The organism is Roseateles flavus, from assembly GCF_039872765.1.
Lineage (GTDB): Bacteria > Pseudomonadota > Gammaproteobacteria > Burkholderiales > Burkholderiaceae_C > Roseateles_B > Roseateles_B flavus.
This window is the reverse complement of the sequence record NZ_JBDPZC010000005.1, coordinates 222,618-279,966: the sequence shown is the minus strand read 5'-3', so window position 1 is coordinate 279,966 and position 57,349 is coordinate 222,618. Positions and strand designations below refer to the sequence as shown.

Annotated in this window: 46 protein-coding genes and 6 tRNA genes (2 of these 52 only partly in view); 50 read left to right on the top strand and 2 right to left on the bottom strand. The window is 66.1% G+C overall.

Annotated features, from left to right (window positions below):
- From ABDJ40_RS12835 to ABDJ40_RS12675, 33 genes are all read left to right on the top strand, one after another.
- A protein-coding gene (locus tag ABDJ40_RS12835) for a VOC family protein (protein WP_347610227.1) crosses the window boundary here: on the top strand, nucleotides 1–331 show its 3' portion. The gene continues 134 nt to the left of window position 1, outside the view; 331 of the gene's 465 nt are visible here — the last part of the coding sequence; its start codon lies beyond the left edge, outside the window; the stop codon is at nucleotides 329–331.
- 132 nt (nucleotides 332–463) lie between these two features.
- Nucleotides 464–1,144, top strand: a complete 681-nt coding sequence (locus ABDJ40_RS12830; protein WP_347610225.1) for a hypothetical protein — start codon at nucleotides 464–466, stop codon at nucleotides 1,142–1,144.
- Nucleotides 1,141–2,292 (top strand): sensor histidine kinase, encoded by a 1,152-nt coding sequence (locus ABDJ40_RS12825; RefSeq protein ID WP_347610223.1) that lies wholly within the window; start codon nucleotides 1,141–1,143, stop codon nucleotides 2,290–2,292. The genes ABDJ40_RS12830 and ABDJ40_RS12825 overlap by 4 nt, the downstream gene beginning before the upstream one ends.
- A 45-nt stretch (nucleotides 2,293–2,337) precedes the next feature.
- The gene (locus ABDJ40_RS12820; RefSeq protein ID WP_347610221.1) at nucleotides 2,338–3,075 is read left to right on the top strand and encodes a LytR/AlgR family response regulator transcription factor; all 738 of its coding nucleotides are present in this window, start codon (nucleotides 2,338–2,340) and stop codon (nucleotides 3,073–3,075) included.
- Between the two features lie 141 nt (nucleotides 3,076–3,216).
- Nucleotides 3,217–4,152: a LysR family transcriptional regulator gene (locus ABDJ40_RS12815; RefSeq protein ID WP_269632654.1), complete on the top strand. Its 936-nt coding sequence runs from the start codon at nucleotides 3,217–3,219 to the stop codon at nucleotides 4,150–4,152.
- A 33-nt stretch (nucleotides 4,153–4,185) separates the two neighbouring features.
- The gene (leuC, locus tag ABDJ40_RS12810) at nucleotides 4,186–5,598 is read left to right on the top strand and encodes a 3-isopropylmalate dehydratase large subunit (protein WP_347610219.1); all 1,413 of its coding nucleotides are present in this window, start codon (nucleotides 4,186–4,188) and stop codon (nucleotides 5,596–5,598) included.
- Between the two features lie 10 nt (nucleotides 5,599–5,608).
- On the top strand, nucleotides 5,609–6,253 hold the full coding sequence (leuD, locus tag ABDJ40_RS12805; protein ID WP_269632656.1) for a 3-isopropylmalate dehydratase small subunit: 645 nt from the start codon (nucleotides 5,609–5,611) through the stop codon (nucleotides 6,251–6,253).
- A 19-nt stretch (nucleotides 6,254–6,272) separates the two neighbouring features.
- Nucleotides 6,273–6,560 (top strand): hypothetical protein, encoded by a 288-nt coding sequence (locus tag ABDJ40_RS12800; RefSeq protein WP_347610216.1) that lies wholly within the window; start codon nucleotides 6,273–6,275, stop codon nucleotides 6,558–6,560.
- 25 nt (nucleotides 6,561–6,585) lie between these two features.
- Nucleotides 6,586–7,689, top strand: a complete 1,104-nt coding sequence (gene leuB / locus ABDJ40_RS12795; protein WP_347610214.1) for a 3-isopropylmalate dehydrogenase — start codon at nucleotides 6,586–6,588, stop codon at nucleotides 7,687–7,689.
- 93 nt (nucleotides 7,690–7,782) lie between these two features.
- On the top strand, nucleotides 7,783–8,913 hold the full coding sequence (asd, locus tag ABDJ40_RS12790) for an aspartate-semialdehyde dehydrogenase (RefSeq protein ID WP_347610212.1): 1,131 nt from the start codon (nucleotides 7,783–7,785) through the stop codon (nucleotides 8,911–8,913).
- Between the two features lie 287 nt (nucleotides 8,914–9,200).
- Complete coding sequence (locus tag ABDJ40_RS12785) at nucleotides 9,201–11,732, top strand: FimV/HubP family polar landmark protein (RefSeq protein ID WP_347610210.1); 2,532 nt, start codon at nucleotides 9,201–9,203, stop codon at nucleotides 11,730–11,732.
- A 168-nt stretch (nucleotides 11,733–11,900) separates the two neighbouring features.
- A complete protein-coding gene (gene truA / locus ABDJ40_RS12780) occupies nucleotides 11,901–12,689 on the top strand; it encodes a tRNA pseudouridine(38-40) synthase TruA (protein WP_269632661.1) in 789 nt (262 codons plus the stop codon).
- A 34-nt stretch (nucleotides 12,690–12,723) separates the two neighbouring features.
- Nucleotides 12,724–13,365, top strand: coding sequence for a phosphoribosylanthranilate isomerase (locus ABDJ40_RS12775; RefSeq protein WP_269632662.1), 642 nt, complete (start codon nucleotides 12,724–12,726; stop codon nucleotides 13,363–13,365).
- A 44-nt stretch (nucleotides 13,366–13,409) separates the two neighbouring features.
- Nucleotides 13,410–14,708, top strand: a complete 1,299-nt coding sequence (gene trpB / locus ABDJ40_RS12770; protein ID WP_347610207.1) for a tryptophan synthase subunit beta — start codon at nucleotides 13,410–13,412, stop codon at nucleotides 14,706–14,708.
- A complete protein-coding gene (trpA, locus tag ABDJ40_RS12765) occupies nucleotides 14,705–15,514 on the top strand; it encodes a tryptophan synthase subunit alpha (protein WP_347610205.1) in 810 nt (269 codons plus the stop codon). Before trpB ends, trpA begins: the two co-directional genes overlap by 4 nt.
- Before the next feature lie 92 nt (nucleotides 15,515–15,606).
- Complete coding sequence (gene accD / locus ABDJ40_RS12760; RefSeq protein WP_347610203.1) at nucleotides 15,607–16,479, top strand: acetyl-CoA carboxylase, carboxyltransferase subunit beta; 873 nt, start codon at nucleotides 15,607–15,609, stop codon at nucleotides 16,477–16,479.
- Nucleotides 16,480–16,548: 69 nt separating this feature from the next.
- The gene (gene folC / locus ABDJ40_RS12755; protein WP_347610201.1) at nucleotides 16,549–17,910 is read left to right on the top strand and encodes a bifunctional tetrahydrofolate synthase/dihydrofolate synthase; all 1,362 of its coding nucleotides are present in this window, start codon (nucleotides 16,549–16,551) and stop codon (nucleotides 17,908–17,910) included.
- A gap of 99 nt (nucleotides 17,911–18,009) precedes the next feature.
- Entirely contained in the window at nucleotides 18,010–18,915 is a 906-nt protein-coding gene (locus tag ABDJ40_RS12750) for an SPOR domain-containing protein (RefSeq protein ID WP_347610199.1), read from the top strand.
- Between the two features lie 19 nt (nucleotides 18,916–18,934).
- A complete protein-coding gene (locus ABDJ40_RS12745) occupies nucleotides 18,935–19,408 on the top strand; it encodes a CvpA family protein (protein ID WP_347610197.1) in 474 nt (157 codons plus the stop codon).
- Between the two features lie 77 nt (nucleotides 19,409–19,485).
- Complete coding sequence (gene purF / locus ABDJ40_RS12740) at nucleotides 19,486–21,000, top strand: amidophosphoribosyltransferase (RefSeq protein ID WP_347610195.1); 1,515 nt, start codon at nucleotides 19,486–19,488, stop codon at nucleotides 20,998–21,000.
- Entirely contained in the window at nucleotides 20,997–22,241 is a 1,245-nt protein-coding gene (locus tag ABDJ40_RS12735; protein ID WP_347610193.1) for an O-succinylhomoserine sulfhydrylase, read from the top strand. The genes purF and ABDJ40_RS12735 overlap by 4 nt, the downstream gene beginning before the upstream one ends.
- Nucleotides 22,238–23,644 carry a glutamate--tRNA ligase gene (gene gltX / locus ABDJ40_RS12730; protein WP_347610191.1) on the top strand — a complete coding sequence of 469 codons (1,407 nt, stop codon included), beginning with the start codon at nucleotides 22,238–22,240 and terminating at the stop codon, nucleotides 23,642–23,644. Before ABDJ40_RS12735 ends, gltX begins: the two co-directional genes overlap by 4 nt.
- Nucleotides 23,645–23,780: 136 nt before the next feature.
- Nucleotides 23,781–23,856: transfer RNA gene (locus tag ABDJ40_RS12725), tRNA-Ala, on the top strand.
- 44 nt (nucleotides 23,857–23,900) lie between these two features.
- Nucleotides 23,901–23,976: transfer RNA gene (locus ABDJ40_RS12720), tRNA-Glu, on the top strand.
- Between the two features lie 81 nt (nucleotides 23,977–24,057).
- Nucleotides 24,058–24,134, top strand: a tRNA-Asp gene (locus ABDJ40_RS12715).
- Nucleotides 24,135–24,213: 79 nt separating this feature from the next.
- A tRNA-Ala gene (locus tag ABDJ40_RS12710) sits at nucleotides 24,214–24,289 on the top strand.
- Nucleotides 24,290–24,334: 45 nt separating this feature from the next.
- Nucleotides 24,335–24,410 (top strand) — tRNA-Glu (locus tag ABDJ40_RS12705).
- Between the two features lie 67 nt (nucleotides 24,411–24,477).
- Nucleotides 24,478–24,554: transfer RNA gene (locus ABDJ40_RS12700), tRNA-Asp, on the top strand.
- A gap of 579 nt (nucleotides 24,555–25,133) precedes the next feature.
- A complete protein-coding gene (locus tag ABDJ40_RS12695) occupies nucleotides 25,134–26,516 on the top strand; it encodes a TIGR03013 family XrtA/PEP-CTERM system glycosyltransferase (RefSeq protein ID WP_347610189.1) in 1,383 nt (460 codons plus the stop codon).
- Nucleotides 26,517–26,584: 68 nt separating this feature from the next.
- Entirely contained in the window at nucleotides 26,585–28,702 is a 2,118-nt protein-coding gene (gene prsK, locus ABDJ40_RS12690; protein WP_347610187.1) for an XrtA/PEP-CTERM system histidine kinase PrsK, read from the top strand.
- Nucleotides 28,699–30,066 carry a PEP-CTERM-box response regulator transcription factor gene (gene prsR / locus ABDJ40_RS12685; protein ID WP_347610186.1) on the top strand — a complete coding sequence of 456 codons (1,368 nt, stop codon included), beginning with the start codon at nucleotides 28,699–28,701 and terminating at the stop codon, nucleotides 30,064–30,066. The genes prsK and prsR overlap by 4 nt, the downstream gene beginning before the upstream one ends.
- Nucleotides 30,067–30,097: 31 nt before the next feature.
- A complete protein-coding gene (prsT, locus tag ABDJ40_RS12680) occupies nucleotides 30,098–32,872 on the top strand; it encodes an XrtA/PEP-CTERM system TPR-repeat protein PrsT (protein ID WP_347610184.1) in 2,775 nt (924 codons plus the stop codon).
- Nucleotides 32,873–32,976: 104 nt separating this feature from the next.
- A complete protein-coding gene (locus ABDJ40_RS12675; RefSeq protein ID WP_347610182.1) occupies nucleotides 32,977–34,266 on the top strand; it encodes a GNAT family N-acetyltransferase in 1,290 nt (429 codons plus the stop codon).
- A gap of 232 nt (nucleotides 34,267–34,498) precedes the next feature.
- Here the strand turns inward: ABDJ40_RS12675 and ABDJ40_RS12670 are convergent, their stop codons facing one another.
- Nucleotides 34,499–35,311 carry a PEP-CTERM sorting domain-containing protein gene (locus tag ABDJ40_RS12670; protein WP_347610180.1) on the bottom strand — a complete coding sequence of 271 codons (813 nt, stop codon included), beginning with the start codon at nucleotides 35,309–35,311 and terminating at the stop codon, nucleotides 34,499–34,501.
- 188 nt (nucleotides 35,312–35,499) lie between these two features.
- On the bottom strand, nucleotides 35,500–36,570 hold the full coding sequence (locus ABDJ40_RS12665) for a nitroreductase family protein (RefSeq protein WP_347610178.1): 1,071 nt from the start codon (nucleotides 36,568–36,570) through the stop codon (nucleotides 35,500–35,502).
- A gap of 155 nt (nucleotides 36,571–36,725) precedes the next feature.
- Here ABDJ40_RS12665 and ABDJ40_RS12660 point away from each other — a divergent pair, with 155 nt between their 5' ends.
- The 17 genes from ABDJ40_RS12660 to ABDJ40_RS12580 form a co-directional block, all read left to right on the top strand.
- Complete coding sequence (locus ABDJ40_RS12660) at nucleotides 36,726–37,601, top strand: ThiF family adenylyltransferase (protein ID WP_347610176.1); 876 nt, start codon at nucleotides 36,726–36,728, stop codon at nucleotides 37,599–37,601.
- A 246-nt stretch (nucleotides 37,602–37,847) separates the two neighbouring features.
- Entirely contained in the window at nucleotides 37,848–38,474 is a 627-nt protein-coding gene (locus tag ABDJ40_RS12655; protein WP_269632682.1) for an XrtA/PEP-CTERM system exopolysaccharide export protein, read from the top strand.
- A gap of 100 nt (nucleotides 38,475–38,574) precedes the next feature.
- Nucleotides 38,575–40,149 (top strand): XrtA system polysaccharide chain length determinant, encoded by a 1,575-nt coding sequence (locus ABDJ40_RS12650; protein ID WP_347610173.1) that lies wholly within the window; start codon nucleotides 38,575–38,577, stop codon nucleotides 40,147–40,149.
- Nucleotides 40,150–40,151: 2 nt separating this feature from the next.
- Nucleotides 40,152–41,192, top strand: coding sequence for an XrtA-associated tyrosine autokinase (locus ABDJ40_RS12645; RefSeq protein WP_347610171.1), 1,041 nt, complete (start codon nucleotides 40,152–40,154; stop codon nucleotides 41,190–41,192).
- The gene (locus tag ABDJ40_RS12640; RefSeq protein WP_347610169.1) at nucleotides 41,182–42,732 is read left to right on the top strand and encodes a TIGR03016 family PEP-CTERM system-associated outer membrane protein; all 1,551 of its coding nucleotides are present in this window, start codon (nucleotides 41,182–41,184) and stop codon (nucleotides 42,730–42,732) included. Before ABDJ40_RS12645 ends, ABDJ40_RS12640 begins: the two co-directional genes overlap by 11 nt.
- Nucleotides 42,733–42,736: 4 nt before the next feature.
- Nucleotides 42,737–43,846: an XrtA/PEP-CTERM system-associated ATPase gene (locus ABDJ40_RS12635; RefSeq protein WP_347610167.1), complete on the top strand. Its 1,110-nt coding sequence runs from the start codon at nucleotides 42,737–42,739 to the stop codon at nucleotides 43,844–43,846.
- Nucleotides 43,843–44,703: an XrtA system polysaccharide deacetylase gene (locus ABDJ40_RS12630; RefSeq protein ID WP_347610165.1), complete on the top strand. Its 861-nt coding sequence runs from the start codon at nucleotides 43,843–43,845 to the stop codon at nucleotides 44,701–44,703. Before ABDJ40_RS12635 ends, ABDJ40_RS12630 begins: the two co-directional genes overlap by 4 nt.
- A gap of 160 nt (nucleotides 44,704–44,863) precedes the next feature.
- Nucleotides 44,864–46,072, top strand: coding sequence for a TIGR03087 family PEP-CTERM/XrtA system glycosyltransferase (locus tag ABDJ40_RS12625; RefSeq protein WP_347610163.1), 1,209 nt, complete (start codon nucleotides 44,864–44,866; stop codon nucleotides 46,070–46,072).
- Nucleotides 46,066–47,640 (top strand): exosortase A, encoded by a 1,575-nt coding sequence (gene xrtA / locus ABDJ40_RS12620; RefSeq protein WP_347610161.1) that lies wholly within the window; start codon nucleotides 46,066–46,068, stop codon nucleotides 47,638–47,640. The genes ABDJ40_RS12625 and xrtA overlap by 7 nt, the downstream gene beginning before the upstream one ends.
- Nucleotides 47,641–47,680: 40 nt before the next feature.
- Complete coding sequence (locus ABDJ40_RS12615; RefSeq protein ID WP_347610159.1) at nucleotides 47,681–48,961, top strand: nucleotide sugar dehydrogenase; 1,281 nt, start codon at nucleotides 47,681–47,683, stop codon at nucleotides 48,959–48,961.
- 156 nt (nucleotides 48,962–49,117) lie between these two features.
- Complete coding sequence (locus tag ABDJ40_RS12610) at nucleotides 49,118–51,088, top strand: XrtA/PEP-CTERM system amidotransferase (RefSeq protein WP_347610157.1); 1,971 nt, start codon at nucleotides 49,118–49,120, stop codon at nucleotides 51,086–51,088.
- Nucleotide 51,089: 1 nt separating this feature from the next.
- Nucleotides 51,090–52,319 carry a TIGR04063 family PEP-CTERM/XrtA system glycosyltransferase gene (locus ABDJ40_RS12605; protein ID WP_347610155.1) on the top strand — a complete coding sequence of 410 codons (1,230 nt, stop codon included), beginning with the start codon at nucleotides 51,090–51,092 and terminating at the stop codon, nucleotides 52,317–52,319.
- Nucleotides 52,320–52,382: 63 nt separating this feature from the next.
- Complete coding sequence (locus tag ABDJ40_RS12600; RefSeq protein ID WP_347610153.1) at nucleotides 52,383–53,612, top strand: glycosyltransferase family 4 protein; 1,230 nt, start codon at nucleotides 52,383–52,385, stop codon at nucleotides 53,610–53,612.
- 100 nt (nucleotides 53,613–53,712) lie between these two features.
- Entirely contained in the window at nucleotides 53,713–54,879 is a 1,167-nt protein-coding gene (locus ABDJ40_RS12595; RefSeq protein ID WP_347610151.1) for a glycosyltransferase, read from the top strand.
- Nucleotides 54,876–55,091, top strand: coding sequence for a hypothetical protein (locus ABDJ40_RS12590; RefSeq protein WP_347610149.1), 216 nt, complete (start codon nucleotides 54,876–54,878; stop codon nucleotides 55,089–55,091). Before ABDJ40_RS12595 ends, ABDJ40_RS12590 begins: the two co-directional genes overlap by 4 nt.
- Nucleotides 55,084–56,397, top strand: coding sequence for a putative O-glycosylation ligase, exosortase A system-associated (locus ABDJ40_RS12585; RefSeq protein WP_269632696.1), 1,314 nt, complete (start codon nucleotides 55,084–55,086; stop codon nucleotides 56,395–56,397). Before ABDJ40_RS12590 ends, ABDJ40_RS12585 begins: the two co-directional genes overlap by 8 nt.
- Nucleotides 56,398–56,417: 20 nt before the next feature.
- A protein-coding gene (locus ABDJ40_RS12580; RefSeq protein ID WP_347610146.1) for a polysaccharide deacetylase family protein crosses the window boundary here: on the top strand, nucleotides 56,418–57,349 show its start. It continues 1,306 nt past the right edge of the window; only the first 932 of its 2,238 coding nucleotides appear in the window; the start codon lies at nucleotides 56,418–56,420; its stop codon lies off the right edge, out of view.

Genomic DNA, 57,349 nt, shown 5'->3' with positions numbered 1-57,349 from the left:
GAACGTGGACGAGGACATCTGCGCCATCGGCAGCGGCGCGCACAAGGTCGAGGTCGACCTCATGCAGCCCCTGGACCCCGAGAAGAAGCCTGCCGTGCACGCCACGCCGCTCAACCACGTGGGCCTCTGGGTGGATGACCTGCCCAAGGCCGTCGAGTGGATGAGTGCGAACGGCGTACGCTTCGCGCCCGGCGGCATCCGCAAGGGCGCTGCGGGCTTCGACATCTGCTTCATCCATCCCAAGAGCAGCGAGGAGTTTCCGATCGGCGGGGAGGGGGTGCTGATCGAGCTGGTGCAGGCCCCGCCAGAGGTGGTGGCAGCGCTGGGCTGACCCGGGAGACCGGCCTTCGTCCGCGGACCGGGGCGCCCGTCGCGGAACAAGCGGGCTGGTCGCATGCCTGTCGACCCGGCAGGTCCGTCCCGCGCATGCTGGAGGCCTGTTGATTCCCCGAGGGAGACTTGCATGGATTGGAAAGTACTGTTTGCCGCGCCTGCTGCGGTGCTCCTGATGGCCGCCGCCAGCTCAGGTTTCGAGAACGCCAAGGGCTGGGGCTCGTCCAGCACGGGCCCGGGTCCCACGGCCTACCGCATCGGCCTGGACCCGCAGAGCGCCTACCTGGACGCCCCGACCCTCTCGGTGCAGAGCACGGTGGCGCTTGACGAGTTCACCCATGGCTCGGCCACGACCTGGGCCACGGGCTATGCCGGCAAGCGCGTGCGCCTGAGCGGCTTCTACCGCACCGAGGGCGTCAAGCACTGGGCCGGCGTCTACATGGAGGCTCGCGAGCGCCCCGACAGCGCCAGCTTCGTCGGACCCCGCCGCGTGCTGAAGAGCAGCGAACTGCCGCTGGTCGTCGGCACGACCGGTGATCCCGCCCAGCCGCGAGACAGCGCCGGCTGGCAGCCTTTCGCCATCACCCTCGATGTGCCGCAAGGCAATGGCGGCGCGGTGATGATGGGCCCGCTGGTCCGTGGCGAGGGCAAGGTCTGGGTCGCCCGCATGCGCTTCGAGGAGGTGAGCCGGTCCGTGCCCCTCAGCGTGGATCGCCTGCCGCTGCGCCTGGATGCCTTCAACGCCGGGCTGCAGCAGGTGCCACAGTACTCGGCCAGGCCTCAGCCCCCGGGCAATCTGGACCTGATGTGAGCCTCGCCCCGTCCGCAGGCCGGCAGGCCTGGCCGGAGCTGCTGGCTCCGTATGTTCTGAACCGTGGCCAGCTGCTGCCGACGGCGCTGTACATCGCCGCCCTGGGCGGGGCCCGCGCCTGGGGCGTGTCGCCTTGGGTGCTGCAGCACCTCCTGTCTCTGTGGGCGGCCTACACCGCCGTCGGGCTGTGGTTGGCAGGCTGCCGATGGGCCTGCGAGCGCACGCGGGTCGGCCCCTGGGCCGCCCGCCACGCGCGCTGGAGTGCCCTGGCGCTGGTGCTGGGGGCACCGCTGCCCGCAGTGGGCGCCGCCCTGCTCGCGATGCAGCTCGGCACCTGGCTGTATGGCTGGCCCCTGACGCAGATCCCGTGGCACCAGCTCCCGGCGCCATTGACCTTCGCCCTGGCCCTGCACGGTCTTCCCCTGCTCGGACGCTGGCGCCAGTGGCGGCAGCAGCAGGGCCAGCGGGCACGCCAGGCCCAGCAGGCCGTGCTCTCGGACCTTGCACGCCAGGTGACGCAGTCCGAGCTCAAGGCCCTGCAGGCCCAGATGGAGCCGCACTTTCTCTACAACACCCTGGCCGGCATCCAGTACCTGGTCCGTCACAACCCGGCGCTGGCCGACGACATGCTGGGGCGCCTGCACCGCTACCTGCGCCTGGCGCTGCCTTCCATGCGGGCGCCCATGTCCACTCTGGCCCATGAGCTGGAGCTGGCCTCGCACTACCTGGCGCTGGCGCAGATGCGCCTGGGCGAGCGCCTGCGTGTCGACATGCCCGTCGTGGCCGGCGACCTGGGCGCACAGCCGCTGGCGCCGCTGATGCTGGGGACGCTGGTCGAGAATGCCCTCCAGCACGGCATCGAGCCCAGCGCCCGTGGCGGAACCATCCGCGTGCTGCTGCAGCGGGAGGCGGAAGGCGGCGAAGACGCGGCCTGGCTCCTGGCGGTGGAGGACGACGGCGTGGGCCTGTCCACCGGCCCGGCCGCCAGCGCCGGCTCGGGCCTGGGCCTGCACAATCTGCGCGAACGCCTGGCCCTGCTGCACGGACCGCGGGCCCGGTTGTCGGTCACGAGCCGGCCGGGCGGCGGGGTGCGGGCGAGCCTGCACCTGCCCTGGCAGGCGTCCGATGCCGCCCCGGGCCGTCCCTGAAACGGGCTGCACCCGCCTTTGTGTCAAGAGCTCTCCTGCCTGCCCATGCCCCGTGCCCTGCTGATCGAAGACGAAGCCCTCCCGCGTGCCGCCCTGCGCGAGCAACTGGCCCTGCTGTGGCCCGAGCTGGTGCTGGACGAGGCGCCCGACGGCCGGCAGGGCCTGGCGCTGTTCGAACAGCATCGCCCCGAGCTCGTCTTCCTGGACATCCGCCTGCCCGTGCTGGATGGCCTGGCCCTGGCACGCCTGCTCTCGGGCCGGGCCCATCTCGTCTTTGTGACCGCCTACGAGCAGCATGCGCTGCAGGCCTTCGAGCATGGCGCAGTCGACTACCTGCTCAAGCCCCTGCAGGTGGAGCGCCTGGCCCAGACCGTGCAGCGCCTGCGTGAGCGCCTGCGCCAGGCGCCACCGGACCTGGGCGCGGTGCTGGACCGCCTCGCCAGGCCGCCGGCTGCACAGCCCCTGCGCTGGCTGCAGGTGGGGGAGGGCGAGGCCCTGCGCCTGCTGACGGTGGCCGAGGTCCTCTATTTTCAGTCCGACAGCAAGTACACCCAGGTCGTGGCGCAGGGCAGCGAGGCCTGGATACGCACCAGCCTCAAGGACCTGCTGGCCCAGCTGGATCCGCAGCAGTTCTGGCAGGTGCACCGCGGCAGCGTGGTCAACCTCAGCCACGTCGACTGGGTGGAGCGCCACGGCCTGGGGCAGATGCGCATCCACCTGCGTGACCACCCGCGCACCCTGGCGATGAGTCAGAGCTTCCAGGGCAAGTTTCGCCAGATGTGAGGGGGCCGTTGGCCTTCGTCGCTACCGGCTTGGGTCCGGCGCGGGATTGCTGTATTCTTCGCCTTGCGCGAAGGCTTGTTTGGGTGATTGGGTAGTAACAAAGTCTTCCGCGAAGACTAAATTACTGCCAAGGCCACTCACATGCGACTCGACCTCACCACCCTCAACCTCGTGCTGGCGATCGAACAGACCCGTTCGATCACCCGCGGCGCGGAGCGCGAGCACCTCGCGCTGGCCGCGGCCTCCAAGCGGATTTCCGATCTGGAGACGCGCCTGGGTGTGCAGCTGTTCGAGCGCCGCGCCCGTGGCGTGGAGCCCACCGAGGCCTGCCGTGCGCTGGTGCGCCACATCCGCTCCCTGCATGCCTCGCTGCATGCCCTGGAGAGCGAGGTGATGGAGTTCGCCCGTGGCATCAAGGGCCATCTGCGCATCGTGGCCAACAGCGGCGCCATTGCCGAGGCCCTGCCGCCGGACCTGGTGGCCTTCTCGCAGGCCCACCCGCAGATCCGCATCAGCCTGGAAGACCTGACCAGCGCCGAGGTGCAGGCCGCCGTGGCGGAAGGGCGCGCCGATGTCGGCGTGTTCACCGCGCCGCTCCTGGACAGCCGCATGCAGACCTTCAATTACCGCTCTGGCCGTCTGGCCGTGCTGGTGCCCGAAGGCCATGCGCTGGCGGACCGCGCCTCGATCAGCTTTGACGAGCTCCTGGACTACGACCTCGTCGGCCTGCATGCCGGCGCCGCCGCCCAGGAGCTGATGCGCGAGCAGGCCCTGGCCCGCGGCCGCACGCTCAACGCGCGCCTGCAGGTGCGCGGCTTCGATGCCATCGCCCAGCTCGTGGAATCGGGCCTGGGCGTCGCCGTGCTGCCCCAGGCACCGGCCGAACGTTTTGCCCAGGTCTTCAAGGTCCGCCAGCTGCGGCTGGAGGAAGACTGGGCCCGGCGCGACTACGTGCTGGGCGTGCTGCGCCAAGAGCGCCTGCCCACCGTGGTCCAGCGATTCGTGGACGCCCTGTGCCCGCCCGAGACCCGGACCGAGACCACGGCCACCACCCAACCCCTGCGCGGCACGGCCTGACCCGCCGGCCGCATCACAGCCTGAGAGACCCACATGAGCGCACGCACCCTCTACGACAAGCTCTGGGACGAGCACGTCGTGCACACCGAGGAAGACGGCACGGCCGTGCTCTACATCGACCGCCATCTCGTCCATGAGGTGACCAGCCCGCAGGCCTTCGAGGGTCTGGACATGGCTGGCCGCAAGGTCTGGCGCCTGTCGGCCAACCTGGCGGTGAGCGACCACAACGTGCCCACCACCGACCGCAGCGCCGGCATCGCCGATCCCATCTCGCGCCTGCAGGTCGACACCCTGGATGCCAACTGCGACCGCCATGGCATCACCCAGTTCAAGATGAGCGACCGCCGCCAGGGCATCGTCCACGTGATCGGCCCGGAGCAGGGCGCCACGCTGCCCGGCATGACGGTGGTCTGCGGCGACAGCCACACCTCCACCCACGGTGCCTTCGGCGCGCTGGCCCACGGCATCGGCACCTCCGAGGTCGAGCATGTGCTGGCCACGCAGACGCTGCTCGCCAAGAAGGCGAAGAACATGCTGGTGAAGGTCGAGGGTCAGGTCTTGCCTGGCGTCGGCGCCAAGGACATCGTGCTGGCCATCATCGGCAGGATCGGCACGGCCGGCGGCACGGGCTACACCATCGAGTTCGCCGGTTCGGCCATCCGTGCGCTGAGCATGGAAGGCCGCATGACGGTCTGCAACATGGCCATCGAGGCTGGTGCGCGCGCCGGACTGGTCGCGGTGGACGAGGTCACCCTCAACTACGTCAAGGGCCGCCCCTTCTCGCCGCAGGGCGTCGAATGGGAGCAGGCGGTGCAGTACTGGCGCACCCTGCACTCGGATGCCGGTGCGCACTTCGACGCCGTGGTCGAGCTGGACGCCGCTCAGATGCGCCCCCAGGTCACCTGGGGCACCTCGCCCGAGATGGTGCTGTCCATCGAGGACCGCGTGCCGGACCCTGACAAGGAAAAGGACGCCGTCAAGCGCAGCGCCATCGAGCGCGCGCTGACCTACATGGCCCTGGAGCCCAACAAGGCCATCAGCGACATCCGCATCGACAAGGTCTTCATTGGCTCCTGCACCAACAGTCGCATCGAGGACATGCGCGAAGCCGCCGCCGTGGTGAAGCGCCTTGGTGGCCGCATCGCCAGCAATGTGCGCCTGGCCCTCGTGGTGCCGGGCTCGGGACTGGTGAAGGCGCAGGCTGAGGCTGAAGGCCTGGACCGCATCTTCACCGCCGCGGGTTTCGAGTGGCGCGAGCCGGGCTGCTCCATGTGCCTGGCCATGAATGCCGACCGCCTGGAGCCGGGCGAGCGCTGCGCCTCCACCAGCAACCGCAACTTCGAAGGCCGCCAGGGCGCGGGTGGCCGCACCCATCTGGTGAGCCCGGCCATGGCGGCCGCGGCCGCGATGCAGGGCCATTTCGTCGACGTGCGCAAGATCGCCTGAGGACCCCGTCATGGAAAAGTTCACCATCCACAAGGGCCTCGTGGCGCCCATGGACCGCGACAACGTCGACACCGACGCCATCATCCCCAAGCAGTTCCTGAAGTCCATCAAGCGCACTGGCTTCGGCCCCAACCTGTTTGACGAATGGCGCTACCTGGACAAGGGCGAGCCCGGCCAGGATCCCGCCTCGCGCAAACCCAATCCGGACTTCGTGCTGAACCAGCCGCGCTACGCGGGCGCTTCCATCCTGATCGCCCGCAGCAACTTCGGCTGCGGCTCCAGCCGCGAGCACGCGCCCTGGGCCCTGGAGCAGTACGGCTTCCGCGCGCTGATCGCGCCCAGCTTCGCCGACATCTTCTTCAACAACTGCTTCAAGAACGGTGTGCTGCCCATCGTGCTGCCGGAGAGCCAGGTGGCCCGCCTGTTCGACGAGGTCCACGCCTTCCCCGGCTACCAGCTGACGGTGGACCTGGAGCGCCAGGTCGTGATCAAGGCAGACGGCACCGAGCTGCCCTTCGAGGTGCAGCCTTTCCGCAAGTACTGCCTGCTCAACGGCTTCGATGACATCGGCCTGACCCTGCGTCATGCCGAGAAGATCAAGGCCTTCGAGGCCGAGCGCCTGCTGGTCAAGCCCTGGCTGGGCCGGCGGATCTGAGGCGGGCGAGGGCGCTGCCGTGCTGGCCCCGAGAGCCTGGTTCCGCCGCGTGGTGCTGGCCAGGCCCGGGCGCGCCTTCATCGTGATGGTGCTGAGCTTCTTTGCCTTCGGCATCGGCACGCTCAACCTTTTTCACCTGCTCTCCGCCAACGGGCGCTTCCTGCTGAACCACGGCTGGGACGCCGTGCTGGAAGGCGGCTTGCGCCAGCTGCTGGAGCTGCTGCTCAACGGATTCCTGGCCATGATGGCCTATGTGGTGTTCAAGGCCTGCGAGCACCGCCTGAGCCACTGGCTGTCGGACGACTGACCCCCATTTTCGAGACTGACCCACCATGAAGATTGCAATCCTGCCGGGTGACGGCATCGGCACCGAGATCGTCGCTGAAGCCGTCAAGGTGCTGAAGGTCCTGGACCTGCCCTTCGAGATGGAGACCGCGCCCGTGGGCGGTGCGGCCTACGAGGCCGCCGGCCACCCGCTGCCCGAAAGCACCCTGGCCCTGGCCAAGGCGGCGGACGCCGTGCTCTTCGGCGCCGTGGGCGACTGGAAGTACGACACCCTGGAGCGCCGCCTGCGCCCCGAGCAGGCCATCCTGGGCCTGCGCAGGGAGCTGGGGCTCTTCGCCAACTTCCGCCCGGCCATCTGCTATCCCGAGCTGACGCACGCCTCCAGCCTCAAGCCCGAGCTCGTAGCCGGCTTGGACATCCTCATCATCCGTGAGCTGACCGGCGACATCTACTTCGGCCAGCCCCGCGGCCGTCGCACCGCGGTGGACGGTCATTTCCCCGGCGCCGAGGAAGCCTTCGACACCATGCGCTACTCGCGCCCCGAGATCGAGCGCATCGCCCACGTCGCCTTCCAGGCCGCCCGCAAGCGCAACAGGAAGGTCACCAGCGTCGACAAGGCCAATGTGCTGGAGACCTTCCAGTTCTGGAAGGACGTGGTCAGCGAGGTCCATGCCCAGTACCCCGATGTTGAGCTGGAGCACATGTACGTAGACAACGCCGCGATGCAGCTGGTGAAGGCGCCCAAGAAGTTCGATGTGGTCGTAACTGGCAATATGTTCGGTGATATCCTGTCTGACGAAGCGGCCATGCTGACGGGTTCCATCGGCATGCTGCCTTCGGCCTCGCTGAATGCGGCCAACCAGGGCTTGTACGAGCCTAGCCACGGCAGCGCGCCTGACATCGCCGGCCAGGGGATTGCCAATCCCCTGGCCACCATCCTCTCCGCCGCCATGATGCTCAAGTTCTCCCTGAATCAGCCGGAAGCCGCTGCCCGTATCGAGGCCGCGGTGCAGTCCGTGCTGTCGCAGGGCCTGCGCACCGCCGACATCCATTCGGAAGGCACGCGCAAGGTGAGTACCCGCGAGATGGGTGATGCCGTGGTGGCTGCCGTCACGGCAGGCACCACCATGACGAAAACCATTAAGGGCTGATCCAGCTCCGGTTCGTCTCGCCTCCACAAACCCGGCGAACGAGCCGGAGAAGGACCGGAAGGGTTTGTGGTGTGAGATGACAAAGGAAGCAAGATGACGACTCTCGTAGGTTTGGTGGGCTGGCGTGGCATGGTCGGCTCGGTGCTCATGGACCGCATGACGGCCGAGCGCGATTTCGACCTGATCGAACCGCTGTTCTTCAGCACCTCCAACGCCGGCGGCAAGGCCCCGGCCCAGGCGAAGAACGAAACCACGCTGCAGGACGCCTTCGATATCGAGCAGCTCAAGCGCTGCGAGATCATCATCACCGCCCAGGGCGGCGACTACACCAGCGAGGTCTTCCCCAAGCTGCGCGCCGCGGGCTGGAACGGCCACTGGATCGACGCCGCCTCCACCCTGCGCATGAAGGATGACGCCGTCATCATCCTGGATCCGGTCAATCTGCCCGTGATCAAGGACGCGCTGGCCAAGGGCGGTCGCAACTGGGTGGGTGGCAACTGCACCGTCTCCTGCATGCTGATGGGCGTGGGCGCGCTCTACAAGGCCGGCCTGGTCGAGTGGATGAGCACCCAGACCTACCAGGCGGCCTCCGGCGGCGGCGCCCAGCACATGCGCGAGCTGCTGACGCAGTTCGGCACCCTGAACGCCGAGGTCCGTGAACTGCTGGCCGACCCGAAGAGCGCCATCCTCGAGATCGACCGCAAGATCATCGCCAAGCAGCGCAGCCTGAGCGCCAGCGAGACGGCCAATTTCGGCGTGCCCCTGGGCGGATCACTGATCCCCTGGATCGACAAGGACCTGGGCAACGGCACCTCCCGCGAAGAGTGGAAGGGCATGGCCGAGACCAACAAGATCCTGGGCCAGGGCGAGGGCTTCGGTTCGTCGGCCGTGCCGGTGGATGGCTTCTGCGTGCGCGTAGGCGCCATGCGCTGCCACAGCCAGGCCCTGACCTTCAAGCTCAAGAAGGACGTGCCCCTGGCCGACATCGAGGCCATGATCGCCGCCGACAACGAATGGGTGAAGGTCGTCCCCAATACCCGGGAAGCCACCATCCAGGACCTGACGCCCGTGGCCGTCACCGGCACCCTGGGCATCCCGGTGGGCCGCCTGCGCAAGATGGCCATGGGCCCCGAGTACCTGGGCGCCTTCACCATCGGCGACCAGCTGCTGTGGGGTGCTGCGGAACCGCTGCGCCGCATGCTGCGCATCCTGCTGAGCCAGTAAAATCCCTCGGCCAGCCTTCGCTACCCGTTGCCCACATGCGACAGCTGGTAACGGGTAGTGAACCAGACGCTTGTCAAGGGTGAAATTCAGCCTTTGCATGAGTTGTCTGGCGTATATGCTTGACGCTGTTGTGATTTCTGCAGCGCTGAAGCCGTGTACGACAGCATCTCGAGGGCTGTGATCCACATAACAAACATCGTCGAAACAGGCGGACACCCTGGGGTGCCCGCTTTGTTGCTTTGGGGGACGCCTTGAACAAGTACTCTCGCGCTTTCGGGCGCTTTGCCTTGACCCGCGTTGCGGTGGCCGCCTTGTCTCTGGCCAGCTTGCAGGCCTGGGGCCTCGGGCTGGGTAGCTCAAAAGTCCAGTCTTCGCTGGGTGAGACGCTCAAGGCCGAGATCGATGTAAGCAGCATGACGGCCGAAGAGGCCGGTTCGCTGAAGGTCCGCATCGCCACGCCGGACGTCTACCGCGCCAGCGGCGTCGAATTCAATTCGGTGCTGACTTCCACCCAGGTCCAGCTCCTGCGTCGACCCGACGGCCGCCCCTACCTGCGCATCACCAGTGATCGCGCCGTGCAGGAGCCCTTCGTTGACCTGATCCTGGAGCTGAACTGGTCCACCGGCCGGCTGACGCGTGAATACACGCTGCTGTTCGATCCGCCCACGCTCGCCCGCCCGTCTGCGCCCAGCGAGGTCACCACGGCGCCGGTCATCGCCGCGGCACCGGTGGACTCCAAGGCCGTCGCCAGCCAGCCCGGCCAGCGTCCCGCTGCGCAGCGCCCGGCCGTGACCCCGCCAGCACCTCGTGCCGAGCCCAAGCCGGCGCCTGCGCCTGCTCCCGTGAACCCCACGGCCGCCAGCGACTACGCGGTGAAGCCGGGTGACACCCTGTCGCGCATCGCCGGCAAGACGCAGGTCGACGGCATCTCGCTGGACCAGATGCTGGTGGGCCTCTACCGCGCGAACCCTGACGCCTTCGTCGACAACAACATGAACCGGCTGAAGGCTGGCGTCGTGCTGAAGGTGCCTGGCAGCGAGAAGCTGGGCGAGCTGAGCCCGGCCGAAGCCCGCCAGGTGATCCAGGCCCAGAGCGCCGACTTCAACAGCTACCGCCAGCGCCTGGCCTCTGGCGCTCCCCTCATCCACCAGGACGAGAGTGACAAGTCCGCCAAGGGGCGGGTGCAGGCCGAGGCGGCGGACAAGAAGCCTGCTGCCGCCGCGCCCGACAAGCTGACCCTCAGCAAGCCCAGCGCCTCGACCGGCACCGAGGTCAAGGCCTCCAAGGACACGGAGAAGAAGGACTCCGCCGCGCGTGTCGCCGAGCTGACCCGCAACGTGGAAGAGCTCAAGAAGCTGTCCAGCCAGACCAAGCCGACGGCTGCGCCCGCGCCAGCACCGAATCCGGCGCCGACCCCCGCGCCGGCCCCGGCTCCGGCGCCCGCCGTGACCCTGCCGGCAGCGCTGCCCACTCCTGCCAGCGTGCCGAGCCCGGCGGCATCTGTTGCCGCCCCGGCCGTCGCTGCCTCGCAGGCCGCGTCGGAGGCTGCCTCGGCGGCGAGCCGTCCCAAGCCGGCACCGCGCAAGCCTGCTCCGGCGCCCGCACCTGAGCCCAGCTTCATCGACTCGCTGACCGACGGCCCCATCCTGCCGATCCTGGCCGGCGTGCTGGTGGTGGCGCTGGGTGGCCTGGGTCTGATGCGTCTGCGCAATCGCCGTCCTGAATTCAAGGCCGAGACCGCCTTCACCGAAAGCCGCCTGCAGCCCGATTCCTTCTTTGGTGCCAGCGGTGGCCAGCGCATCGACACCCGTGAGTCCGGCAATTCCAGCCAGAGCTCGATGAGCTACTCGCTGAGCCAGCTGGATGCCATTGGTGACGTGGATCCGGTGGCGGAAGCTGATGTCTATCTGGCCTATGGCCGCGACCTGCAGGCCGAGGAAATCCTGAAGGAAGCCCTGCGCGCGAACCCTGAGCGCCTGGCCATCCGCCTGAAGCTGCTGGAGGTCTACGCCAAGCGCCGCGACACCAAGGCCTACGAGCAACTGGCTTCTCAGCTGTACGCCGAGACGCAAGGCCAGGGCGAGGACTGGCCCAAGGTGCAGGAGCTGGGTCGTCAGATCGATCCCGAGCATCCCCTGTACCAGCCGGGTGGCATGCCTGCCGCTCTGGCCGCAGGCGACGCCGAGCAGCGCCCCGAGCCCATGAACGCGACCACCCTGCCTGCGACCGCCGGCATGATGGGCACGCCTGCAACCGATCCCGGTCCGGCCAGCAGCCTGGACCTCGACCTGGACCTCGATCTCGGGGGCTCCAGCTCCTCCATGGAGGCGACGCAGGCGCTGCCGGTGTCCGCAGCCCAGGCGCCCCTGCGCATGGATGTGGACCTGGGCGCGCCCAAGCTGCCGGAATCGGCGCAGGCCGCCGCGGCTGATCTGCAGTTCGACCTCAACGAGCTCGGCGACTTTGATGCAGCCACCGCCGCAGCCCCGCTGCCGCCGGATGCCCAGAGCCTGGACTTCGACCTGTCCTCGATCGACCTTGACCTGCCGGCGACGGCTGCCCCGTCGCCCACGGCCACGATCGCGGACCCGCACGGTCTGGAGACCTCGGGCCGCAGCGCCGCTGACCAGCTGGCCGATGCCATCGACGCTCTGGCCGACGACGAAGGCGATCCTCTGCAGCGTCAGCTGGAGCTGGCTGAGGAATTCCGTCAGATCGGTGATGTGGAAGGGGCCCGGGACGTCCTGCAGGAACTGGTGATGAAGGCCGAGGGCAACCTCCGCGCCAAGGCTCAGGCCATGCTGGACGAGCTCCGCTGAGCGGCCCACTCACGAGCGCGGCGCAATGTCCGCGACAATGACAAGGCGCCCGAGCTTCGGGCGCCTTTTTTCTTGGCCGCAAGACCTGACCCCGTTGCCGGGGCGCCAGCGGCTTGTGACCGGCGAGGGCAGGGCGGCAGGCCCGGCATTTCCTGTGAGGATGATTCGATGACGCAGCGCGTGGCCCTGGGGGTCAGTTACCGCGGGGATGGCTACCTGGGCTGGCAGTCCCAGCCCAATGGCCGCACCGTGCAGGATGCCCTGGAGAAAGCGCTGTCCCAGTTTGCCGATGCGCCCATCCGCACAATCTGCGCCGGCCGCACGGACACCGGCGTGCATGGGCTCAACCAGGTCGTGCACTTCGATACCGAGGCCCTGCGCGAGCCCTTTTCCTGGGTGCGCGGGACCAACCGCTACCTGCCTCCGGACATCGCCATTCAGTGGTGCGCCTTCCCGGGGGCGGACTTCCATGCCCGCAATCATGCGCGTGGGCGGCGCTACGCCTACCTGCTCCTGGAGTCCGCCGTGCGGCCGGCCATCGAGAGTGGCGCCTGCGGCTGGGTGTTTCGCCCGCTCGATGGGGAGGCCATGCGTTCCGCGGTTCAGCACCTGCTGGGCGAGCACGACTTCTCCTCCTTCCGCTCTGCCGAATGCCAGGCCAAGTCGCCGGTGAAGGTGCTGCGCGCCATCGACATCCACCGCCGCGGCGCCTACTGGCGCTTCGAGTTCGATGCCTCGGCCTTCCTGCACCACATGGTGCGCAACATCATGGGCTGCCTGATCACGGTGGGCAGCGGGCTGAAGCCGCCCGAGTGGATGGCCGAGGTGGTGGCCGCGCGCAGCCGACAGGCGGCAGCGCCGACCTTCTCGCCGGCAGGGCTGTACTTCCTCGGCCCGTACTACGATGCCCCTCTGGGCTTGCCGGAGCGTACGGCGGCCATGGATTGGCTGCCGTGAGGCCCTTGCCGCGGTCCAGCCTGGGAGAGCAGCGATGACCCGAACACGCATCAAGATCTGCGGCCTGACCCGCGAGCAGGACCTGGACTTCGCCGTCCAGGCCGGGGCCGATGCCATCGGCTTTGTCTTCTATGAAAAGAGCCCGCGCCACGTGAGTCCGCTGCGCGCCGCCGAACTGGCGCGGCGCCTGCCGCCCTTCGTCACGCCTGTGGGCCTCTTCGTCAATGCCAGCGATGAACTGCTGGCCGAGGCCATGGCGGCGCTGCCGAACCTGCTGCTGCAGTTCCATGGCGACGAGACGCCGCAGCAGTGCGAGCGCATGGCGCGGCCCTATATCCGTGCGGCACGCATGAGCCCCGGCTTTGATTTGCTAGACTTCGCCCAACAGTTCTCTAGCGCCCAGGCCATGCTCGTCGACGCCCATGTCGAGGGCTATGGTGGTGGTGGAAAGGTCTTCGATTGGTCACTGCTTCCTCGAAACGTGCCCTCTCCAGTCGTTTTGTCTGGTGGGTTGCATGCCGGAAATGTGATCGAAGGGATTCTTCGCGTCCGGCCCTGGGCCGTTGACGTCAGCTCCGGGGTGGAGGAGGCCAAGGGCCTCAAGAACCCCCTGCTGATGCGTCAGTTCTGCGAGGCTGTCCGTGAAGCGGATGCCCGCCTTGAAGATGCCGGCTGAGCCCGCCCGGGATGGGTGGCTCGGCCCCTGAAGAGAGAACCATCATGTCGAACTACAACATGCCGGATGCCCGTGGGCATTTCGGACCCGTGAACGGCCAGGTCTATGGCGGCCGTTTCGTCGCCGAGACCCTGGTCCATGCGCTGGACGAGCTCAACGAGGCCTATGCCCGCTACAGCCAGGACCCGGACTTCATCGCCGAGTTCAAGAAGGAGCTGGCGCATTTCGTGGGGCGCCCCAGCCCCATCTATCACGCCGATCGCCTCAGTCGTGAACTGGGGGGCGCGCAGGTCTACCTCAAGCGTGAGGACCTCAACCATACCGGCGCCCACAAGGTGAACAACACCATCGGGCAGGCTCTGCTGGCCCGGCGCATGGGCAAGAAGCGCATCATCGCCGAGACCGGCGCCGGCCAGCACGGCGTTGCCACGGCCACCATCTGCGCCCGCTACGGCATGGAATGCGTGGTCTACATGGGCAGCGAGGACGTCAAGCGCCAGTCGCCCAACGTCTACCGCATGAAGCTGCTGGGTGCGACCGTGGTGCCCGTGGACTCGGGCTCCAAGACCCTCAAGGACGCCCTCAACGAGGCCATGCGCGACTGGGTGACGAACGTCGAGTCGACCTTCTACATCATCGGCACCGTGGCCGGCCCGCATCCCTATCCGATGATGGTGCGCGACTTCCAGCGCATCATCGGCGACGAATGCCTGGAGCAGATGCCACCGATGATCGGCCGCCAGCCGGATGCCGTCGTGGCCTGCGTGGGTGGAGGCTCCAATGCCATCGGCATCTTCTACCCCTACATTCCTCACGAGCAGGTGCGCCTGATCGGCGTCGAGGCCGCGGGCGAAGGCCTGGAGGGCCACAAGCATGCGGCCACGCTGAGCCTGGGCAGCCCGGGCGTGCTGCATGGCAATCGCACCTATCTGCTGCAGGACGAGAACGGCCAGATCATCGAGACGCACTCCGTCTCCGCCGGCCTGGACTATCCCGGCGTGGGGCCTGAGCATGCCTATCTGAAGGACATCGGCCGGGCCGAATATGTGGGCATCACCGACCAGGAAGCCCTGGACGCCTTCCACCGCCTGTGCCGCACCGAGGGCATCATCCCGGCGCTGGAGTCCAGCCATGCCGTGGCCCATGCCATGAAGCTGGCCCCGACGATGCGACCGGACCAGCACATCCTGGTCAACCTCTCCGGACGCGGCGACAAGGACATCGGCACGGTGGCTGACCTCTCCAAGGCCGACTTCTACTGCCGGCCGTCGTGTCGCGGCCAGTCGGTGAAGGGGTCCGACACCGTGGTTGTCAGCACGCCCGCGAAGGGAGGTGCGCAATGAGCCGCATCCAGTCCACCTTCGCCCGCCTGGCCGCGCAGGGCCGCAAGGCCCTCATTCCCTACGTCACCGCCGGCGATCCCTTCCCGGACTGCACGGTCGAGCTGATGCTGGCCATGGCCCGTGCCGGCGCCGACGTCATCGAGCTGGGCGTGCCCTTCTCCGATCCCATGGCAGACGGCCCCGTGATCCAGAAGGCCGCCGAACGCGCGCTGACCCATGGCATCGGTCTGAAGCAGGTGCTGGCCTATGTGCGAGCCTTCCGTGAGCTGGATGGCGAGACGCCCGTGGTGCTGATGGGCTATGCCAATCCTGTGGAGCGCTATGGCCAGGCCGCTTTCGTGGCCGATGCCAAGGCGGCTGGCGTGGATGGCGTGCTGATCGTCGACTACCCGCCCGAGGAATGCGAGGCCTTCGCCGGCCTGATGAAATCCGCCGGGCTGGACCCCATCTTCCTGCTGGCGCCCACGTCCACGGACGAGCGGATGGCCAGCGTCGGCAAGGTGGCCAGTGGCTATGTCTACTACGTTTCGCTGAAGGGCGTGACCGGGGCGGGGCACCTGGACACCGAGGCCGTGGCCCGCATGGTGCCGCGCATCCGGGCCCGGGTTTCGGTGCCGGTGGGGGTGGGATTCGGTATCCGCGATGCGGCCACCGCCCAGGCCGTGGCCCGCGTTTCCGATGCCGTGGTGATCGGTTCCCGCCTGGTTCAGCTGCTGGAGGTCGAAGCACGCGATAATGTGGCTTCCACCGGGGCGGCCTTCATCCGCGAGATCCGCGAGGCGCTGGACGCCTTGCCTCGCAGCTGAAGAGGGCTGACGCCCCTGCTGACCCCGGCGACCCATCACCCAAGAGGCGGTGGGTCGCCCGAAAACGAGACCTGAGACGAAGGAGTCTGCCCATGAGTTGGCTTGAGAAACTTCTGCCGCCCAAGATGCAGCAAAGCGAGGCCGCCGAGCGTCGCACCGTGCCTGAAGGGCTGTGGATCAAGTGCCCGTCCTGCGAGACGGTGCTCTACAAGACCGACCTGGAGCAGAACATCAATGTCTGCCCCAAGTGCAGCCATCACCACCGCATCGGTGCCCGTGCACGCCTGAACGCCTTCCTGGACGGGGAAGGGCGCTATGAGATCGGCCAGGAAGTCATCCCGGTCGATGCCCTGAAGTTCAAGGACAGCAAGAAGTACCCGGACCGCCTCAAGGAAGCCCTCGAGACCACCGGCGAGACCGACGCCCTCGTGGTGATCGGCGGCGCCGTGATGAGCGTGCCCGTGGTGGCCGCCTGCTTCGAGTTCGACTTCATGGGCGGCTCCATGGGCTCCGTGGTCGGCGAGCGCTTTGCCCGCGGCGTGGAAACTGCCATCGAGCAGAAGACGCCCTTCATCTGCTTCACCGCCACCGGCGGTGCCCGCATGCAGGAAGGCCTGCTGTCCCTGATGCAGATGGCCAAGACCAATGCCGCGCTGACCCGCCTGGCCAAGGCCAAGCTCCCCTACATCAGCGTGCTGACCGACCCGACCATGGGCGGCGTCTCGGCCTCCTTTGCCTTTGTGGGTGACATCGTCATCGCCGAGCCCAAGGCCCTGATCGGCTTTGCGGGCCCCCGCGTGATCGAGAACACCGTGCGCGAAAAGTTGCCGCCGGGCTTCCAGCGCGCCGAATTCCTGATGGAAAAGGGTGCCGTGGACATGATCGTGGACCGCCGTCAGCTCCGCGAGACCATCGCCCGCCAGCTGGCCATGCTGCAGCGCCAGAGCTCTGACGCCGTCGCCTGATCCGGCGTCGTCGCCCCCTCGCGGCCAGGCCCCCAGCCTGGCCGTTTTGCATTCCGGACACTCCCGCCCATGACCACCGCCCCGATTGCCCACCAGAGCGCCCCCGCCAGTGCCGCCCAGCAGCGCCTGGACGACTGGCTGGCCCACTGCGAGCGCCTGCACCCCAAGGAAATCGACATGACCCTGGCCCGGGTCAACACCCTGCGGGATCGCCTGGGCCTGCGCTTCCAGGCGCCGGTGGTGATGGTGGCGGGCACCAATGGCAAGGGCTCGACCTGTGCGATGTTGGAGTCAATCGCCCTGCAGGCCGGCTACCGGGTGGGTCTGTACATCAAGCCGCACCTGGTGCATTTCCAGGAGCGCTGCCGTGTGGGCGGGGCGCCGGTCGATGCCGACAGCCTGCTGCCGCACTTCGAGGCCGTCGAAGCGGCGCGCGGCGAGGTGGCCCTGACCTATTTCGAGTTCACGACGCTGGCCATCCTGAGCCGCCTGGCGGCGGAGCCGCTGGACCTGGTCATCCTGGAGGTGGGGCTGGGCGGGCGGCTGGATGCCGTCAACACCATCGACGCCGATTGCGCGGTGATCACCAGCATCGACCTCGACCACGTGGAGTACCTCGGCCCGGACCGCGAGTCCGTGGGGCGGGAGAAGGCCCACATCATGCGCCCGGGCAAGCCGGTGGTCGTCAGCGACCCCATGCCGCCGGCCAGCCTGGCGGCGCATGCCGCGGCCGTCGGCGCCGATCTGCGCCAGCTGGGCAAGGACTTCAGCTATGGCGGCGACCGCCAGCAATGGCAGTGGGCAGGGCGCCAGCGCAAGTTCAGCGGTCTGGCCTTTCCGGCGCTGCGCGGCGTCAACCAGCTGCTGAATGCCTCGGGCGTGCTGGCCGTGTTCGAGGCCTTGTACGAGCAGTTGCCGATCAGCGCCCAGGCGGTCCGCACCGGTCTGGCCCTGGTGGAACTGCCGGGGCGATTCCAGGTGGTGCCGGGCCAGCCGGCCCTGGTGCTGGATGTGGCCCACAACCCCCATGCCATCGCGGCCCTGGCCCAGAACCTGGACCAGATGGGCTTCTTCCCGCGTACTCATGCCGTCTTCGGTGCCATGGCGGACAAGGACCTGGCGGAGATCCTCGCGCGCATCGCGCCCCTGGTCGACTGCTGGCATTTCTGTGATCTGCCGCTGCCCCGGGCCGCGACCGCCGCCGCCCTGGCGGAGCGCTTTGCCGCGCTGCAGGCGCAGGGAGGACTGAAGACGCCCAAGGAGGTCAGCGTCGCCCAGCACGCAGACCCGCAATCCGCCCTGGCCGCCGCCGCGGCCGAGGCGGACCCCGCTGATAGAATTCTGGTCTTCGGTTCCTTCTACACCGTGGGCGGTGTGCTGAAGGACGGTGTGCCCAGGCTGACGGCCGGTGCAGCGGCTGCCAAGCCCTGAGCCTGCTCCCGCCCTCCACCGGGCTGACCGAGTCCCAACGCCTGTCTCACGCGGCCCTGGCGCCGTCCATCTCCGGCTCTCCAAGGTGCCGCATCACACATGGGTTTGCTGTCATTCTTCAAGCGTGCCGAGGACAACAAGACGGCGGCCAAGCCAGTGGCCGAGGGGCTGGATGCCGTGCAGCAGCTGCGCCTGCGCGCCAGGCGGCGCCTGATCGGCGCAGCGGTGCTGGTGGCGGCCGGCGTGATCGCCTTCCCGCTGGTCTTCGAGACCCAGCCGCGACCCGTGCCGGTGGACCTGCCCATCGAGATCCCCAAGAAGGACGGCCTGCCGCCCCTGAGCGTGCCCGTGGCCACCGCGCCGGCCGCCAGCGCTGAACGCCACGCGGCAGCGCCTGCGGAGCAGGGCACCGGCATCGTGAACGAAGTGCCCCCGCCGGTGGCAGAGCCGGTGAAACCCACCGAGACGCCCAGGCAGGACACGCACCCCGAGGCCCGCAAGGAGGCCGCCAGCAAGCCCGAACCCAAGGCGGAGCCCAGGCCGGAGCCGCGCAAGCCCGCTGACAAGGTGCCGGAAAAGCCGCAGGACAAGGCCTCGGCCAAGCCTGCCGAGAAGCCCGCCGAAAAGCCGGCTGAGAAAGCCACCGAGAAGCCACAGGACAAGGCGCATGTCCGCCCTCAGTCCGAGCGTGAGGCCGACGCCGCCCGCGCCCAGGCCCTGCTGGAAGGGCGTGAGCCGCCCAAGCCTGCCGACAAGAAGCCCGATGCCGTGGCTGGCGCCCGCTTCATCGTGCAGGTGGGCGCCTTTGCCGAGGCCAAGGCGGCGCAGGACGTGCGGGGCAAGGTCGAGAAGCTGGGCTTGAAGACCTACACGCAGGCGATCGAAACGCCGGACGGCAAGCGCATTCGCGTGCGCGTGGGCCCCTTTGCCAGTCGTGAGGAAGCCGATCGCGCGGCTGCCAAGCTGCGTGGTGGCGGCCTGTCCGGCACGGTGCTGACGCTCTGATCCGATGGGCTGGGTCGACTTGTCCCTGTTGATCGTCCTGGGCCTGTCCGTCGCCGTGGGGCTGTGGCGGGGCCTCGTGTATGAGGTGCTCGCGCTTGCCGGCTGGCTTGTCGCCTACCTGCTGTCACCCTGGCTCGCGCCTGTGGTGCAGGACCTGCTGCCCGAGGGGCGCCTGGGCCCGACGCTGAGCCATGCGGCCGGGCTGGTGCTCGCATTCATCGCCATCCTGGTGGTCTGGAGCCTGGTGGCCAAGCTGGTCCGCGCGCTGATCCAGGCCTCGCCGCTGTCCTGGCTGGACCGCCTCGGCGGTGGCGGCTTCGGCGCCTTGCGCGGGCTGTTCATCGGCCTGCTCGTGGCCCTGCTGGTGGGCATGACGCCGCTGGTGCAGTCTGAGCCCTGGCAGGGCTCCGCGCTGGCGCCATGGCTGCAGTCGGGGCTGCGGGTGCTGCATCCCCTGTTGCCGGAGTCGGTCAACAAATTCATCCCGGCCTGAGCGCCACAAGCGCCCGGGCCCTGTGTATCGTAGCGAGTGCTTCCAGCCCAGGAAGCCGACAAGTCGAGGAAGAGAACATGTGTGGCATCGTTGGTGTGATATCCCAGACGCCGGTCAACCAGCTGATCTATGACGCGCTGCTGCTGCTGCAGCACCGCGGCCAGGATGCCGCCGGCATCGTCACCATGCAGGGCAACAAGTGCTTCATGCACAAGGCTCGCGGCATGGTGCGCGACGTCTTCCGCACCCGCAACATGCGCGCGCTGCCGGGCAATGTAGGCCTGGGCCAGGTCCGCTACCCGACCGCCGGCAATGCCTACAACGAGGAAGAAGCCCAGCCCTTCTACGTCAACGCGCCCTTTGGCATCGTGCTGGTGCACAACGGCAACCTGACCAACGCCCATGCGCTGAAGCAGGAACTCTTCGCCGTCGACCGCCGCCACATCAACACGGAGAGCGACTCCGAGGTGCTGCTCAACGTGCTGGCCCACGAACTGGAACAGGTCGCCCGCGAACTGCCGCTGACGCCTCAGGCCGTGTTCAAGGCCGTGCGTGCCGTGCACAAGCGCATCAAGGGCTCCTATGGGGTGATCGCCCTGATCGCGGGCCACGGCCTGCTGGCTTTCCGCGACCCCTTCGGCATCCGCCCGCTGTGCTTCGGCCATGGCGCCAACGGTGACGTGATGGTGGCCAGCGAGAGCGTGGCGCTGGAAGGCACGGGCGTGAAGCTGGACCGCGACGTGGCCCCCGGCGAGGCCATCTTCATCGACACGCAGGGGCAGGTCCACACCGAGCAGTGCGCCGAAAACCCTTCGCTGAATCCCTGCATGTTCGAGTTCGTCTACCTGGCGCGCCCGGATTCCGTGATGGACGGCATCTCGGTCTACCAGGCCCGCCTGAACATGGGCGAAACACTGGCTCAGCGCCTGATCTCGACCATGCCGCCCAGCGAGATCGACGTGGTCATCCCCATTCCCGAGTCCAGCCGTCCCTCGGCCATGCAATTGGCCCACAAGATCGGCAAGCCCTATCGCGAGGGCTTTGTGAAGAACCGCTACGTGGGCCGCACCTTCATCATGCCGGGGCAGGGCGCGCGCAAGAAGTCGGTGCGCCAGAAGCTCAATGCCATCGGCCTGGAGTTCAAGGGCCGCAATGTGCTGCTGGTGGATGACTCCATCGTGCGCGGCACCACCTCCAAGGAGATCGTGCAGATGGCCCGCGAGGCCGGCGCCAACAAGGTCTACCTGGCCTCGGCCGCGCCGCCGGTGCGCTTCCCCAATGTCTATGGCATTGACATGCCGACGAAGGAAGAGCTGATCGCCCATGGCCGCAGCATCGAAGAGGTGCGCCAGTACATCGGGGCCGATGCCCTGATCTACCAGGACGTGGATGCCATGAAGCGCGTCGTGGCCGCCCTTCGGCCGGGCCTGAAGGGCTTCGAGGCCTCCTGCTTCGACGGCACCTACATCACCGGCGACGTCTCGGCAGAGGACTTCGCCACCATGCAGGCTCAGCGCAAGAGCCAAGGCGACGAGGAAGACGGTCCTGCCCGCACGCGCCTCGCCCTTCAGAGCGGGGGCGATGCCCAATGAGCGAGAACGAGGAAGCGCGCCGCCTGGCGCGCGCCCAGTTGCCTGAGGGGCTGCGCCCCGAGACCCTGGCCGTGCGCACGGCCCTGGCTCCCAGCCAGCATGGCGAGAATTCCGAAGCCCTGTTCCTGACCAGCGCCTATGTACAGCCGGATGCCGCGACTTCGGCCCAGCGCTTCTCGCAGTCGGAAGACTTCACCTACTCGCGCACCAGCAATCCCACCGTGCGCAGCCTGGAAGCCCGCCTGGCGGCCATGGAGGGCACGGAAGCAGCCATCTGCACCTCCAGCGGCATGAGTGCCATCCTGCTGCTGTGCATGGGCCTGCTGAAGGCGGGCGACCACGTCATCTGCTCGCGCTCGGTCTTTGGCTCCACCATCAATCTCTTCGCCAAGGAGTTCGGCAAGTTCGGCGTCGAGACCAGCTTCGTCTCGCAGACCGATCTGCAGGAATGGCGGGATGCGATCCGACCCACCACGCGCCTGCTCTTCGCCGAGACGCCCACGAATCCGCTGACCGAAGTCTGCGACATTCAGGCGCTGGCGGACATCGCCCATGCAGCGGGCGCCTTGCTGGTGGTGGACAACACCTACTCGTCGCCCGCGCTCCAGCAGCCCGCGAAGATGGGCGCTGACGTCATCATGCATTCGGCCACCAAGTACATGGACGGGCAGGGCCGCGTGATGGCCGGTGCCCTGTGTGGCCCGAACAAGCTGATCAAGGACGTCTTCGGCCCGGTGGTGCGCACGGCCGGCATGGTGCTGTCACCCTTCAATGCCTGGGTGGTGCTCAAGGGCCTCGAGACCCTGGGGCTGCGCATGAAGGCGCAGAGCGAGCAGGCCCTGGCCGTGGCGCGCTGGCTGGAGACCCGCCCTGAAGTGGCGCGCGTCTACTACCCCTCGTTGCCCTCGCATCCGCAGCACGAGCTGGCCATGCGCCAGCAGTCGGGGCAGGGCGGGGCAGTGCTGTCCTTCGAACTGAAAGGCGACACGCCCGAGGCCGCTCGCGCCGCCGCCTTCCACGTGATCGACAGCACCCGCGTGCTGAGCATCGCCACCAACCTGGGTGACACCAAATCCATCATCACCCACCCTGCTACCACCTCGCATGGCCGGCTGAGCGAAGCCCAGCGCCAGGCGGCCGGCATTGGCCAGGGGCTGATCCGGCTGTCGGTCGGACTTGAGCACGTCGATGACATCACCGATGACCTGCTGCGCGGACTTTCCACCTTGAATCACGAATGAGCACCTCTGCATCCACCCCTGTGCGCACCCGCATTGCGCCGTCCCCGACCGGATTCCTGCACCTGGGCACCGCCCGCACGGCGCTGTTTTCCTGGGCTTTCGCTCGCCACCACGGCGGCGAGTTCGTGCTGCGCATCGAAGACACCGACGTCGCGCGCTCGACCCAGGACTCGGTCGACCAGATCCTCGCCTCCATGCACTGGCTGGGCCTGGAATATGACGAAGGCCCCGTCTACCAGATGCAGCGCCTGAACCGCTACCAGGCGGTCGTGGACCAGCTGATCGCCGAAGGCAAGGCCTACCGCTGCTACACCACGCCTGAACAGCTGGAGGCCATGAAGGCTGCCCAGGAGGCGCGAGGCGAGAAGCGCCGCTATGACGGCACCTGGCGTCCGGCCGCTGGCAAGACCTTGCCGGCCATCCCCGAGGGTGTGCAGCCGGTGATCCGCTTTGCGAATCCGGTGGACGGTGCGGTCACCTGGGACGATCTGGTCAAGGGCCCGATCACCATCGGCAACAAGGAAATCGACGACCTCATCATCATGCGCGCCGACGGCGTGCCCACCTACAACTTCGCCGTGGTGGTGGATGACTGGGACATGCGCATCAGCCATGTCTTCCGTGGCGACGAGCACGTCAACAACACGCCCTGGCAGATCAACATCTTCCAGGCCTTGGGTGCGCCGCTGCCCAAGTTCGGCCATGTGCCAGTGATCCTGGGCGATGACGGGCAGAAGTTGTCCAAGCGCCGTGGCGCTGTCAGTGTCACTGCCTACGAAGAAAACGGCTACCTGCCCGAGGCCATGCTCAACTACCTGGCTCGCCTGGGCTGGAGCCATGGCGATGACGAGCTGTTCAGCCGCGAGCAGCTGGTGGCCTGGTTTGATGGCAGCCACCTGTCCAAGAGTCCGGCGCAGTGGGATGCCGCCAAGCTGGAGTGGGTCAACGGCCAGTACATCAAGCAGGCCGACGACGCCCGCCTGGCCGAGCTGGTGGCCCAGCAGTTCGGCAAGCGGGGTCAGGTCGTGCCGGAAGCGGCTCGTCTGGCCCGGATGTGCGCGCTGTTCAAGGACCGTTGCAGCACCACGGTCGCTCTGGCGGACTGGCTGTCGATGTATGTGACGGATGTCCAGGCCAGTGATGAAGAGCGGGCCCAGCATCTGACGGATGCCCTCCGCCCGGCGCTGCAGGCCCTGGCTGACAAGTTCGTCAGTCTGGAATGGACGAAGGCGGCCATCCAGGCGGCGATCAAGGAAGTGATCACCGCCCATGGCTTGAAGATGCCGCAGCTGGCCATTCCGGTGCGCGTGCTGGTGTGCGGCCGTGCCCAGACGCCCTCCGTCGACGCCGTACTCGAACTCTTCGACAAAGAAATTGTTGTGAAACGCTTGCGCTCCTTCTGAAAAGCGTTCTATAATCTTTTTCTCGCTTGAACGGCGCAACAAACAAAGCGCAGCGCGATGGCCTCGCAGGGTTAACCTAAGGTTGACTTGAATGGCAGGAGCGTTGAGTAGCGTTTGCCCAAAGAAGAGATTCGATGGGGGTATAGCTCAGCTGGGAGAGCGCTTGCATGGCATGCAAGAGGTCAGCGGTTCGATCCCGCTTACCTCCACCAAATTCAAATGAATGGGTGGCGCGCAGTTCAAGGAAGAAGGTTTAGTCCCCTTCGTCTAGAGGCCTAGGACACGACCCTTTCACGGTTGTAACAGGGGTTCGAATCCCCTAGGGGACGCCAAGTTTGACAAGGCTTGGCAGTTTGTTGAAAAACAGATTGCAAACTTGTTAAATATTGTGGTTATAATACGCTGCGATATTTGGAGTGGTAGTTCAGTTGGTTAGAATACCGGCCTGTCACGCCGGGGGTCGCGGGTTCGAGCCCCGTCCACTCCGCCAACAATTTGTATGCAGTGAATAAATACTGTGTATAATATATAAAGCTTGAACGGCGCGCCGTTATTGAGTAAAACTCAATGGGGGTATAGCTCAGCTGGGAGAGCGCTTGCATGGCATGCAAGAGGTCAGCGGTTCGATCCCGCTTACCTCCACCAATATTCTTATGAATAGGTGGCGCGCAGTTCAGGGTAGAAGGTTTAGTCCCCTTCGTCTAGAGGCCTAGGACACGACCCTTTCACGGTTGTAACAGGGGTTCGAATCCCCTAGGGGACGCCAAGTTTGACAAGGCTTGAGAGCATTGCTCTGAAACTTGTCCTGTGTCGGCTCGCAAGAGGCGGCATCAGGAGTGGTAGTTCAGTTGGTTAGAATACCGGCCTGTCACGCCGGGGGTCGCGGGTTCGAGCCCCGTCCACTCCGCCAAATTTGAAGCCCTGGTTGCAATGCAGCCGGGGCTTTTTCTTTTTCCTCTCTGAATGCTGTGTATGCCAGCGGGGAGGGGCTCCGTAGGGCTTCGACGCCCAACTGCAGACGCTTCCGGGGCGGCATGGCAATTGCCAGCATCCCCAGCTGGAGGCCGAGGCGGCATTTTTGCTGCAATTCATGACGGTAAAGGTATGGCCGGGGGGGGTATCACTTGCCCGCGCCAATATCGTGTGCTGCTCGTGTCATGGGAAAAGTTTCTTCTGTTTCATGTTGAGCGGACGGCGGCGGCCCTTCATCGCCAAGGGCTCGTCAATAATCCTTCACAGTTCACATCTAAGCTTGCATACGATTTCAGCGTGACATTTTTCATATTCGTTGATGCGTGGTGAAACAAAAGGTATCAGTGCGCCCTTGTGAACTACCGCACCAACTCAGGGGGCGCCCCTCCAAACAGGGGGCTTTCATCGAAGAGGCCTGGAGGCATGATGCACCGCACTGCAAGTCCGGCGAAGTCCTGATGGCGCAGCAAGCCATGGGGGCAGCCCGATCGATCGGGAAGCGTGTTTGGGGATTGGCATGATCAGAATTTTTAACCACTACCTTCATCGGCGCACGCTGATGCAAGTTGCGCTCGACCTTGGCCTGATCTTCCTGGCAACGATGCTTGTCGTGATGGCAAAAGGAGATTCGGCCGATGCGCTGATTCCTTTCGCTGCTTCACAGGGGCTCTCCCTGGCGGGCTTCATGTTTGTCATCAATTCCGCTTCCGGCCTGTATCAGCACACGCATAACCGTTCGCTGACGCAGTCCTGCGCCCGAGCCTTGCTGGCAACCCTGGTGGCCCTGCCGCTGGCCTATGGCTTCTCGAGGCTGGTGCCGGCATCCATTCCTCATCGCGACCTGCTGGTCCTGGCAGCCATGGCTGCCATTGCTGCGGTGATGGTGCATCGTGTCTATGCCGCGCATTCGTCGGTCCATACCCGCTCGCGCACCAAGATCCTGATTTTTGGCGCTGGCCCTGTGGCCAAGTCGGTGGGCGCGACGCTGAACTCTGCTGATCCGCATGCGGAGATCGTGGGTTATTTCGCCGGCCCCAACGAAACTGAGACGGCCGTCGCGCAGGCAGACATCATTCATCCGCAAGGCACCCTCACCGAGACTGCGCTGCGCCTGGGCGTCGACGAAATCGTCGTGGCCCTGAGCGAACGCCGGGGCGGGAGCATGCCGTTGCGTGAGTTGCTGGACTGCAAGATCTACGGCGTGCGCGTCGTGGACATCGCCACGCACTTCGAGAAGACGCTGGCCCAGATCAAGATCAGCCATGTGAATGCCGGCTGGCTGATTTTTGGCGACGGCTTCAATCAGGGCATGTTCCGGACCTTCGTGAAGCGCAGCTTCGACCTGCTGTTCTCGGGTCTGCTGCTGGTCCTCAGCAGTCCCATCATGCTGCTGGCAGCGCTGGCTGTACGCCTGGAGTCGCGCGGCCCTGTCTTCTACAAGCAGGAGCGTGTGGGCCTGAACGGCACGACCTTCGACGTGGTGAAGTTCCGCAGCATGCGCACCGATGCCGAGAAGGATGGCAAGCCGCGTTTCGCCAGCAAGAACGACGACCGCGTGACGCGCGTCGGTCGCTTCATCCGCCGGGTCCGGATTGATGAACTGCCGCAGCTGTTCAATGTGCTGCGCGGCGAAATGAGTCTGGTGGGTCCGCGTCCCGAGCGTCCCTTCTTCGTCGATGACTTGACCACCAAGGTGCCTTATTACGCAGTGCGCCACAGCGTCAAGCCGGGCGTGACCGGCTGGGCCCAGGTGCGCTACGAGTACGGGTCTACGCTGGAAGACTCCGTCGAGAAGCTGCAATACGATCTGTACTACGTCAAGAACCACACGCTGTTCCTGGATCTGCTGATCCTGCTGGAAACTGTTGCGGTGGTCCTGACTGGCAAGGGCGCTCGCTGAGCAGCGTCCGGGCACATGGGTGGCGCGGCCCCGCCGCGGCGCTGTTCATACATTGATGCACATCGCTGATGTCATTTGATCTAGGCGTGGCCGGCTTTCTGCTGGCCTTGCTTTTTTATGGGGCATTTGCAGCAGCCTACGGCCTGCAGCTGAGGCGTCTGCAGGGAGAACAGCGTCGTGGCGCGTGGTTCTTCTGGGCGGGCCTGCTATGCAGCGCTGCCTGGGCTGCCACAGGGCTGGTCCAGGAGCTGCAGACCCACGATGGCATCCTGCAGGCGCTTCCGCCTCTGTTTGATGCAGCGCGCTACCTCGCCTGGCTGGGCTTCATGCGCTGCTTGCTGCAGGAGGGCCGTAGCTCGGACGACGATCGCCTCATTCATCGCAGTGCGCAGTGGCTCGCCCTGGCGCTGCTGCTGGGCAAGGCCGTGCTGGAGGGACTGTCCGAGCTGCTCCCCGCCCCGCGAGCCGTGCTGAACCATTGGGCCGCTTTTGACTGCCTGGCGCTGGCAGTGCTCGGCCTGGTGTTGGTCGAGCAGCTGCATCACAACGTCCAGGCCAGTGCGCGCTGGAACGCCAAGCCGGTCTGCATCGCGCTGGGCGTCATCTTTGCCTTCGATCTGTACCTGTATTCGCAGATGGCCCTGTTCAGGGAGTCCGACCTGGATGCCGTGAGCATCCGTGCGGGCGTGCATGCCATTGCCGTTCCCCTGCTTTTCGTCGCTGCCAGAAGGCACAAGGACTGGATCGCCAAGCTGCATGTGTCGCGCGCGGCCGTCTTCCATTCGGCGACGCTGATCCTCAGCGGCCTGTACCTCCTGTCGGTTTCTGCCGTGGGTTACTACCTGCGCTATACCGGCGGTGGATGGGGCCGTGCCTTGCAGATCGGCTTGCTGGTTCTGTCCCTGGTCGGACTGCTGTTGCTGTTCTTTTCAGGGGCCTTGCGCGCCAAGCTGCGTGTCTACATCAGCAAGAACTTCTTCAGCTACCGGTATGACTATCGGGAGGAGTGGCTGCGCTTCACAGCTATGCTGTCCTCGCAGAATTCACCGGAGGCGCTGGGGCAGTCCATCATCGAAGGCTTGGCCAACCTGGTCGAGAGTCTGGGTGGGTCACTGTGGTTGCCCTCGCAGACCCAGGGCGGCTTTGTGCAGGCGGTGCGGCACAACGCGGTCCGCAGCACGCTGGTGGTTCTTGAGGAAGACGAGTTCGCCCAGTTCCTGTCCAGCAGCGGCTGGATTCTGGACCTGGACCAGCTGCGTGCCGGCGGCACCGAGGTGGGCAAGCAATGGGTCCGCGTGCCGCAGGCCCTGCTCGATGAGCCGCGGCACTGGCTGATCGTGCCCTTGCTCGCTGGCCCGCGCCTGATCGCCTTTGTGGTGCTCGAGCGCTCGCGTGCCAGCCTGGATGTGAACTGGGAAGTCCGCGACTTGCTCAAGACGGCCAGTGCCCAGGCCGCCGGCTTCCTCGCGCAGGTGCAGGCGACCGAGGCCCTGCTCGAGGCTCGCAAGTTCGACGCCTTCCACAAGATGTCGGCCTTTGTGGTCCATGACCTCAAGAACATCGTCACCCAGCTGTCGCTGATGATGAAGAACGCTCAGAAGCATCGCGACAACCCCGAATTCCAGGACGACATGCTGGCCACGGTCGAGAACTCGCTGGAGAAGATGCGCCAGCTGTTGATGCAGCTCCGCGATGGCCAGCGGCCCCTGGGAGCTCAGGGCGGCGTTGAGCTGCAGGCCCTGCTTCGGCGTTTGCAGGCTCAGGCGGCAAAGAAGGGGCGTTCGCTGGAACTCGGCGAGCTGGAGGCCATCCAGTGCCGGGGCCAGGAGGACCGCGTCGAACGCGTGTTAGGCCATGCCGTGCAGAATGCGCTGGACGCGACCCCGCCGGAGGGCAGGGTGTCGGCGAGCCTGCATCGGCACGGCAGCAATGCCGTGGTCACCGTCACCGATACCGGCGTGGGCATGAGCGAGGACTTCATTCAGACCAAGCTCTTCCGGCCATTCCAGACGACCAAGGAAACGGGCATGGGCATCGGTGCCTTCGAAAGTTTCCAGTATGTCCAGGAATTGGGGGGCAAGATTGAGGTGGCGAGCGTGGTGGGGGAGGGCACACGCCTCACAATCAGCCTGCCGCTGCTTTTGACACAGGAAGGCCAAGGCTTGGGGATGGTGGATGCTGCATGAGTAACGAGAACACACGTCAGCTGCTGATCGTCGAGGACGATCTGGCCCTGCAGAAACAGCTCAAATGGTCACTGGACGGCTTTGAGGCCGTGCTGGCCAGCGATGGTGCCAGCGCAGTGCTGCAGTTCCGCCGCCATCAACCGACCGTGGTCACGATGGACCTCGGCCTTCCCCCCGACCAGGACTCGGTCAGCGAAGGATTCAAGCTGCTGGAGCGCCTCCTGGAGCTGGATCCCGCTGCCAAGGTGATCGTGCTGACCGGGCAGAACGACCATGCCAATGCGTTGCGCGCCATCCGCCTGGGCGCCTACGACTTCCTGTCCAAACCGGTGGATCCGGATGTGCTGTCCCTGACAGTCGAGCGTGCCTTCCGCCTGCGTGAACTGCAGGATGAGAACCGTCGCCTGCAGCGCGAACAGCAGCATGATGCCCTGGGCGGCCTGCTGACCCGTGATCCCCAGATGGTGAAGGTCTGCCGCATGGTCGAGCGGGTGGCTCCCAGCGATGCCACCGTTCTGATCCTGGGTGAAAGCGGCACAGGCAAGGAAGTGCTGGCCCAGGGCCTTCATGCCGCCTCGCGCCGCAGTGGCAAGTTCGTCGCCATCAATTGCGCGGCCATCCCCGAGGCCCTGCTCGAGAGCGAGCTGTTCGGCTATGAGAAGGGCGCTTTCACAGGGGCGACCAAGACCACCGTCGGCAAGATCGAAACCGCCAACGGCGGCACCTTGATGCTTGACGAAATCGGCGATCTGCCCATGGCGCTTCAGGCCAAGCTCCTGCGATTCCTCCAGGAGCGCAGCATTGAGCGCCTGGGCGGGCGGGGCGAGATCCCGGTGGATGTGCGCGTGGTCGGTGCCACGCACCAGGACCTGCAGGCCCTGATTGCCGAGGGCCGATTCCGCGAGGATCTGTATTACCGCCTGGCTGAAATCGTGGTCGAGGTGCCGCCGTTGCGTGAGCGCCTGGGCGACGCCGTGCTGCTCGCGCATGCCTTCGTGAAGCGCTTTGCTGCGGAGCTCCGGCGTCCCGGTTTGAGCCTGGGCGAGGATGCGCAGTCCGTCATCGAGCGATGGAAGTGGCCCGGCAATGTCCGAGAGCTGCAGAACGTGATCAAGCGTGCAGTGATCATGGCGGAGCATGAGCGCATCACGGCCGCGGACCTGTCCATCCGCGGGGCGGTGGATGACGGTGCACAGCCTGTCAACGCAGAGTTGGATCTGCGCCAGGTGCGCGAGCGAGCGGAGCGAGAGGCTGTGGTCAAGGCGCTGGCGCGGACTGACGGCAATATCGTCCGTGCCGCCGAGTTGCTGGGCGTCAGCCGCCCCACGCTCTACGATTTGATGAACCGCTTGCAATTGAAGTGAGCGGCCAGAGACCGCGCTAAAGGAGGCAGCTTTGCTGGCAATTTCCAGAACGATTCTTGCCGCAGGCCTGGCGGCAGCCCTGCTTGGCGGCTGCGGAAGCAAGACTCCCGAGCAACACTTGACCGCCGCCAAGGCCATGCTTGCCAAGAACGACGGCAAGAGTGCAGCGATCGAGCTGAAGAGCGCTCTGCAGGGCGACCCTTCCATGGCGGAAGCGCGGTTCCTGCTGGGGACCACCTTGCTGGCGCAGGGGGACCCCATCAGCGCCCGGATCGAGCTGGAGAAGGCGCGTGAACTTGGCTATCCCGCGGACCAACTGGTGCCGCCGCTGGCCCGGGTCCTTTTCATTTACGGCGAGTATGAGAAGGTCATCAGCGAATTCTCCCGGACTCAGCTGGATGTGCCGGCTGCCCAGGCCGACCTGATGACCACCCTGGCCGAGTCGGCCTTGCTGTTGCGGCGCAAGGAATATGCCGAGCGCTTCATCCAGTCAGCGTTGAGCCTGGACGCCAAGCAACCGCGGACCCTGCTCGTGGCGGCCAATGTGGCCGGCTACAGCGGTGACTACGAGACGGCGCTGCAACGCGTGTCCCAGGTGCTGGCCGACGAACCCAAGAATGCCAAGGCCTGGCTGGCCAAGGCGGAGTTCCTGCGCTTCGGCCTGGGGCGTGACTCGGAATCCGTGGCGGCCTACGATCAGGCGCTTTCCCTGGACCCCAAGTCCGTCGGCGCGAATGTGGGCCTGGCCACCTTCCGGCTCACCAAGGGTGAACTGGACGCTGCGCGCAAGCAGGTTGAGCTGATGCGCAAGGCCTTGCCAAACCATCCCCAGACCCGGTTTGTTGCTGCGCTGGTGGCCCTGGAAGGCGGCGATCTGAAGCAAGCCAACGAAGAGTCCCAGGCCATGCTGAAGCTCGGCCCGGAGGATGCCCGCTTCCTGCATCTGGCCGGTGCCATCGCTGCGCAGTCCGGTGCGCTGCTGGTCGCAGAGAAGTACCTCAGCCAGTCATTGAACCAGTCTGCCGACAACCCTTCGGCACGCTTGCTGCTGGCTCACACCTTGCTCAAGGCGGGGGAGGCTGGCAAGGCCCTCAGTGCGCTGCAGCCCCTGATGGAGCAGCAGGGGCGCAGCCATGCGGCCATGGCGCTGGCGGGGCAGGCCCACCTCATGCAAGGGGAGACGGCCAAGGCCGTGGAGGCCTTCCGCAAGGCTGTCGAGCTGGACCCCAAGGATGTCCGCAGCAAGACGGCCCTGGCCGTGGTGGACTTGGAGAAGGGGCGTATCGATGAGGGGCTGGGCGCGCTGAAAGGCCTCGCCAGCAGTGATGCCACGGGCTACACCGCCGACCTCGCCCTGATCAGCGCTTTGCTGAGCCGAGGCGATTCAGCAGGTGCCCTGCAGGCGATTGCCCAACTGCAGCAGAAGCAGCCCAAGCTGGCTGACGCGCCTTATCTGCGGGGAAGCATCCAGCTGAGGGCCAAGCAACTGGCCGAAGCCCGGGCTTCGTTTGAGCAGGCGTTGCAGCTGGCCCCCGGGCATTTCCAGGCTGCCGTCGCCCTGGGCCTGCTGGACGTCGACTCCGGACACATCACCGATGCCATCAAGCGTTTCGATGCGATGGTGGATAAGGACCCCCGCAATATCCGCGCCCGCATGGCTGCCATCGAGCTGCGCGTCCGTGCTGGTGCCAGCGCCGCAGAGTACGAGCAACAGCTGCTGGGGGCCATCAAGGCCTCGCCGGATGCTGCGGAACCCAGGCTTGCTTTGATCCGTCATCGCATGGCGCAGGGCGATGTCAAACAAGGGTTGCAAGCTGCTCAGGAAGGGCTCAGTGCCATTCCCGACAGCGCCGAGATGCTGCTGGCCCTGGGGCAGGTGCAGGCGCTCAGCGGGGACGTCAATCAGGCGGTCAGCACGCTGAACAAGCTGGTGGCCAAGATGCCGAATTCGCCGGACCCTTACCTGCGCATGGCTGAAGTGCACGCGCAGGTCAAGGATCTGCCTTCGGCAGCACAGGACCTGCGACGGGCCATGGTGCTGGCGCCCCGCAATGTGGAGGTCGTGGGCAAGCTGGTCGCGGTGCAGGTGGCATTGGGCAAGTTTGCGGATGCCCGGGCTGCCTTGAAGGACATGGAAGTGGCGGGCACTGCGAAGCCGGTCGTCCTTGCGGCATACGGCGACCTCGCTTACGCCCAGAAGGCCTGGCCGGAAGCGGCGCGTCAGTACCGGGCTGCCCTGGATCTGCAGCGGGACGACGTGATGCTGGCCATCAAGCTGCACAGCGTACTGCTCAAGGCAGGTCAGTCAGCTGAGGCGGCGCGCCTGGCTTCCGCCTGGACCGGTTCGCACGCTCAGGATGCCCACTTCCTCAGTCACTTGGCTACGCAGGCATTGCAGGCGGGCAAGATGGCCGAGGCCGAATCCCTTTACAGGCAGGTGCTGGCGATCGAGCCACGTCATTCGGCGGCTTTGAACAACCTGGCTTGGCTCCTGATGAAGACGGGCAAGTCCGGCGCCCTGGAGTTCGCCCAGCGTGCGGTGCAGGTTCGTGATGATGTAGACGACTACTGGGACACCCTGGCGATGGTCTACCTGGCGGGCAAGGAGCCTGCCCGTGCTTTGGAGGCCGTTCGCAAGGCCGTCCAGCTGAATCCCTCGGGTCTCGCATCTCGGCTGCATCTGGCTCAGGCCATGCTGGAAACGGGCGACAAGAGCGGTGCCAAGGCGGAACTGCTCAAGCTGGACGCGGCGCCCTTGCCTGGCGAGCTCAAGCGCCTCAAGGACGAACTGCAGCGTCAACTCTGAATTAGCGAAGCGGGGGGCAAGAGTTGACCGCGCTCGTGGCGGCCTTCTTGCAGTAAGCTGCATCAGGCTCAGGTCTCGACGAGGCTTGGCAGGGAGGAACGTTCATGGCCGCCATCAAGCGATCAAGTCTGCGCAAACGTCTGCATACGGGCCTGCGTGCCTTGTTCGGTGGACTGCCCAGGGACTGGCGATTTGCGGTCTATCGCCGCATGGTGGATTGCGACCCGCAGCCGGACGCCAGGCTGCAGCTGAAGATCGCTGAAACCCAGGAAGAGTTGGAAGCTTGCTTCCGCATTCTTCATGATGCCTATGTGGCTGCCGGCTTCATGAAGCCGGATCCCTCCGGCATGCGCATCACGATCTACCACGCGCTGCCGACCACTACCACCATATGCGCCAAGTGGGAGGGCAGGGTAGTGGGGACGATTTCCATGATCCGGGAAGGCGTCTTCGGATTCCCGCTCCAGAGCGTGTTCGATCTTGCCGGGGTGCGCCGCAAGCGCGGCAACATCGCCGAGATCTCTGCGCTCGCCGTGCATCCTGATTTCCGCAAGACGGGCGGGGCCGTGCTCTTCCCCCTCATGAAATTCATGCACCAGTACTGCACGGAGTATTTTGATACCCGGCATCTGGTCATCGCGGTCAATCCCGACAAGATCGAACTGTACGAAGCCCTGTTGTTCTTTGAGCGTCTGCAGGCGCGCACGGTCGATGCCTATGACTTTGCGAACGGCGCACCCGCGGTGGGGGCCACCCTGGATCTCAGCCAGTCTGAGGCGCTATTTCGGGCGGTGTACCAGTTCCGGCCCCTGCGCAAGAACCTTCATCACTTCTTTTATCGCCAGTCGCTGGACAACATCATCTTGCCCAGCCGGCGCTATTTCACGACCAATGATCCGGTGCTGACCCCTGCATTGCTGGACCATTTCTTCAACCGGCTCAGTCCGGTCCTGCAGGGCCTCGATGATCGCAAGAAGGCTCTGCTCTGGTCCATCTACAACACCCCTGAGTACCGTCAGGTGCTCCCCATGCTGGCTGGTCAGGCGCTGGAGCATCATCCGCTCCGGCAGCATCAGCGGTATTCGATTCGGTGCCCCGCAGAAATGCGACTGGTGTCGGCTACTGGCGAGCGCGTCTGTGTGCTGGACATCATCGAGATTTCCGCGGCCGGTTTCCAGGCCCGTTGCGGGAATGACTTGGCTCTGGAAGTCACCGGTGACGTGGTGGTCGATCTGGGCGAGCATGAGCGTGCCAGGTTGCGAGCACAGGTCGTGCGCAAGCGCGAAGGCGAACAAGGCCGCTTCTTCGGCTTCAAACTGGTGGAAGAGCCTGATGCGCCCTGGCGCAATTGCGTCGCTGCCTTCGAAACCGGGCAGACGCATCGAGACCTGTGAACCGCCTTAGACCGTGGCCCCCGACCAAACGGGATGGGGGCATGCTCGCGGCGAGGTTCTGCGTAGTCCAGCTGGGCGCTGTGGTGGGGTCCTGCTTGGTCGCCATATCCCGGCTGGATGGCTGATGGCTGGCGTAGCAGTCACGCACAAGGGCCAGCCGATGTCTGCGGATGACCGGGCCAATGAAAAAGGGGTGCCATCGGCACCCCTTCGTCTTGGTCAGCGAAGCTGATTACTTCTTGGCGCTGCGGCGACGGGCCACACCCAGACCCAGCAGAGCGACGCCAGCCAGGGCGATGCTTGCGGGTTCGGGGATGTCACGCACCAGGTAGGCGTCGCCACCCGAAGCCACGGACACCTTGGAGCACACCTTGGTGGGGTCGAAGGAGCAAGCGCCGGTGCCCAGGAAGCCCGTGGTGTTGTTGTTGGTCACAGCTTGGAACAGCACCTTGCCGGTGGCCATGTCAGCAGCCAGATTGTTGCCCAGGCTGTTCTTGATGGCGAAGCTGGGGTTCAGCGTGTTCAGCACCATGGCCAGCAGGGTGGAGTCACCGTTGAAGCCACCGATCACAGCGGTCGACGAAGCGTTGCCGCCCAGGCCGACGATGGAACCGGAAGCGTAAGCGCCGCCGATGCCGGACATCATGAAGGTGCCAGAGGTGAACTGGTACTTGAAGCCGCCGCCCGGATTCAGGGCCACGACCTTGCCGGCCACGTTCGAGAACGAGATGGTCAGCATGTCGCCCAGCATGGTGGGTGCGCCGAAGTCGCCGCCACCGGTCACGTTTTCCTTGGTGTAGGTCAGCGAATAGATCGAGCCGGTTTCCGTGAACTTGGCGCCCACGAACGCTTGACCCAGACCATTCACCTGCTGCTCAACCACGGCGGTGCCGCTGGCCAGGTTCAGGCGACCGATATTCGTGGTGTTGGTGGTCGGCGTCTGCAGCTGCCAGCCATCCAGCACCACGTAGCCTGCGGAAGCCGAAGCGCTTGCTGCGACCAGGGCTGCTGCGGCAGCGGTGCGCACGATGTGCTTGAAGTTCATGTTTCTCTCCATTCCTTGTTTCAGGTTGGTCAGCTGTGTGATTCGCTGAGCCGCCTGCGGTTCTATGAGCAAGCCCTGTGCCAGAGATGGGAATTTCATAAAAATCAATAACTTGCGTCGTTCAATTTTTGCTGAACTGGTTCAGGGGGTGGGAGTTGTAAAGCGCGCCGACATGCCTGTCGCGAGCGTCAGACTTGCAATGACGACAAAGGGCGCCGAATCGAGCGAGCTTTCGCAGCCGGCCCATGTCCCACTCGCCCCATGAAGACAGCGCGTTCGGCCAGATCAGTGCCCACCAAGCGCTCCATCCGGCTGCGGATGTCGTGAGCCATTGGCATGGCGTGTGCAGACCGGGAGAAATGGCGGCTCTCCCGCGAATACCGGCTAAATACCAGCGGAGTCACCTCGGGTTGCAGCTGCAAGCTCAGCGCGCTGGCCTGGAGCCAGAAACGTTGAATGGCGCGCCCCGCCTCCACATAGTCCTGCGGATCGCGTGCTGGCCTGAGGGCGTGGATCACGAAATGTGCGGCGCAGCCAATGGACGGCACGAAATCCAGTTCGATGCGCGGTGCCCAGGTGCCCGCCAGAAAGGTGTTGAAAAACTTGACACGCTGCCAGCTCTTCATCACCTGGCGCATCAGCAGCACGGTGCCGGCGCTAGCGCCCAGTGCCTGGTCGGGGACTTTGTCGGTGCTGAACTGCGCATGCCACTCGATGATGTCTCGATGGACCTCATAGGCTTCCTCGATGGTCAAGCGCAATTTGGCGGAGTGAAACAGCAGCTTGGCTGTCTTCAGTCGCTCAAAGCGCTGGTCGAGCCAATGCACGGCCATACCCTCGGGAAGGCAGGACTGGAGCGCAGATTTCTCCTGCGCGGTGAGGGGCGTGCGGTGCAGGGGGCGTCGTTGCACGCTGCGCTTCTCGATCTGGGCAGCCAATTCCTGCTGGCTGGGGCCGTCTGCAGGATGGATGCTGATGTCAAAGCGCGGCCGGGGTTCATCGCTGAAGTCCATCTGGTCGATGTTCATGCGCCAGCCCTTGCTGGCAGCAGCAATCGAGAAGGTCTCCAGCCAGGTGCCGAAACTGATCTGGCTGGGGTGGCCATCCAGGTCATAGACGCAATGGTCTCGCGTATCGAAACCATGGACGCGCAGCTGCCGATCGCCCCGCTTCTCGAAGCGCCAAGGCTGGGTGTTGTCCCCGCTGGGGGCCCATCGGGCCATGTCCAGCAATCGGTCCAGCATATCGGGCTCAGTCATTCAAGTCTCCCTGTTGGCGAATTGCCGGGTCTTCTGGAATCTTGACATAGCTTCCGAAGATTGGCGCAAACTGGAGAGCGGTAGTGGATGGTCCAAAGCTTGGCTCAGAACGCAGCAAGGCACGCGCCCCATGCGGGGTGATCAGGGAAGAACATATGCAAGAACAGTCCGGATTCGATTACGGCAAGGCCTTTTCCCGAAATATCGGGTGGGTGACGGAAGCCGAGCAGCAGAAGTTGAGGCGATCCACCGTGGCGATTGCCGGGCAGGGCGGGGTAGGGGGCGCGCACGCCCTCACGCTCGCGCGCCTGGGAATCGGCGGCTTCCGCCTGGCCGACTTCGATGAATTCGAGGTGCACAACTTCAATCGGCAGGTCGGTTCTTCCATGGAAACGATCGGCAGGCCAAAGGTTGAGGTCATGGCTGAGATGGTGCGAAGCATCAACCCGGAGGCGGACGTTCGCTGCTTTGAGCAAGGCGTCAACGAGGCCAATGTCGCGGCTTTCCTGGACGGGGTGGATGTCTATGTCGATGGCATCGACTTCTTTGCCGTCGATGCCCGTCGCCTGCTTTTTGCTGAATGCGCGCGCCGTGGCATTCCTGCGCTGACGGCTGCCCCGCTGGGCATGGGAGTGGCGCTGCTGTATTTCAAGCCTGGCGCCATGAGTTTCGAAGAGTATTTCAAGGTCGATGGCCAGCCTCGCCAGGAGCAATATGCCCGTTTCATCGCCGGGCTTTCACCAGCCATGCTGCAGCGGCCTTATCTGGTGGAGCCGCTGGCTGTCAACTTTGCCGAGCGAAAGGGGCCGTCGACCATGATGGCCTGCGATCTTTGCGCTGGCGTGATGGGAACTTCCGTGCTGAAGGTGCTGCTGGGGCGGGGTGAGCTGCGTCCGGCACCCTGGGCCATGCAGTTTGATGCCTACCGCCAGAAACTCAGCTATACCTGGCGCCCAGGAGGGAATGGCAATCCCTTGCAGAAACTCCTGATGATGTTTATTCGGCCAGTGCTGCGCGGCACAAACTCGTAAGCACTTGTGAGTGCCTGGCGTCCTGCACTCATACGAGGGATGGGCATGCCGCGGCGACTGGTGTGCAATCTCCGCCTGGGAAAATGGCCCTCGACGGACGCTGGCGGTCGCTGGTGCCGACGAGGCTCGCGGGAATGCTTGCGGGCTGTCGTCGCCCCTATGGCATGATGACTTGCCGGGTACGTTGGCCTGGCCGCAGTGCGCTCAGTCATCCCTTTCTGAAGATCAGCGAAGAAGGACAGCTCTATGTTCAAAGCCCTTGCCCTGCGTGGGTTCGTCGTTGTCGCGCTCGGCGCGGTTCTGAGCCTGCTCGGTGCCTGTGCCACGTCCGGCAAGTATCCGCAGGCCCCTGCCAAGGTGGGTGAAGGCAATTACAGCTACATCATCGGTGCCGGGGATAACCTGAACATCATCGTGTGGCGCAACCCCGAGCTGTCCATGACGGTGCCGGTCCGCCCTGACGGCAAGATCGCCACGCCGCTGATCGACGAACTGGTGGCCCAGGGCAAGAATCCCGTGGAAGTGGCACGGGACATCGAGAAGCAGCTGTCCAAGTATGTCCGTGATCCGGTGGTCACCGTGATCGTGACCAGTTTTGTCGGCCCCTACAGCGAACAGATCCGCGTGGTGGGTGAAGCTGCCAAGCCTCAGTTCCTTCCCTACAAGCAGCAGATGACCTTGCTGGACGTGATGATTGCCGTGGGCGGGCTGACGGACTTCGCTGCGGGCAATGAGGCGACCATCCTGCGTTCGTCGGAAGGCAACAAGCAGTATTCGGTGCGCCTCAAGGACTTGATCAAGCGGGGCGACGTGTCCGCCAATGTCGAGATGCGGCCTGGCGACATCCTCATCATTCCCCAGAGCTTCTTCTAAGCCCCATGACCGGCTTGGTTTCTCCGAGGCCGGGCATGCAACTTGACGGCGGTGGTCGCGCAGGCGGTCACCGCTGATTGCTTCCGACAAGCGGACAACAATGGAACAGTTATTCTCTCAGTTGCTGACGTTGGGTCGGCGCATGTGGAAGTACCGTTGGGCCGGTCTTCTGGCAGCCTGGCTGGTGGGGGGCCTGGGCGTCCTGGCAGCCTTGCTGCTGCCCAATCGCTATGAGGCCAGCGCCCGCATCTACGTGGATACGCAGTCCATTCTCAAGCCTTTGATGAGCGGCCTGGCTGTCCAGCCGAACGTGGACACGCAGGTGCAGATGCTCAGCCGGACGCTGATCAGCCGTCCGAACATGGAGAAGCTGGTCCGCATGGCGGATCTGGACCTGGGCAACCAGAGCAAAGCCCAGCAGGAAGCGTTGATCGAGATGCTGACGCGCGAGCTGTCCATCCGCAGCACGGCCAAGGACAACCTCTACACGCTGTCCTATCGCGACAAGGACCCCGACACCGCCAAGCGGGTCGTGCAGTCGCTGGTGTCCATTTTCGTCGAGTCCAGCCTGGGCGCCAGCCGCAAGGAAACGGCTACGGCGACCACCTTCATCAACGAGCAGATCAAGAACTACGAGGCCAAGCTGGAAGAGGCCGAAGCGCGACTGAAGGAATTCCGCCTGCGCAATCTCGAGCTCACCGCCAGCGAAGGCAAGGATGCGGCCTCGCGGCTGGGCGAGCTGAGCAACCAGCTGGACCGGGCGCGCCTGGAGCTGCGCGAAGCCGAGAACGCGCGCAGTGCGGCCAAGCAGCAGCTGGCCGCCGAACGGGCCCGCCTGGACAGTGCGGCTCAGACGGCTCTGCAGGACCCTTCCGCCTTTGCCATGCCGGAGATGGACGCCCGCATCGACGCCCAGAAGCGCAATCTGGACGTGCTGCTGCAACGTTTCACGGACCAGCACCCGGACGTCATCCAGACCCGCAAGCTGATCAAGGATCTGGAAGAGCAGAAGAAGCGCGAGCTGGCCGACATGCGTCGCAACAACAGCGGTTCCCTCGGCACCGGCAGCGCCAGCACGGGAACCCCCGTGCAACAGGACCTGTCCCGCATGCTGGCCACCACCGAGGTGCAGGTGGCCCAGTTGCAGGCGCGGGTGGGGGAGTACTCGGCGCGCTATCAGCAGGCGCTGTCGGCGCTCAAGACCGCGCCGCAGCTGGAGGCCGAGGCGGCCCAGCTGAACCGTGACTACGCCGTCCACAAGAAGAATTACGAAGAGCTGGTGGCGCGTCGTGAATCGGCCGCCATTTCGGGCGAGCTGGACGTGGCGTCCGGCGTGGCCGACTTCCGGCTGATCGACCCGCCGCGCGCATCCAACCAGCCCGTGGCGCCCAACCGCCTGGTTCTGTTGGCTGCGGCCTGGGGCCTGTCGGTGGCGGCTGGCCTGGGAACCTCCTTCATCGCCAGTCAGCTGCGCCCGGTGTTCCATGACACCCTCGAGCTGCGTGACGTGACCGAGCTGCCCGTTCTAGGCGTGGTCGGCCGCCTCAATACGCCGGCGGAGGCGTCTCGAGCGCGGCGCAGCATGCTGCGTTTCTGGTCGGCGGGCAGCCTGCTGTTCATCTGTTTTGCCATCGGGATCGCAGCGATGGCCGTCATTGCGAATCGGGGGGCTTGATCATGGCCGGCAGTCTGATTGAACAAGCGGCGCAGCGCCTCGAGCAGCTGCGGCAGGCCGGGGTGGACATCGACCAGCTGACGCCTCCCGCCGTCCCTCCGCCCATGGTCAGCGACCACCAGGCATCGCCCCTTCCGGCGGCGCCGGTCACGGCAGGTCCGCGGGCTCCCGTGGCATCGTCCGCGACCGCCTCGGGTGGCGCCGTGGCAGCGGCCCGCAGCGCGTCCGTGCCTGCGCCCGCCGTCTCCAAGCGTGTCGAGCTGGATCTTGAAGCCCTGGCGGCCATGGGTCTGGTGACGCCCAATGCCCCGCGGACGCCCATGGCGGATCAATACCGCGTGATCAAGCGTCCGCTGATCCGCAATGCCACCGGACGTGGCGCGGAAATGCTCAACCATGGCAACCTGATCATGGTCACCAGCGCCCTGGCCGGCGAGGGCAAGAGCTTCACCTCTCTCAACCTGGCGATGAGCATCGCGGCCGAGTTGGATCACACGGTGATGCTTGTGGATGCTGACGTGGCGCGCCCTTCCGTGCTGCGCATGCTGGGCCTGCCTCCGGGCCCGGGCCTGCTTGATGTCCTCGATGAATCCGTGGACCTGGCGGATGCACTGCTGCGCACCAGCATCGACAAGCTGACCGTCTTGCCCAGCGGAACGCCCCATGCCCGCGCGACCGAGCTGCTGGCCAGCGATGCCATGCGCAAACTGCTGGACGACATGGCCCGGCGCTATCCGGACCGCATCATCATCTTTGATTCGCCGCCCTTGCTGCTGACCACCGAGTCCGCCGTGCTGGCCTCCCAGATGGGGCAGATCGTGGTGGTGGTGCACGCCGAGAGCACGCCGCAGTCCGCGGTCCGCCGTGCCCTGAGCACCATCGAGTCCTGCCCCGTCCGCCTGATGCTGCTGAACCAGGCACGTGTCGATGCCGACGGCAGCTATGGCTACGGCTATGGCTATGGTTACGGCTACGAGCACAGCGAGTCGCCGGACGCCTCTGCCAGCCTGCAGCCTGCCGAGGTGTCTGGACATGAGCATTAAGACGCTGGATCGCTCGTCGCCGCTGGTGCTGGGGGTCTGCATGGCAGCCGGGCTGCTGGGGCCGGCCAGTGCACAGGAAGCCGCCGAGGGCACCAGTGCTGCGAGCCGGCGCCAGATCACGCTGGAGCCGCGAGTCCTGGTCTCCCAGGGCTACACCAGCAACCTCAAGCTCTCAAGCAATGCGCCGGATGCCGCCCTGGTCACCACCCTGGCGCCGGGGCTGTCCTTGCGGGCGCGTGGCCTGGAGCTCAATGGCAATCTGGACTACTCGCTGAACGGGAACTACTACATGAAGTCCCCGGAGCCGGATCGCGTCTACCACCGGCTCAGCTCCCAGCTGCGCTGGGCGCCCGCCGACGGCTCCATGTTCGTGCAGGCGGCGGCCACCATCTCGCAGCAGAACCTCAGCGCGCTCGGGCCGCGCAGCGTGGACCCCAATCTGCCCAACCCGAATGCGACCCAGGTGGCCAACCTCAGCGTGATGCCGGGCCTGCGCCTGCGCCTGGGTGATACCGCGATCCTGGAGTCACAGGTCAACCTGACGCTCAACCGGGCCAAGGACACCAATCTCGGCGACAACAGCGGCTATGCCGCGGGTGCCGTGCTGCGGCCGTCACGTGCCGGCACGCTGCTGGGCTGGCAGGTCATGGCCGACGTCCAGTCCACCCAGCCGCGAGTCGGGCGACGGGTGGCCAGCGATCGCCTGATCGGCATGCTGACCTATCGCCCGGACCCCGACTGGGAGGCCAGCGTCAATTTCGGCACCGACTCCAACAACTTCACCAGCGAGGCCAAGGAACGCAAGCCGGCCTACGGCGTCCAGCTGACATGGCGGCCTTCGCCGCGGACCACGGCCTCCCTGGCCGCAGACCGCCGCTCCTATGGCAATACCCACAGCCTGGCTTTTGAACACCGGCTGGCACGGCTGTCCTTGCGGGTTTCCGACATCCAGCAGGTGTCCCCGCCCGGCGTGCAGGGGGGGCTGGGCACGCGGACCAACTACGACCTGCTGTTCCAGATGCTGGCATCACTGGAACCCGACGCCGACAAGCGGCGGGAGCTGGTGCTCGCAACCTTGAGGGCCAGCGGCCTCTCGCCGGATGCGGTGTCGGCGCCGGGCTTCCTCAGCTCGGCGGTCAGCTTGTCGCGCTCGCAGCAACTGGGCTTGCTGTGGCAAGGCCTGCGCACCACGGTGAGTGTCTCGCTGGCACACACCCGCAACCAGCGTCTGGGCGCGGTGAGCCTGCCGGGCGATGACTTCGGCCTCGGCGACCGCATCTCGCAGCAGGGTGGGGTCGTGGCCGTATCGCATCGCCTGACGCCCATGAGCAGCCTGTCGCTGGGCTACACCGACCAGCGCACCCGCACCGAACAGGCCAAGGTGAACAGCACGCACCTGCGCACGCTCAGTGCGGCGCTGAGCATGCGTCTGCCTCGGGACCGGACGCTGTCGTTCAGCGTCCGCCGGGCCGAGATGGAAAGCCCTTTGCAGCCCTATGTGGAGAACGCCGTGACCGGCACTCTGCAGCAATTGTTCTAGTTCCATGTATGAAGCTTTTTACGGGCTGACGAGCAAGCCGTTCCAGCTCAGCCCGGATCCCAATTTCTATTTCGGCAGCAAGCAGCACAGGCGCGCCAAGGCCTATCTGGACTACGGCGTGCTGCGCAATGACGGCTTCATCGTCATCACCGGCGAGGTGGGGGCAGGCAAGACCACGCTGCTGCGCGGCCTGCTGGACAGCCTGAACCGCAGCAATACCGTCATCGGCAACCTGGTGACCACGCAGCTTGACGCCGAGGACACGCTGCGCCTGGTCGGTGCTGCCTTTGGCGTGCGGGTCAAGGACCTGCCCAAGTCCGAGCTGCTGATGGCCCTGGAGGCCTTCCTGGTGAGCCAGGCGGCCCAGGGCAAGCGCTGCCTGCTGGTGGTGGACGAGGCGCAGAACCTCAGCGCTCGCGCCGTCGAGGAGCTGCGCATGCTCTCCAACTTCCAGTACGGCAACCAGTCGCTGCTGCAGACCTTCCTGGTCGGTCAGCCCGAGTTTCGCGCCATCCTGCAGCGGCCGGAGATGGAGCAGTTCCGCCAGCGCGTGGCGGCCACATGCCACATCGGCCCGCTGGACGAGGAAGAGACACAGCGCTACATCGAGCATCGTCTCAAGTGCGCGGGCAGCACCGGCAATCCCAGCTTCGAGCCCGCCGCCTTCAGCGCCATCCACAAGGCCTCGCGCGGCATTCCGCGCCGGATCAACAGTCTGTGCGATCGCCTGTTGCTGCTGGGCTTCATGGCCGGCCGCATGTTGCTGACGCAGGCGGACGTCGATGAAGTCGTCAAGGACATCCGGGACGAAGCCGCCATTCCTGACTCTGCGCATGCGGCCCTGGCCACGGGTCCGGCTTCGTTGCCGGCCGCGCACCTGGGGCAAATCGGCCTGGACATCGACATCGGCCAGATCCAGCTGCCGCCAGGGACGGGGCAGGGCATGTCCGCCCAGATCCTGAACCTGGCCCAGGACCACCACACGGACCGCCTGCAGCGCCTGGAACGCAGCCTCATGCGCCTGGAGCGCATCAACCTGCAGACGCTGGCCCTGTTGCAGAAGCTGGTCGACGCCGCCAGCATCAAGGAAAGACGGGAAGGGACGGAGCCATGAAGCCGGTCAACGCCATGACCATCGACGTAGAGGACTACTTCCAGGTCTCCGCCTTTGCGCCCTACATCCGCCGGGAGCGCTGGAACGAGCTTGAATGCCGGGTCGAGCGCAACGTCGACCGCATCCTGGAGCTGCTCGCCGCCCATGACACGCGGGCGACCTTCTTCACCCTGGGCTGGATTGCCGAGCGCTACCCGGCACTCGTTCGGCGCATTGTCGCTGCGGGGCACGAACTGGCCAGCCACGGCTACGGCCATGAACGCGCGAGCGACCTGAGTCCTGAGGCCTTCCGCGAGGATCTCAGCCGCGCCAAGAAGGTGCTGGAAGACCTGGGCGGCCTGCCGATCCTGGGCTATCGGGCCCCGAGTTTCTCGATCGGCAAGGGCAATCTCTGGGCCTTTGATGTATTGCGGGAGACCGGCCACCAGTACAGCTCGAGCGTCTATCCGATTGCCCACGATCATTACGGCATGCCGGATTCACCGCGGACGCCGTATTTCGTTCGCGAGGGCCTCCTCGAGATTCCGATTACCACGTTGCGCCTGTTCGAGCGCAATCTGCCCAGCAGCGGCGGCGGCTATTTCAGATTGTTTCCCTATGGCCTGTCGCGCTGGATGCTGGAGCGCGTCAACGCCCATGAGGCGCAGTCGGCGGTGTTCTATTTCCATCCCTGGGAAATCGACCCTGATCAGCCGCGCGTTCAGGGGATTGATGCGAAATCCCGCTTTCGCCACTATGTAAATCTTTCGCGCACGGAGGGGCGGATTGCCCGTCTGTTGAAAGATTTCAAATGGGGCCGCATGGACGAGGTTTTCCTCAAACCTCGATTGACGGCTCAAGCAGCGGGTCAGCACTGAATGTCATTCGAGTTGGTAATCCAAGGCCTGGTGTCCATGGCTCAGGTCCGGGATGGGCGTGTGCGCACGGCATGCAGGCGTCCGGACGTCGGTCGCTCCGAGGCGTCCACGCGATGGCAGGTGACGCCGGCACGCCGTGCCAGGCCGGTGAGGGCTTGAGATGGCCAACATCCTCTACCTCGTCCACCGCCTGCCGTACCCACCCAACAAGGGCGACAAGGTCCGGTCCTGGCATCTGCTGAAGCACCTGGCGCAGCGCCACCGCGTGTTCCTGGGCACCTTTGTCGATGACCCGGAGGACTGGCAGTACCTGGACAAGCTGCGCAGCGTCTGTGCCGATGTCTGCGCCCTGCCGCTGAACCCCCGGCTCGGCAAGCTGCGCAGCCTCAAGGGCCTGCTCAGCGGCGAGCCCCTGGGCCTGCCCTACTACCGGGATGCCGCGATGAGTGCCTGGGTGCAGCGCTGCCTGAAGGAACAGGCACTCGATGCCAGCATCGTCTTCTCGTCCACCATGGCCCAGTACGCCCTGGATCTGCCCCTGCCCATGCTGGTCGACCTGATCGACGTGGACTCGCAGAAATGGGTGGGCTATGCCCGTGCGCATCGCTGGCCCATGTCCTGGGTCTATGGCCGCGAAGGGCGCACGCTGCTGGACTACGAGCGCCGCATCGTCGGCGCTGCCCGGATGAGCTATTTGGTCACCGAGCCGGAACGGCAGCTGTTCCTGGGCCTGGCGCCCGGGCTGGATGCCAAGATCCAGGCCCTGTGCAATGGGGTCGACAGCGACTTTTTCCAGCCGCAGCAGGACAGCGCGAGTCCCTTCTCCGGCCCGGGGCCGCATCTGGTGTTCACCGGCGCGATGGACTATTGGCCGAATGTGGATGCGGTGTCCTGGTTTGCCGAGGCGGTGTTGCCGGCGGTGCTGCAAAGGCATCCTCAGGCGCAGTTCCACATCGTCGGACGCAGTCCCACGCCAGCCGTGCAGGCCCTGGCCGGGCCGCAGGTGCGCGTGACCGGCACGGTGCCCGACGTGCGGCCCTATCTGCAGCATGCCGATGCTGTCGTCGCCCCGTTGCGTCTCGCCCGTGGCGTGCAGAACAAGGTGCTGGAGGCCATGTCCATGTGCAAGGCCGTGGTCTCGGCGCGCGGCTGTGCGCAGGTGATCGGGGCCCTGCATGGTGACGCCCTGTACGAAGCCGAGACGGCCGAGGAATACCTGGACGCGCTCGAGACCGTGCTGGCGGATCGCGAGCAGTCGCGGCGCGTCGGGCTGGCCGCACGCCGCTATGTGCTGGATCACTACAGCTGGGATGCACACTTGTCGGCCATCGACGGTGCCCTGGACCGGGCCATGGGGGGCGCATGCTGAAGGAATTGCTGCAGGACTGGGTCCACGACACCCGTAGCTTCTGGCGCAGCCTGCCTGACAGCCTGCGGGCCAGCTGGCGCTCGGCGCTGCTGGCCTGGCTGCTGTGCACCGTGGCCGCCGTCGGCCTGCTGTGGCCGTCCTTCGAGTCCATGGTGGGCATCTGGTCGCGCTCGGACACCTTTGCCCACGGCTACCTGGTCTTCCCGGCGGTGCTGTGGCTGGCCTGGCGCCGGCGCTATGACTGCCTGGTGCTGACGCCGCGCCCCTGGTGGCCGGCCCTGCTGGGTCTGGCCCTGCTGCTGCCGGCCTGGCTGGTGGTGCGCCTGGCCCACGTGAATGCGGCCGAGCATTTCGCCATCGTGGCGCTGCTGGTGCTGCTGGTGCCCCTGGTCTTCGGCCGGGCCGTTGCCCTGCGCCTGCTCTTCCCACTGAGCTTCAGCTTCTTTGCCGTGCCCTTCGGTGAATTCCTGCTGCCCACGCTGATGAACTCCACGGCGGACTTCACCGTGGCTGCCCTGCGGGCCACTGGCATTCCGGTGTACCGCGAAGGCCTGGAGTTCGTCATTCCCAGCGGGCACTGGTCGGTGGTGGAGGCCTGCAGCGGGATTCGCTACCTGATTGCCTCCTTCATGGTGGGCACGCTGTTCGCGTACATCAACTACCGCAGCGCCTGGCGCCGCTGGATCTTCGTGGCGGTGTCGCTGGTGGTGCCTCTCATCGCCAACTGGCTGCGGGCCTACATGATCGTGATGATCGGCCACCTGTCCGGCAATGAGCTGGCCACGGGCGTGGATCACATCATCTATGGCTGGATCTTCTTCGGCCTGGTGATGACCCTGCTGTACATGGTGGGCATCCGCTATGTCGATGCGCCACTGGTCGAGCCGCAGCCTGAGGTGCCTGCCCAGGCGCAGGGTGCTCGTGCGCCCTGGCTCCAGACGGCCCTGGCCCTGGTGCTGCTGGCCCTGCCGGCCGCCTGGGCCTACCACGTCGAGCATCTGCCGGGCGCAGATGCGCCCGTCGCGCTGGCACCCCTGGATCTCGAGTCCCAGGGCTGGCACCTGGTCGAGGGCTCGACGCAGGGTGGCTGGAAGCCAGCCTATGGCGGCGAAAGCGCTCGGCAGCAGTCCTGCTATCAGAAGGACGGGCGTTCCTTCTGCATCTGGGTGATGTTCTACCGGGGGCAGGACGAAGAACGCAAAGTGATGAATTCGGAGAACCGGCTGGCCGGCTTCAAGGACGACTGGGTGGAGCAAGCCGCGGCCGAGGCCGGCCCGGCGTCGGGCATCTGGCGTGCTGCCCAGCTGCGGCAGCGCATGCACGTGACCGGCACGCGCGAGGCGCTGCAGGTGATGCAGACGCACTGGGTGGACGGCCATTTCACCAATTCCTCGGTGCGCGCCCGTCTGTTCACGGCCTGGTGCCTGCTGGGAGGGCGCGTGGACAACGCGGCCGCCGTGTTCATCTATGCACCGCAAGCGGAGGAGGGGGGCTCGGCCCTGGCAGAGCTTCTGCCAACCTTGACCCCCGTGATTCAAGGCTACCTGCAGTCACAGTCTCAGCGCTGAGGACTGGCCATAATTCGAGAATCTTCAGAAAGGTATTTGTATGACGACTTTGGCAGTGATCGGTCTGGGCTATGTGGGCCTGCCGCTCGTCGTGGAATTCGGTAAGCAGATCAAGACCATCGGTTTTGACATCCACCAGGGCAAGGTGGACGCCTGCAAGCGCGGGACCGACCCGTCGCGCGAACTGACGGACGAACAGGTGCAGGCCGCCAAGCACGCGGTCTACACCTCGGATCCCGCCATGCTGGGTGAGGCCGACATCATCATCGTCGCCGTCCCCACGCCCGTGGACGAGGCCCACATCCCCGACTTCAAGCCCCTGATCGGTTCCTCGACCAGCGCCGGCCGCCACATGAAGAAGGGCGCCATCGTGGTCTATGAGAGCACCGTGTACCCCGGTGCCACCGAAGAGGTCTGCATCCCCGTGCTGGAGCGTGAATCCGGCATGAAGTGGAAGCAGGACTTTTTCGTGGGCTACAGCCCCGAGCGCATCAACCCGGGCGACAAGGAACACACCCTCACCAAGATCCTGAAGATCGTCTCCGGCGACACGCCCGAGACCCTGGATCGTGTGGCCAAGCTCTACGAGATGATCATCGTGCCGGGCGTGCATCGCGCTTCCAGCATCAAGACCGCCGAGGCGGCCAAGGTCATCGAGAACACGCAGCGTGACCTCAACATCGCGCTGATGAACGAGCTGGCCATCATCTTCGACAAGATCGGCATCGACACCAGTGAAGTGCTGGAAGCCGCCGGCACCAAGTGGAACTTCCTGAAGTTCAAGCCGGGCCTGGTGGGTGGCCACTGCATCGGCGTGGACCCCTACTACCTGACCCACAAGGCCGACATGCTGGGCTACCACCCGCAGGTCATCCTGGCCGGCCGTCGCATCAACGACAGCATGGGCAAGTTCATCGCCGAGCAGACCATCAAGCAGATGATCGCCAGCGGCTCGCACATCAAGGGTTCCAAGGTCAATGTGCTGGGTCTGACCTTCAAGGAGAACTGCGGCGACCTGCGCAACTCCAAGGTGATCGACATCATCAACGAGCTCAAGACCTACGGTGTGGACGTGATCGTGACCGATCCCCAGGCCGAGTCGGCCGAGGCCGAGCACGAGTACGGCGTGAGCCTGACGCCCTGGAACGAGCTGCCCAAGGCCGACGCCATCGTGGCTGCCGTGTCGCACCGTGAATTCGCCAGCCTCAGCGTGGCGCAGTTGGGCGAGAAGCTGGTGGCGGGCGGTGCTTTCGTCGACGTGAAGGCCGCCTTCGACGAAGCGGCCCTGAAGGCGGCGGGCTATCGGGTCTGGCGCCTGTGATCTCCGAGGCGGCTCCGGCCGGGCCTGAGACCCGGCGCAGGGCCGCCGCCCATGATTGTGAAGATTGCTTGCCGAGCTTGCTCGGCAAGCTTGTTTCCGGACCAGGCCAGACCAGGGCCTTGGCCCGGTCGGGGCATTGCGGATTGAAGGCAGACCATGTGCGGCATCACCGGCATTTTTGACACCCGCCAGGCGCGCGCCATCGACGGCGCCGTGCTGCGTCGCATGAACGACTCCCAGCACCACCGCGGTCCGGACGAGGGCGACCTCTACCTGGAACCCGGCCTGGGCTTCGGCCACCGCCGCCTGTCCATCATCGACATCGCCACGGGTCAGCAGCCGCTGTTCAACGCGGACCGCAGCGTTGCCATCGTCTTCAATGGCGAGATCTACAACTACCAGGAACTCATCCCCGAGCTGCAGGCCCTGGGTCACCAGTTCCACACCCGCAGCGACACCGAAGTCATTGTTCACGCCTGGGAGAGCTGGGGTGAGCGCTGCGTGGACCGCCTGCGTGGCATGTTCGCCTTCGTGATCTGGGATCGCAAGCAGCAGTGCCTGTTCATGGCGCGTGACCGCCTGGGCGTCAAACCCCTGTACTGGACGGTGCTGGACGACGGCCTGCTGCTCTTCGGCTCCGAGCTGAAGTCCCTGCTGGCCCATCCGCAGCTGCGGCGCGAGATCGAGCCGCAGGCGGTGGAGGAGTACTTTGCCTTCGGCTACGTGCCCGAGCCGCGCACCATCTTCAAGGGCATCCACAAGCTGGACATGGGCCACACCCTGCGCATCCAGCGCGGTGTGCCGATTCCGGCGTCCAAGCCCTTCTGGGATCTGCGCTACACGCTGGACAACCCCATCAGCCTGGCCGATGCCCAGGCCGAGCTGCTGGAGCGTCTGCGCGAGTCCGTGCGCCTGCGCATGATCGCCGAGGTGCCGCTGGGCGCCTTCCTGTCCGGCGGGGTCGACTCCAGCGCGGTGGTGGCCACCATGGCTGGCCTGTCGGACCAGCCGGTGCGCACCTGTGCCATTGCATTCGACGACCCGCGCTTCAACGAGTCCGAGTTCGCCGCCATGGTCGCCCAGCGCCATGGCACGGCCCATGTCTGCCACACCGTGGGCAGCAATGACTTCGACCTCGTGGACACTCTGGCCCGGCTCTACGACGAGCCCTACGCCGACAGTTCCGCCGTCCCCACCTACCGCGTCTGTGAGATGGCCCGCCGCCATGTCACCGTGGCCCTGTCCGGTGATGGCGGGGACGAGGCCTTCGGCGGCTATCGCCGCTACAAGCTGCACATGCTGGAGTCCGGCCTGCGCGGCATGCTGCCCGGCCGCATGGGGCAGAGGGTCTTCGCTGCGCTGGGGCGCGCCTATCCCAAGCTGGACTGGGCGCCGCGTTTTCTGCGCGCCAAGACCACCTTCCAGGGCATGGCCATGGACCCGGTCAGCGCCTACTGCCATTCGGTGTCCCAGAACAAGGCCCCGCTGCGCCAGCGCCTGTTCAGCCCCGCGATGCGCCAGGCCCTGGCCGGCTACAGCGCGGACCAGGTCTTCCACCGCCACGCACAGAACGCCAATACCGACGACCAGCTGGCCCTCATCCAGTACCTGGACACCAAGACCTACCTCGTCGGCGACATCAACACCAAGGTGGACCGCGCCAGCATGGCCCACTCGCTGGAAGTGCGCGAGCCGCTGATGGACCACGAGCTGCTGGAATGGCTGGCCACGCTGCCCTCCTCGCTCAAGCTGCACGGCCAGGAGGGCAAGTACCTGCTCAAGAAGAGCATGGAAAGCCAGCTGCCGCACGAGGTGCTGTACCGGCCCAAGATGGGCTTCTCCGTGCCCCTGGCCAACTGGTTCCGCGGGCCCTTGAAGGACAAGGTGCGTGAGTCCGTGCTGGGGCCGCGCCTGGCCGACACCGGCTGGTTCAATCCCGACTGCCTGCGGGATCTCGTCGACCAGCACCAGTCCGGCCGGGCCGACCACAGCACGGCCCTGTGGTCCTTGACCATGTTCGAGGCCTTCCTGCGCGTCGTGGTCGATGGCCCCCATCCGGTGGTGCCCGACCATGCCATCGCCAGCAAGGCCGTGCCGGCCCTCGCCACCCCGTCTGCCGCCTCCTGATATGACCGTCCGCGTCCTCCACATCCTCGACCACTCCCTGCCGCTGCACAGCGGCTACACCTTCCGCACGGCCTCGCTGCTGCGCGAGCAGCGCAAGCTGGGCTGGGAGACCCTGCATGTCACCAGCCCCAAGCACGAGCAGAGCTCGGGCCGCCACGATGGAGCGCTGCAGGAGCAGGTCGATCACTGGACCTTCCACCGCACCCCGCTGGCCGAAGCCAGCGGCCTGCCGGTGATCAAGGAGATGCAGCTGATGCGCGCGCTCGAACGCCGCATCGACACCCTGATCCAGGAACACCGCCCCCACATCCTCCATGCGCATTCCCCCGTGCTGAATGCCTTGCCGGCGGCAAGCGCCGCGCGGCGTGCCGGCCTGCCGGTGGTCTACGAGATCCGGGCCTTCTGGGAGGACGCCGCGGTCGACCACGGCACCACCACCGAGGGCAGCCTGCGCTACAAGGCCACGCGGGCCCTGGAGACTCGTGCCATGCGCCGCGTGGACCATGTCTTCACCATCTGCGAGGGGCTGCGAAGCGACATCCTGGGGCGCGGCATTCCCGCGTCCAAGGTCAGCGTCATCCCGAACGCGGTGGACATAGCGAGCTTCGAACCCGGCGGTCAGCCGGACCCGGACCTGCAGGCGCAGCTGGGCCTGCAGGGGGCCAAGGTGCTGGGCTTCATCGGCTCCTTCTATGCCTACGAAGGCCTGGACTTGCTGCTGGACGCGCTGCCTCAGATGCTGCAGCGGGACCCCAGCGTGCGCCTGCTGCTGGTCGGCGGCGGCCCGCAGGATGCCGCCCTGAAGGCGCAGTGCCAGGCCCTGGGCCTGGCCGACAAGGTGGTCTTCACCGGGCGCGTGCCGCATGCCCAGGTCCAGCGCTACTACGACCTGATCGATGTGCTGGTGTTCCCCCGCCATCCCATGCGCTTGACCGAGCTGGTGACGCCGCTCAAGCCGCTGGAGGCCATGGCCCAGGGGCGCCTGCTGGTCGCCTCGGATGTGGGCGGCCACAAGGAGCTCATCGAGGACGGGCAGACGGGCCACCTGTTCAAGGCAGGCGACCGCCAGTCTCTGGCCGATGTGGTGATGCGCGTGCTGTCGGCCCCGGCCGACTGGCCGCGCGTGCAGGCCAACGGCCGTCGCTTCGTCGAGGATGTGCGCAACTGGCGCAACAGCGCGGCCAATTACGTGCCGGTCTACGAACGCCTGCTGGGCCGCTCCGTGGCCTGAAGCTGCCGACGATCGCATCGCCCCCGGTATCTCCCCCGGCTTCGCCCCCTCGCACCTGCCCGCATGGACCGTCCCCTCCGCACGCTGCTGTTTTCCACGCTGTATCCCAGCCCCAGCCGCCCGGGGCATGGCATCTTCGTGGAGACTCGCCTGCGCGAGCTGCTGAAGGCGGGCAAGGTGCAGGCCAAGGTGCTGGCGCCGGTGCCCTGGTTTCCCTCCTCGAATCCGCGCTGGGGGGCCTGGGCCAAGATGGCGGCTACGCCGCGCCAGGCCGTGCACAACGGCATCGAGGTCCGCTATCCGCGCTACCTGCTGCCGCCCAAGGTGGGCATGAATGTGGCTCCGCACCTGCTGGCCCTGCGCTCGGCCCTGGCCATCCGCCAGTGGATGAAGGAGGGGCTGGCATTCGATGTCATCGACGCCCACTACTACTACCCCGATGGCGTGGCTGCTGCCTGGCTGGCCCGGCACTTCGACAAGCCGCTGACCATCACCGCTCGCGGCTCGGACCTCAATCTGTTCCCGACCTTCCCCTGGCCGCGCAAGCTGATCCAGGGCGCCGCGCGGCAGGCGGACGCCTCCATCGGCGTCTGTGCCGACCTGATGGAACGCCTGCATGAGCTGGGCGAGCCGCGCGACAAGCTCCATGTGTTCCGCAACGGCGTGGACCTGCAGCGCTTCCGGCCCCTGGACCAGGCACAAATGCGCCAGGAGCTGGGCCTGGAGGGCGGTCCGTTGATGCTGTCGGTGGGGCACCTGGTGCCGCTCAAGGGGCATGACCTGTGCGTCGAGGCCCTGGCTCGGCTGCTGCCCCAGTTCCCCCAGGCGCGGCTGGTCATCATCGGGGAGGGCGCGGACCGGCCGCGCATCGAAGCCACCATCCAGCGCCTGGGTCTGCAGGACAAGGTCCGCATGACCGGGGCCCTGCCCAATGCCGAGCTGCTGCGCTGGTACAGCGCCGCAGACATGCTGCTCCTGGCCTCCAGCCGTGAAGGCTGGGCCAATGTGCTGCTGGAAGCCATGGCCTGCGGTGCGCCCGTGGTGGCCACGCCGGTGGGCGGCTCGCCCGAGGTGGTGCAGAACGACATCGCCGGGCGCCTGGTCGCCTCGCGCGACGGCGAGGGCATCGCGGCGGCCGTGGCCTCCCTGTGGCAATCCCACCCCGGGCGCGAGGCCGTCCGCCGCTATGCTGAGGACTTTTCCTGGGACGCCACCAGCGAGCAGCAGTACCAGCTGTTCCACCGTCTGGTGGAGGCACATGCGGCCAGATCCTCTGCACGGAGCACCCCATGATGGTCATGATTGCGCCCGGCGCGCCGCGCCGGCCTCTCCTGATGCCGCCCTCCACCTCGACCCCGGCCCCGGCCATGGCCCCGGCTGTTCTGCCCTGTTCATGAAGACTGACGCCCGCCTGCACGTCATGCACCTGCTCTACCGTTTCTCAAGCGGTGGGCTGGAGAATGTCGTCACCCAGCTGATCAACGGCCTGCCGCGGGACCGTTTTCGCCACACCCTGGTCGCTCTGACCGAGGTCGACCCCGTCTACCGCGCGCGCATCGAGACGCCAGACGTGCAATGCCTGGCCCTGAACAAGCAGCCCGGCGGCCCGCTGCCGTACTGGCCGCAGGCCTGGCGCCTCTTCCGGGAGCAGGCGCCCGACGTGCTGCACAGCTGCAACCTGGCCGCGATGGATTTCCTCCCCATGGCCGCGCTGGCGCGCATTCCGCGGCGCATCCACGCTGAGCATGGCTGGGACGTCAGCGACCCCGGTGGCAGCAATCTGAGGAACCGCCGCAACCGGCGGATCATGGCGCCCTTTGCCCAGGACTTCATCGCCGTCTCCGAGCAGGTGCGTGACTACCTGCGCGACACCATCCGCGTGCCAGCCCCGCGCATCCAGCTGATCACCAATGGCGTGGACACCGAGCGCTTCCGCCCGCCGCAGTCCGGCGAGGCCTGGCCCGAGGGCTTGCCCTTCCGCGCCGGCGAGCATCTGCTGATCGGCACGGTCGGGCGCCTGGACCCCGTCAAGGACCAGGCCCGGCTGATCGAGGCCTTCGCCCAGCTGCAGACCATGGATGACGAGGCCTGCCGCCGGGCCCGCCTGGTCCTGGTGGGCGAGGGCCCGCTGCGGCAGGCCCTGGGAGAGCGGGTGGCGCAGCGCGGTCTGCAGGACCGTGTGTGCTTCGCCGGCCAGCGCCAAGACGTGCCCGCCGTGCTGCGGGCCCTGGATGTCTTCGTGCTGAATTCCCTGACCGAGGGCACCTCCTGCGCCCTGCAGGAAGCCCTGGCCACGGGCATGGCCATCGTTGCAAGCACCGTGGGCGGCAATGCCGCCGTGCTGGGCGAGGGGACGGCCGGCCATCTGGTGCCGCCCTCGGACACAATGGCGCTGGCCCAGGCCTTGAGGCAGGCCCTGGCACAGCGCCTGGACCCCGCCGCCCGTCTGGCCCAGCAGGAGGCCGCGCGCTCGCGGGCCCTGAGTGCCTACTCGCTGCAGGCCATGCTGGCCCGCTACGAGACCCTGTTTGCCAGCCGGAAAGGGCAGGTCGTGCAATGAAGGAGTATCTGGTCATCTTCGCGCAGCTGCTTTGCGTGGGCTGGCTGCTGCGCACCATGTCCAAGGCGCGAGGCAAGCTGGACGAGGAGGAGCTGGGCTGGTTCGACATCCGCTTGGGCGGCAAGGTGCCCAAGCCGCCGAAGTCCACCCGCAAGCCGCCGGCTCCCAAGGTCGCGGCCTGGCCCGACGAGGGGAGGGGGCCGCGTGCGTGACATCATCACCCTGATCTTCATGCTGGGGCTGGCGCCCCTGGTGATCCGCAGCGCCTTTGCCTCCCTGCTCATGTGGTCCTGGGCCAATCTGGCGGCCCTGGGCTTCTACATGTTCGGCTTCATGGCCGGCGTGCCCTACGTGATGATCTTTGCGGTCTCGACCCTGGTGCTGATGCTGACGCAGCGCAAGCAGATCGTCGGGCGCTGGGAGCTGGGCGGGCCGCAGATCCTGTTCCTGATGTTCTCGCTGCATGCCCTGTTCGTGGCCAGCCTGGCTTATGGCGGGATCGAGCGGAACTGGGAGATCGCCACCAATCTGCTGAAGAACATCCTGCTGTGCCTGCTGATGCCGCTGCTGGTGGTCAATCGCACGCGCCTGGTGGCCATGGTCATCATCATGGCGCTGGGTTTGGGCGGGCATGGCGTGGTGGAGGGCCTCAAGTTCCTGGCCTCGGGGGGCGCGCACATCGTGCTGGGCAACGCCAAGCTGGGGGACAACAACCACTTCGCGCAGTCGGTGCTGCTGTCGGTGCCCCTGGCCTTCTACCTGTGGCAGTACAGCAAGACCCGACCCTGGCGCTATGCATTGCTGGGCTTCATGTTCCTCGTGGCCATGGCGGTGATCGCCACCAAGTCGCGCGGGGGCCTGATCGGCTTCGTGTGCTTCGGCGTCTGGATGGTGCTGATGGGCCGGCAGAAGTTCAAGGGCCTGCTGATCTTCCTGGCCATCGGCCTGGCCATCTACGCCGCCGCGCCGGCCAGCTGGTTCGAGCGCATGGAGACGCTGCAGTCCGCCAACGAGGACGCGTCCTTCATGGGCCGCGTGACCGCCTGGAAGCGCGCCAGCGCCATCGCGGTGGAGAACCCCGTCTTCGGCGGCGGTTTCCGGGCGGTGCAGGCGCCGGTGATCTTCGAGCAGTTCCGCTACAAGCAGGGCTTGCTGGGCTTTGTCGAGACGCCCAATGTCAACTACCCGGCGGCCGCCCACAGCATCTACTTCGAGGTGCTGGGCGACATGGGCTTCGTCGGCCTGCTGATCTTCGTGGCCCTCATGTGGACCACCTTCGCGGCACGCGGCGAGGTGCAGCGGCTGGTGAAGAAGTCCGGGCGGGATGACCTGCTCTGGGCCGCCGACATGGTCAATGCCCTGGCCGGCGCGATGTTCATTTTCCTGATCACCGGTGCCGCCCTGAGCGCCGCCTTCTACGACTTCCACTACATGCTGGTGGCCCTGGCGGACTGCGTGCGCCGCTATGTGCGCGAGCAGGTCAACCCCCGGAAATCCACGGCGGCGCTGCGGCCCTGAGCCCTGCCCGAGCCATGCCCATGATGCTTTCTCTCACCCGCAGGTTCGGCCGTGGCAAGCTGACCATCCTCTCCTTCCATCGACTGCCCCGCGAGGCGCAGCGGCTGGACCCGCACGAGTACAGCTTCGAGCGCTTCAAGGAACTGGTGACCGAGTTGCGGTCCTCCTTCCGAATCCTGGCTCTGACCGAGGCGGTGGATTTGCTGCGCGCCGGGCTGCTCAAGGAGCCGGCCGTCGTGCTGACCTTCGATGACGGCTACAAGAGCTGGATCGATCATGTGGCCCCCTGGCTGCAGGGCCAGGGCCTGCGCGGCACCTTCTTCATCACCACGGCGCAGCTGCGCGGGCAGCCGCTGTGGAACGAGCGCATCGAGCATGCGATCCACCACCTGCCGGCAGGCCTGAAGACCCTCTCCGGCGTGCCGGGGGCCACGCCCGGGCTGGACGTCAGCAGCCGCGAAGGCCGGGTGGACGCGGTCCGGCTCGTGACCGCTGCCCTGAAGTACCAGCCCCAGGACCAGCGCCGCGAGGCCATGGCCGAGCTGGAGCGCCTGTGCGGGCCGGGCTATGCCGGCCCCAGCTGCTTTGGCAGCGAGGACCTCAAGGCCCTGCAGGCCATGGGCATGGAGATCGGTGCGCATTCGGTGAACCACCCCATCCTGTCCTGCTGCAGCGAGGAGGAAGCGGAGCACGAGATCCGCGAGAGCCGCGCCGACATCGAGGCCGTCCTGGGCCCGCTGCGCATGCCTTTTGCCTATCCCAACGGCGAGCCCGGCAAGGACTACACCAGCCGCCATGTGGAGATGGTGCGCCGAGCCGGCTATGCCTGTGGCGTGAGCACCCAGAAGGGCTATGCCACGCTGGAGAACTGCTTCCTGCAACTGCGCCGCTTCACGCCCTGGGGCGCCACGGCCCATTCGCGGGCCTTCCAACTGCTGGGCAATCTGCTGCG

What these genes read in the sequence shown, in the direction of transcription:
- prsK (WP_347610187.1), top strand. Translation starts at nt 26,585, where the DNA reads ATGTCATTTGATCTAGGCGTGGCCGGCTTTCTGCTGGCCTTGCTTTTT.
- ABDJ40_RS12665 (WP_347610178.1), bottom strand. Translation starts at nt 36,570, where the DNA reads ATGACTGAGCCCGATATGCTGGACCGATTGCTGGACATGGCCCGATGG.
- ABDJ40_RS12675 (WP_347610182.1), top strand. Translation starts at nt 32,977, where the DNA reads ATGGCCGCCATCAAGCGATCAAGTCTGCGCAAACGTCTGCATACGGGC.
- ABDJ40_RS12735 (WP_347610193.1), top strand. Translation starts at nt 20,997, where the DNA reads ATGAGCGAGAACGAGGAAGCGCGCCGCCTGGCGCGCGCCCAGTTGCCT.
- leuC (WP_347610219.1), top strand. Translation starts at nt 4,186, where the DNA reads ATGAGCGCACGCACCCTCTACGACAAGCTCTGGGACGAGCACGTCGTG.
- ABDJ40_RS12750 (WP_347610199.1), top strand. Translation starts at nt 18,010, where the DNA reads ATGGGTTTGCTGTCATTCTTCAAGCGTGCCGAGGACAACAAGACGGCG.
- leuB (WP_347610214.1), top strand. Translation starts at nt 6,586, where the DNA reads ATGAAGATTGCAATCCTGCCGGGTGACGGCATCGGCACCGAGATCGTC.
- ABDJ40_RS12630 (WP_347610165.1), top strand. Translation starts at nt 43,843, where the DNA reads ATGAAGCCGGTCAACGCCATGACCATCGACGTAGAGGACTACTTCCAG.
- ABDJ40_RS12595 (WP_347610151.1), top strand. Translation starts at nt 53,713, where the DNA reads ATGAAGACTGACGCCCGCCTGCACGTCATGCACCTGCTCTACCGTTTC.
- trpB (WP_347610207.1), top strand. Translation starts at nt 13,410, where the DNA reads ATGTCGAACTACAACATGCCGGATGCCCGTGGGCATTTCGGACCCGTG.
- ABDJ40_RS12695 (WP_347610189.1), top strand. Translation starts at nt 25,134, where the DNA reads ATGATCAGAATTTTTAACCACTACCTTCATCGGCGCACGCTGATGCAA.
- ABDJ40_RS12820 (WP_347610221.1), top strand. Translation starts at nt 2,338, where the DNA reads ATGCCCCGTGCCCTGCTGATCGAAGACGAAGCCCTCCCGCGTGCCGCC.
- ABDJ40_RS12645 (WP_347610171.1), top strand. Translation starts at nt 40,152, where the DNA reads ATGGCCGGCAGTCTGATTGAACAAGCGGCGCAGCGCCTCGAGCAGCTG.
- ABDJ40_RS12660 (WP_347610176.1), top strand. Translation starts at nt 36,726, where the DNA reads ATGCAAGAACAGTCCGGATTCGATTACGGCAAGGCCTTTTCCCGAAAT.
- ABDJ40_RS12610 (WP_347610157.1), top strand. Translation starts at nt 49,118, where the DNA reads ATGTGCGGCATCACCGGCATTTTTGACACCCGCCAGGCGCGCGCCATC.
- truA (WP_269632661.1), top strand. Translation starts at nt 11,901, where the DNA reads ATGACGCAGCGCGTGGCCCTGGGGGTCAGTTACCGCGGGGATGGCTAC.
- accD (WP_347610203.1), top strand. Translation starts at nt 15,607, where the DNA reads ATGAGTTGGCTTGAGAAACTTCTGCCGCCCAAGATGCAGCAAAGCGAG.
- purF (WP_347610195.1), top strand. Translation starts at nt 19,486, where the DNA reads ATGTGTGGCATCGTTGGTGTGATATCCCAGACGCCGGTCAACCAGCTG.
- folC (WP_347610201.1), top strand. Translation starts at nt 16,549, where the DNA reads ATGACCACCGCCCCGATTGCCCACCAGAGCGCCCCCGCCAGTGCCGCC.
- ABDJ40_RS12590 (WP_347610149.1), top strand. Translation starts at nt 54,876, where the DNA reads ATGAAGGAGTATCTGGTCATCTTCGCGCAGCTGCTTTGCGTGGGCTGG.
- ABDJ40_RS12655 (WP_269632682.1), top strand. Translation starts at nt 37,848, where the DNA reads ATGTTCAAAGCCCTTGCCCTGCGTGGGTTCGTCGTTGTCGCGCTCGGC.
- ABDJ40_RS12615 (WP_347610159.1), top strand. Translation starts at nt 47,681, where the DNA reads ATGACGACTTTGGCAGTGATCGGTCTGGGCTATGTGGGCCTGCCGCTC.
- ABDJ40_RS12830 (WP_347610225.1), top strand. Translation starts at nt 464, where the DNA reads ATGGATTGGAAAGTACTGTTTGCCGCGCCTGCTGCGGTGCTCCTGATG.
- asd (WP_347610212.1), top strand. Translation starts at nt 7,783, where the DNA reads ATGACGACTCTCGTAGGTTTGGTGGGCTGGCGTGGCATGGTCGGCTCG.
- ABDJ40_RS12650 (WP_347610173.1), top strand. Translation starts at nt 38,575, where the DNA reads ATGGAACAGTTATTCTCTCAGTTGCTGACGTTGGGTCGGCGCATGTGG.
- ABDJ40_RS12815 (WP_269632654.1), top strand. Translation starts at nt 3,217, where the DNA reads ATGCGACTCGACCTCACCACCCTCAACCTCGTGCTGGCGATCGAACAG.
- ABDJ40_RS12775 (WP_269632662.1), top strand. Translation starts at nt 12,724, where the DNA reads ATGACCCGAACACGCATCAAGATCTGCGGCCTGACCCGCGAGCAGGAC.
- ABDJ40_RS12640 (WP_347610169.1), top strand. Translation starts at nt 41,182, where the DNA reads ATGAGCATTAAGACGCTGGATCGCTCGTCGCCGCTGGTGCTGGGGGTC.
- prsR (WP_347610186.1), top strand. Translation starts at nt 28,699, where the DNA reads ATGAGTAACGAGAACACACGTCAGCTGCTGATCGTCGAGGACGATCTG.
- gltX (WP_347610191.1), top strand. Translation starts at nt 22,238, where the DNA reads ATGAGCACCTCTGCATCCACCCCTGTGCGCACCCGCATTGCGCCGTCC.
- leuD (WP_269632656.1), top strand. Translation starts at nt 5,609, where the DNA reads ATGGAAAAGTTCACCATCCACAAGGGCCTCGTGGCGCCCATGGACCGC.
- xrtA (WP_347610161.1), top strand. Translation starts at nt 46,066, where the DNA reads ATGCTGAAGGAATTGCTGCAGGACTGGGTCCACGACACCCGTAGCTTC.
- ABDJ40_RS12625 (WP_347610163.1), top strand. Translation starts at nt 44,864, where the DNA reads ATGGCCAACATCCTCTACCTCGTCCACCGCCTGCCGTACCCACCCAAC.
- trpA (WP_347610205.1), top strand. Translation starts at nt 14,705, where the DNA reads ATGAGCCGCATCCAGTCCACCTTCGCCCGCCTGGCCGCGCAGGGCCGC.
- ABDJ40_RS12670 (WP_347610180.1), bottom strand. Translation starts at nt 35,311, where the DNA reads ATGAACTTCAAGCACATCGTGCGCACCGCTGCCGCAGCAGCCCTGGTC.
- ABDJ40_RS12605 (WP_347610155.1), top strand. Translation starts at nt 51,090, where the DNA reads ATGACCGTCCGCGTCCTCCACATCCTCGACCACTCCCTGCCGCTGCAC.
- ABDJ40_RS12600 (WP_347610153.1), top strand. Translation starts at nt 52,383, where the DNA reads ATGGACCGTCCCCTCCGCACGCTGCTGTTTTCCACGCTGTATCCCAGC.
- ABDJ40_RS12635 (WP_347610167.1), top strand. Translation starts at nt 42,737, where the DNA reads ATGTATGAAGCTTTTTACGGGCTGACGAGCAAGCCGTTCCAGCTCAGC.